This is a genomic window from Nanoarchaeota archaeon, assembly GCA_018897155.1.
In the GTDB taxonomy this organism is placed as follows: Archaea; EX4484-52; EX4484-52; order EX4484-52; family LFW-46; genus LFW-46.
In genome coordinates this window covers 1-56002 of the sequence record JAHILE010000045.1, presented here as the reverse complement: position 1 = coordinate 56002, position 56002 = coordinate 1, and the positions used below count along the sequence as shown (strand labels likewise).

Here is a 56002-nt window from a genome sequence, read left to right as displayed (position 1 = left end):
TAATTCCTGTTTCTGCGCAGCATCAGGCAAACATTGATGTTCTTCTTGCAGCAATAACTGATATAATACAGCCAAAGCCGCATGATTCGAATGCAGACCCTATTATGTATATCGCGCGAAGCTTTGATGTAAACCGGCCCGGAACCGATATATCTGAACTTGTCGGCGGCGTGGTCGGAGGAAGCCTTGTGCGCGGGAATCTAAAAAAAGGCGACAAAATAGAAATACGCCCTGGTGCAAAAAAGGAGAGTAAATGGGTTCCTCTTAAATCAACGATTGTAAGTATAAATCAGGGCAATGCATCGCTTGATGCCGGAAAACCCGGAGGGCTTCTTAGTGTCGGAACTCTCTTAGATCCGTCTCTAGCAAAATCAGATAACCTTGTTGGAAATGTTCTTGGGCTTGAAGGAAAACTCCCCGCCGTATTCAATAATTTAAAGCTTGAAATGCACACTTTTGAGCGCCTTGTTGATGCAAAACAGGTGAAAAATGAAGTAAAGCAAAATGATGCCTTGCTCATGAATGTCAATACTTCAAGAACGATTGGAATTTGCACAAAACCCGGAAAAGTTGCCGAATTCCTACTAAAAATTCCGGTATGCGCATCAATCGGGGACAAAGTCGCGCTATCGCGCCAGATAGAAAGCAAATGGCGGCTCATTGGTTGGGGCGTAATCAAGCAATAACCCCACAAACATTCAATTGCGATTTCTTATGAACGAAATTCAACAGAAAATTAAGGCAATCATGGAAAAAGAACTTTCCGGCTCCGCGCACAGTATGGACCATGTAATGCGCGTCCATGATTTATGCATGCATCTTGCAGACGCAGAGATGGCTGCAAGAGCCGAAAGCAAGCGAACGGAGATTGCAGATGGCGAAAAAGATGTTGACAAAGATGTCCTTGAAGCCTCAGTTCTTCTTCACGATATCGCGCGCGTTAAAGAAGCCGGCGACAATACTGGAAATACTGATCACGCAGTTCTTGGCTCTGTCATGTCTGAAAAAATACTAAAAGAGCTTAACTTCCCTCCTGAAAAAATAGAGAAAGTAAAACACAGCATAGCATGCCATCGCTTCAGAACCGGCAACGAGCCAAAGACAATAGAAGCAAAAATACTTTTTGACGCGGATAAGCTCGACACGCTCGGAGCAGTCGGAATCGCGCGCCTTTTCATGGTTGCCGGAGAACATGGCGAAAAAATATACGTAGATACGCCAATTGAAGAATATATAAGCGATAATCTTGTCGGCGGAAAGCCGAACGGAAGAATAAAAAACCCGTCAAAACACTCGCCAAACCTTGATTTTGTGACAAAAGTCATACACATACCCGACAAATTATATACTCAAAAAGCAAAAGAAATCGCTAAAGAAAGAATGGGTTTTATGCAAGAATTCTTCGAAAGATTGAAAAATGAGGTTCATGGAAAGAGATAGCCTAACAAAATAAGAGCCTTTTTATACCTGTCCGCACAAATTCATTCTATGAAACAGGCAATAATAATTCGCGCAGATCTGAAAATGACAAAAGGTAAGCTTGCCGCGCAGGCCGCGCATGCATCCCTTGAATCGTATAAAAAAGCAGATTTCGATTCGGCAGAATCATGGGAATCCGAAGGCCAGAAAAAGGTAATATTGAAAGTTTCTGGCGAAAAAGAGCTAATAGATGTTTTTATGACTGCAAAAAAGGCGAAAATTCCCGCAGCATTAATCCGCGATGCTGGAAAAACACAGCTTGAGCCAGGAACTGCGACATGCGTTGGTATCGGGCCTGAAGATGATGATAAAATAGATGCTGTTGCAGGAAAACTAAAGCTTCTTTAAAATGGTGAAACTATCATGTATTTCTCTGATATTGTTTTCTGGGCAGTGTATTTCTTTTCGCTTTATGTCTCGGTTTTTCTTCTTATCACTTTTTTTGAGAAACGTCCGCCTCCAAAAAGGCTCGATACGATTCCTTCGGTAAGCGTTATAGTGCCTGCATACAATGAAGAAGAATCCATAGGAAAGACGCTTGAATCGTTAATGAACTTAGATTATCCAAAAGATCTGCTTGAAATAATTGTAGTCAACGACGGCTCAAAAGACAAAACCCAAAACATTGCCGAGGGTTTTATGCAAAAGGAACATCATTTTAAGCTGCTGCTAATCAATCAGAAAAATTTGGGAAAAGGCGCAGCTCTAAATGAGGGAATAAAACGCGCAAAAGGAGATTTTGTAGCATGCCTTGACGCAGATTCTATGGTGAGAAGCGACACGCTAAAAGAAATGATGCGATACTTTTACGAGGGGGATATTGCCGCGGTGTCTCCGCTAATGAAAGTGTATCAGCCAAAAACAATTCTTCAAAGGCTTCAGGCATTAGAGTATCTGCTCTACGGATTTCTCAAATGTATTTTTTCAAGCATGAACAGCATTCATGTTACATCCGGCCCTTTCAGCATTTACAGAAAAAGCGCGATACAAAAAATAGGAGGCTTTGACGAAAAAACAATTGTAGAGGACCAGGAAATATGCTATAGAATACAAAGAAACCACTACAAAATCCTGCAAAGCACTACGGGTGAAGTGCTTACAATAGCGCCTAAGAACCTATCAGAACTCTACAATCAAAGATGCCGATGGTTCAAAGGTTCGGTAATAACAATATACCAGTACCGCGATATGTTATTAAATAAAAAATACGGCGATTTCGGAATTTTCCAGCTTCCAACACTTGTAATGGGGCTAATATTGCCTTTTATAACGGTCACTCTTTTTTTCAAGTATTTTATATCGCCGATAATTACGAAAATATCAAATCTGTTTCTGCTGAACTTTAATATATATATTCCACGATACACTGCTGTAGAACTCAAATCGCTTCTTCTAATGTATGACTACACGAAGATATTCATAATAATTCTGATATTTGCAATAGGCATTTACTGGATGCTGAAGGGGTTTAAAAATGGCAGTGAAAAGCTTTCAGCATACCAGATAATCCCGCTGCTTTTATATTTTGTGGTATACTATATTATCCTATCGTTCATCTGGGTGGGCTCGATGTTTGAGCTTCTTGTTTTAAAGCGCGTAAAAAGATGGTAATTTTAAGAAATTATAAACTAAAAAGATGGTAATATGCAGGCTGAAATGCGAAATCTAAGAAAAGACAAATACGCAGTAGCTCTGGTTATTACAATCATGGTATTTACGCTCGGCTTTCTTCTTGGAAACTTCTTTGACGATTATAAACGGGGCTATGTTCAGGAAGTTGTAAAGCAACAAGAGCTTGAATTCACGAGCTTGCAGCTTCAATATCTTTATCTTGAAAGTATACAGGGGACGGAAAAATGCCCTACATTATACCAGACGCTTGAAAACAACATAAGAACGCTTGCGCCGACGCTTAATCAGATGCTGGATTATGAAAAAAGCAAAAACGTGAACAGCACGAATTACCTGTTTCTTAAAAGGCAATATCTTCTTTCAAACCTTAAGTATTGGCTTCTATCCGAAGAATTCAAAAAGACATGTAGTGGGGATTCTGTAACCGTCCTTTATTTTTTCAGCAACGATTGCAAAGTCTGTCTTGAGTCCCAAGGAGTCATTCTTTCAAACCTTAAGCAGGCCTTTGAAAACAAGATACTCATATTTGCGATAGACAGCGACTTCATAAATGAGCCGATGGTAATACTTCTAAAAAATAAGTACAACATAACCAAGTACCCTACGCTCATTATAAATGATAAGAAAGTTGAACAATTCCTGACACGCACTGAACTGCTCAAAGAAATATGTCCGCAATACATTGACAAAGAAAATCAAACCGAATGTTCCGGATATTATTGATATCAAAGAATCCATAAAACGCCAATAAAACCTGCGGATATTTATTAGATTATGTTTTTATATCTGATTTCATCCAATAATATCTCACATGCATCCCGAAAATAAGAAATACGTGATAATTTTTTACATAGCCCTGATTCTATTCATAGCGCTTCAAATCCTTACTCTATACCACAATAATCCGTTATGGTGGGATGAAGCAGTTTATATCGGAATGGGAAAATATATTTTTTCCGGATGTTCAATAGGGTTCTGGGAAGAAATAAGGCCTCCCATAATGCCTCTTTTCTCTGGAATTCTTTGGAAACTCGGATTTGATCCGCTGTCTGCAGGCCGCACTATGGCAATGCTTTTTTCTGCAGGCACAATCGTTCTTACCTATCTTATTGGAAGGCGCGCATTTGGCGAAAAGGAAGGCATTACTGCGGCAGTGCTTCTTGCTTTCACGAAAATATATTTCTATTTCAGCACGCTTCTTTTAAGCGATATAATCTCGCTTTTCTTCGCAATGGCTGCCATATACGCATACATCTCGATAAAATCAGAAAAATCAATGTTCATCACAGGCATATTTGTATCGATGGCATTCCTTACGCGATTCCCAATGGCTGCGGTTGCGGCGGCAATAGCGGTTTCAATCATAATATCAGAAAAATACGGCAAAAAAGGCGCGTTTAGTTTTGAAAGCACCCTTAATAAAATATATGATTTTATGTCGGGGGTGCTGTTTTTGGTAATTCCCTACCTTCTCATAAATGAGTATCTTTACGGCTCTTTTGCAAAACCATTCATTTCCGCGAACAAAAACATAACAAAAATATATTCCTGGCTTTATGATTTGGGATATGGATTCTATTTTAATGAACTGTGGATTCAAAGCACATTTCTCGCATTTACTGCTATCGGAATAATCTATTTTGTGGCAGGAAAACTCTGGCAGGATAAAGAAAAACTGCCTGTTTTTGTAGCCGGGCTGTTCCTCATAATCTATTTCACGCTCCTGAACCACAAGGAAGCCAGATACATGCTGGCTTTCCTCCCCTATCTATTCATCATCGCAGCATACGGCTTTTTTGAGATTCTGCGAATGTTTGAAAAAGCGCCGTACAAGCAGATTGCCTCAGTAATTTCGATAATCTTCTTGTCAATAACTGTATGGAATCTCGTTCTTGTAGATATTGAAAGGGCGAAGGAAGTCGGAAATATTTCAGAATTCGAGAAAACATACTCGAAAATGGATTTCGGGAAAGGTCCTTTATTTTCCTCAACGCGAAACATAGTGGTTTATTCGGACCTAAAAATAACGCCGATATATTACTCGCTGATTTTCACGCAGAACAATTACGACGCAATACATGATGAAACAGGATATGCGATATTCAATTCATGCGATTTTCCGTGCCCGGAAGAGGATATTGAATGCTCGAATACTATAAAGGCATTTGCAAGAGACATACAAAAAAACAGCAAAACGATTTACTATGGAAATGACTCCAAATGCGATTATTATATATTCCAAAAACAAAAGGTTGTTTGATGCCCCAAAATATTTCGATAATAATCCCTGCATATAATGAAGAGGCGCGCATAACCTCAACACTTAAGGCATATTCTGAGTTTTCGAAAGCATCTCGCAAAAACGGGCTTCTTATCGAGCTGATTGTTGTATGCGACGGCTGTCTGGATAAAACAGCAAAAATCGCAAAGCGCTTCAAAAACGTCAAAGTTCTTGAATTTGCCCGAAGGCTTGGAAAAGGCGGCGGAGTGTTTGCGGGATTTAATGCCGCGAGTGGCGATTATCTCGGATTTGTTGATGCGGATAATGCAGTAACGCCGGAAGAATATGAAAAGCTTATCTCCGCAGTCATAGAAAGCGCGGATTGTGTAATAGCCTCGCGAAAAATCGAAGGCTCAAGAATATTCGAATCAAGAGGCGAGATGCAAAAATTTGGAAGCAAAGCGCTTAATTCGCTTGCCAAACTGCTTTTTGGCCTCGAAATTCACGATACTCAATGCGGAGCAAAGATTTTTTCGCGCGAAGCTATCGAAAAAATAATGCCTGCAATGCGCTCAAGCAGCTTTGAATTCGATATCGAAATGCTCTGGCGCATAAAACACGCAGGATATTCGATAAAAGAAGTGCCGATAATCTGGCGCGGAAAAAAAGAGGCGAAATTCAGCATGCTTGAATCCCCGAAGATGTTCTTCAATCTCGTTCTAAGAAGGCTTGGCGCTTAATCAATTATGAATTTAAGCTTTGCACTACATAATAATAACGGGGAGAACTATGAAAGTCATCTCGTTCGCTGCTCGCGAACTCGAAACTTTTTCGACATAATGTCGAAAAGCCTAGAGCAAGCGAAAGCTTGCGAAAGGATTTCATTTTTTCTAAGTATGTGGGTGTCAAAAATGAAAATTAATATAGAAACTTACGGATGCGAAAGCAATGTTTCTTCTTCTGAGACAATTGCAGGACTGATTGCAGAAGCTGGCCACCAGATGGTGCCTTTTGATTCGGCGGAAGTCATAATACTTAACACATGCGCGCTTCAGCTATCAACTGAAAACAAGATTCTTCGCAGGCTATCAGAGCTTAATATGCAAAGAAAACGCGTTCTTGTAATGGGCTGCCTAACTGAAATAATAAAAGAAAAAATCGAGGAAGTGGCACCGACTGCAAGCATTGCTGCAGTCAGCTCAACAGCACATGTTGTTGAAATACTTGAAAAGATGCAGTCAAACACACGGGTCCTCAGATTCAAGGACAAGCCCATTCAGCTCATAAATTCTCCGAAACTGAAAATAAATCAGTATGTTGCAATAATCCCCATATCTGACGGATGCTCGGAAAACTGCTCATATTGTATTGATGCGATAACGCGCGGCATATTGATAAGCAACGAACCGGATAGAATTATCCGCGAAGTGCAGAATGCTGTGGCTTCCGGGGCAAGGGAAATACATCTTGTTGCGCAGGATGTTGCAGCTTATGGAAAAGATAATGGCTCGCGCCTTCCGGCACTGCTTAGAAAGCTCACATCAATTCCCGGAGAATTCAGAATAAAGCTCGGCTCAATGAATCCTACAAATGTTATGCCGATACTTAAGGATTTGATTCTTGCATACAACCACCCGAAAATCTACAAATATTTGGAAATTCCGATGCAATCGGGCTCGAACAAAATACTTGCAGAAATGAAGCGCGAATACACCGCAGAACAGTACAAAAACATTGTTGCGGAATTCAGAAAAGCATACTCGAACACAACAATAGCAACAGACGTCATCATAGGCTTCCCTGGCGAAAGCGACGAGGATTTCGGAAAAACTATCGCACTGATAAACGAAATAAAGCCGGATGTTCTCAAGGCATACAATTATAGCGTAAGGCCGCTGACAAAAGCAGCCTCAATGCCGGACCAGATACCTTCTTGGAAAATAAAGAACCGCTCGGATGAAGTGAAAACACTTTCAATGAAATATGCGGATATGAAAAACGAAGAATGGCTCGGCTGGAAGGGAGATGTCCTTGTAACTGAAATGGATGACGGAACGCCAATCGGCAGGAATTTCGCGTACAAACCTGTGCTTCTGAAAGAAGGAAAATTAGGCGATACGGTTGTAGCGGAGATTGAACAAGCAAGAAGCGATTATCTTGTATCAAGATGATACCCGAAAATGGGTATGGCTGAATCAAAAGAATCCGAAATGGGTTCCATTAGTTTGAGCTTATAAAATTCTTCCGATAAATAACAGTAGATTCTATGGCAGAAGAGAGTATTTTCCGGGAAGATTTGGATATTGAACTAATCTCGGAGAAACACAAAAATATTCTCGAAACCTTCAAAACTGATAATACAGAACTCAAGCAATTCCTGATAGAAGACGCCCTAGGAAATCAGGAAATGGGCATATCCTACACATACCTCTGGTTTTACAAGAAAAATAATGAGCTTGTTGCATATATTACGTTGCTTGCAGATGCTGTACGGGTTCATGGAACCTTTCTCGGACAGACTTTTCTGGACAAGGGTGTAGAATACAAAACTATGCCCGCGTTAAAGGTAGGCAGACTTTGCGTAAGCAAGGATTATGCAAGACGTGGAATAGGCACGCTAACAACCGATTTTGCCATAAAAAAGCTCGTTGCAATAAATGAGCAAGTAGCCATAGGGTGCCGGTTTCTCATCGTTGATGCAAAGAAGGATGCAGTACACTTTTACAAGAAGATGGATTTTGCCGTCCTGAAAGCAAGAGAAAAGGGCACTTTGCCCATGTATCGCGATCTGCTGAACCTGATAAGAATTAAGCGCGAATAAGCTTAGAGCTTAAATGCCGCTATGCGTCTCGCTAATTCCCTGTCCTTTTCCGTTATCGGGCGTGTTTCTTCGATGCGCATTCTTCTCAAAAATTCGGCTGCGTCCTTGCCCCTTAATGTCGGTGTTGCTCTGATTGGCTTTGCCATTTATATCACGTTATTAGTATCTTATTATAATGTATGGCAGAATTTAAATAGGCGTTTTTGGTGGGTGAAAGCCCATCCACCAATAATTCTTAAAATAACCTGCTGATTAGCGCACCCCCTCATATATCATTAAGTTACATAGGTACTTAAATACTTCTAAGTACAATATGCTAATAATAAATTTTGTTATTCATATTTTAAAACATAATAGTAAAGTTTAAAAAGGTTATAATCAAAATAGTGAATGTGATAACATGGCATTAACTGAAACAGAGAAAAAAATAGTGATGGAAACCCGAGACGAACTTCAGCGTCTCGCGAAAAAAATACAGTCCCTACTTGATGAAAAATCTTCAGTAGAAGTACCTGATTGGATGCGCGACCGCGTGGAATTATGGGGTAGAATATACAATCGCGGAGGGGTTGTATCCGACGAGCAATTCCGAGAGCTTTGGTGCACTAAAATGGGGAAGGATATAAGGGGCGCTGGCGGCTTTTACGTGGGAAAAAATCCTTCGCTGATTAAACTAACTGACGGAAAAACTGCATTAACACAATCCGCGGATAAATTCTGTCAAGAAATGCTCGGTTTGCCTCTTTCGGAAATGGCAAAACAATTTTCAGAAAAGAAAATATAATATTGGTGATTTTATGGACGCGAAAAAAATCAAAAAATTTATCGAATTGTATAATCTGACGAAAACCGTCATAAATAATGACGTTTGGGTGCCAACAAGAACAGATAAAGAGATTGAAGACCTTATTAGTCCTGACGATGAAAGAGGTGAGGATTGGATTGGATTCGATTTGAATGGTTCTCCAAAGGAATCGTTAAAAGCATCTGCTGAGCCGAATATATATGTAACTATCAACAAAAATGCTCAAATCACCATTGGACTGGCTTTTGATAAAGTGGATTCTGTAAAAAAATTAAAAAATATATTGACTGACATTCATAATGCTGAGAGAAAAGATTTGTTAACTAAATTATCAAAATTAGGGCCTAATTGGAAAACTTCAGTTGATGAAAAGGTAAATGATGTATATAAGGATAAACCGAAATACCTTCCGTCCGAGTTTACCATAAAGTCAAACGAAATAAATGAAGCCAAGATTAAAGAAATGTTTGCAGAATGCGTAAGATTGTTCAAAAAGGGTGCTGACAATAGAACGAAACGTAAAGAAAATAAAGAGAAACCGAGTCATGGTCCAAATGTGAATCCTAGCACAAAACTACCATTTAGGATAAATCCAAGCATACACCTGATAGAAACATCATTTCCTCAGCATCCATCTAATGAGGAATTCAAAACAAACATACGTGCGGCATTTGAGGTGCTCGAAATATGCAAGAAGATTAAGTCGGAGTCAGAAATGAAAAAAATGTTAAAGGATGATGTAAAAGAACTAAAAGAATTAGAAAAAGAAGTGCCCTCATTGACGCGAGCTAAACGAATTTGGGACAGCCAGAAATCTATCGGAAAAATTAGTACTGAACAATATGATGGTGCACTTTCAAATCTTGAAACTAAAAAGAAAAGACTTGAAGAATTGCAAGAAAAACAAAAAAGTTTATAACAAACTCGTGCATAGAGACAGTTATACTACTCAAGCCAATTAAAGAGGGATTGTATGAAATCAAAGCAAAATCTGTTAAAAGATGTCGTTTCAAGCAAGCGGCTGATGCGAAAGGAACTTTCCTTTGTAAAGAAGAATCCGGAAATGCGCAATGTGATAACTATGACAAAAATACAAAAATCATTAATATGTCCAGTGTGCAAGATAAAAATACATTTGGACAGAAATTTGAGAGAAGAAGAAAAATATGTCGATTTCTATACACACATTGAAGAGTGGCATCCTAAAGAAGCAAAAGAGGCTATAAATGAGATTGAAATTAAATTTTTAAAAGAAAGAACAATCGAAATCGAACCAGAAACAAAGAAAGCGTTCTATTCATTAAAAAAGGAAGCGGATACTTTAAAGAGAGATGCCGAGAAATTAGGGACATTCAAAGAGAAAATATTTTTTTACCCGCTTGGAGACAGCCCTAAAAAACTGAATGATGATGGTTTCATTAGGCATTTACTTTACCTCCAAAAGAGGCAAATCAAAATGGTAAAGAAGATTTACAAGGTATTTGGCAAGCGTAAGAAAGTAAAGTCATCGATGTAAAATCCCCTAGGTCGTCCGCCCCTTCCCGCGCGCCTAACTCTACTACCTCAGCCTCATCGCATCCATATTTCCTGGAACTTCTGTATCAATCCTGAATGTCTTGTGAATGGCGCTTGCAAGATTCAAGGACTTTGAAACCTCTCCATGATTGACTATGATTTTTTCTGGACGCGCCCTCAAATGCGAAACAAAATTCATCAACTGGTTCCTATCAGAGTGCCCTGAAAATCCTTCAACAGTCTGAATATCCATTTCAAGTCGCATTGACTTCATGCTTCCGTCACTTCCAGGTATTGGAATATCTCGGAAACCGCGCTGTATTTTTGAGCCAAGTGTGCCTTCTGCCTGATATCCGACAAAAACAAGAGTGTTCTTTTTGCTGTCGCCAAGCTCGCGGACGTATTCCATCACAGGCCCGCCAGTCATCATTCCTGATGTCGTTATTATAACGCCTGATTCAGGGCTTTCTATAACCGCTTTTCTTTCGTTCGAGCCGGTCACTTTCTTGAAATGCTCACCCACAAATGGGTTTATATCGTTATGAAATATCTGCTTTTGAAGTTCGCGCGACAAAAATTCGGGATATGTTGTGTGTATGGCAGTTGCATCCCAAACCATGCCGTCAAGATATACGGGAACATCAAGAATGCCCTTTCTCGCGCATTCTGCAAGTATTACCATGATTTCCTGCGATCTTCCAACGGAAAATGAAGGAATTATCACCTTGCCTTTCTCTGCCGAAACCCTCTTTATTATGTCGATAATTTTTTGTTCGCCAACCTGCAGTTGTGGAACGATATCCCCCTGCGCGCCATAAGTGCTTTCTATAACAAGACCTTCAACACGCGAAAAGTTTGTAAAAGCCGGCTCAAACAAGTGTGTCCTGCCGAATTTTATGTCGCCTGAATAAACGAGATTGTAAAACCCTTCACCTATATGAAGGTGCGTTATTGCAGAACCAAGAATATGCCCGGCATTCTGAAAAGTCAACCGCATGTCTGGCGTTATATCACAGACTTCGTTGTAATCCAAAGTTATTGAATGCTTAATGGCATTCTTGATACCTTTTGAGCTATATGGCGATCGGCCGTGTTCGCGCTGGGCGATGTCTATATAATCAAGCTGAAGCATCGTCATCAAGTCTCTTGTAGGGAGCGTCGAATAAACAGGACCTTCATAACCGTATTCATAAAGATATGGCACAAATCCCGAGTGGTCAAGATGCGCATGAGATACTATGATCGCGTCAAGCCTGCCAAGATCAAATTCAGGAACATCTATTGATGGATGGGCATCTATATTCGACATGCCTTCCCCACAGTCCAAAAGAACTCGGCTCTCTTTTGTCTGCAAAAACAGGCACGATCTTCCGACTTCCCTAAATCCGCCTAAAAATGAAAGCCTTACCCAGCCTTCTTTTGCGCCTTTTTTCAGCTGGATTTTTTCGCCGATTTTTGTCAAGAATTTTCTTCGGTATTTAGCCTCTTCATGCACGATTTCCCGCGCTTTATTGACAATATTTGAAACGAATAGCGGAACTCGCTGTATTTCAGGGCTCCAGACGGTCTGTTCTTTTATTGCGCGCAAAGTTTCCCCTGCCTTGCCTATTACAACACCCGGCTTTTGTGCATAAATTATAACTTTGCCGAACTCCGGCTCAAATTCTATCTTCTCAACAGCAGCTTCTTTTGGAACCAGCTCTTTTATTTTCGATTTTGCAGATTCCTGCTCAGTGCATATTTCCGGGTCCGGCCGAACATCTATTCTCTTATGAATTTCAGAAACAAGTGCCTTTATTTCATCTGAGCTCTCAACGAAAAACTTCTTGCTTTTCGTATAAAGCACAACTTCAGCGCCTTCAAATCCTGCGCTAGTTATCATCGCTGCCTTTGGAAGGCGTTCGATTAATTCTTTTAGTTCCATTTTAAACCATCTCATTTAATTTGGGTTTGAAAGCTTGATGCGAAGCATCAAGATTTTGGACCATTCCTCATTTTCCTTGGGTTCAAAAGCTTGAAAGCGCGTTATGTGCAAGCTTTCATGACGTGTTTCACCAGTTAATAGACTTATTTGTTGCCGGCTATTTCTGCATTAGAAACTAATGCCATAAATATAGCATAACTTGCAAAAAAACCGCCAATTGACTATCAATTATTATGTTATCATTTTGAGCAATACTATCCATTTCTGCATCAATTCAATTCTCGCTAAAAATATGTTTGGGTTTAGAACTCCTTTTCTGAAATATCTAATTTTTTGCAAAATCCTTGATTTACTTTTTGTCCGTTTCCTTTATAATCAAATTTATTTTATCCTGCGGAACCCATTTCACGCCGTCCTTTTGCGTTATTGTAACAACGTTTATATCCTTTCCGCCAGTGAATACGTCGCGCTCACGCGCCGCTTTTATCGCCCTTACCGAAAGTTTTATCCCCTCATCAACAGGCATGTCTTTTTTGTATGCATCTTCAAGCACACCTATTGCAATTACCGACCCTGAACCGCTGAAAGTATACTCGTCCTCAATCATAACTGCGCCGTCCGCAGTTATTGAATAAAGCATTACGCCCCTGTCATCTGCGCCGCCAAGTATGAGCTGTATCATTTCCGGCATCCATGACTTGTATGCATCTCTTAACATATTTCCAAGAAGCGTTGCTGCTGCTTTTACAGTAAGCACTTTTTCTGAAAGAGTATATAATCGGAGTTCCGCGCTAAGGAGCCTTACAACCGCCTGCGCATCTCCAACATCCCCTGCAATCGTTACCGCCATTTTAGGCGACACTTCAAGTATTTTCTTTGCCGTCTTTGACGCAATCAGATGTCCCATTGTAGCTTTATTGTCTGTTGCCAAGACAATCCCGTCCTTGCAGACAAGCCCGACAGTTGTTGTTCCGGTTTTCAGCTTTCCATTTTCATGGCCACCTTCTGCACCTGAAAGTTTCACCGAAAATCCGGTTCTTAAAAATCCAGTTTGTGAGCATCTGTTTTTTGCATCAGTAATCAACTCAGAATTAAGCATATCGTTTACTGGATAATTAAACTTTATAAAGGTTATTTGATTCCGCACATTCGAGAATTGCCGATAATTTTTCGCTATGCTTTGCCTTATTTTAAGCCCAAGGCGCATCAACCAGCACTTCAAAATCCATCTGCTCTCTTAAAATACCGTGCTCTGCGCCGTAGTCGCGCGCTTCATTTATTTTGCCACAATCATTTTTCGAGAATTCAAACATACTGTTTTTGTAAACAACAACCATTACGCCACCGCTACAGATATGCAAATAGAATTTGTCTTTTATTGATGTGCGCGCCAGATTCAAAAACTTTTCTTTATCTGCATCAAACAGCTCGATTTTGTGAAATGTCATAGTTCCTGCTTTTTTCTCGCCTTCCAATGTCGACTTTTTTGTTTCAACAATTTTCGCTAAGTTCAGAAGCGATTTATCATTCAAACTTTCCTCGATAATTACGCCGCGCCACATTAATAATCTATGATGCGGTCGGGAATATAAGCATATGGTACCATAAATTCAGAAAAGCGGCTCAACAGCGGTTGCATATCCTTTTGATTCTATGCCCTTTATGATTTTATATTTTTGCTGCGGGCTCAAAACATCGTCCATCATAATATATGCGCAATTGCCCCATGCAGCATCGCAATGGGACAATTTTCCAAAATGGATGTTCCCGATTTCAAATTCTTTCATCACACTTTGAATGCAAGAATACAGGCTGATTGCTTTTGACAGGTCGCCTTTCCATACAAACAAGCATTGGGAAGGGCCGCCATATACAAAATCCAGAAAGCCGGCATTGCATTTATCGAATATCCTGATTTTTTCAGCATCAGAACGATCAGATTCCATAAACAAAATAGCGCATTTAATTTTTAATACTTTGCGCGCAATAAGTCATCTATGAACACAGACAACCTTAATTCTCTTCTCGCATTAGCTTCGCGCGCAGCAGACGTTATCAAATCAGAAAAAGGCCACATACGCGTCGTGACTCATTTTGATGCCGACGGAATATGCGCCGGAGCCATAATGCATGAAACGCTAAACGCGCTGAAAAAAAATTTTGAAATTGACTTTGTAAAGCAGCTTGAGCGCGATGTTGCACAGGATCTGTCAAAAGACAAGGATTCTGCAGACTTGTGGATTTTTACAGATCTTGGAAGCGGTCAGCTTGACGCAATAAAAGAATTCTTTCCCGGGAAAAAAATCGTTGTCGCAGACCATCATCAGCCAGTTGATCTTTCGTGGGACGGACTAATCCACGTAAACCCCCATCTGACAGGAATCGACGGAAAAGATGAAATCTCAGGAGCTGGAGTGGCCTATCTGGTATGCCGGATGCTCACTTCAAAGGCATGGAAGCTTGTGGATCTCGCAGTGATAGGCGCTGCCGGCGACATGCAAAAAGTCAACGGAAATTACAAAGGCGTAAATGAGATGTTTGTAAAAGATGCTGAGCTTGCAGGAAAATTAAAAGTCGATAAAGGCTTGCGGCTTTTCGGAAGATATACGAGGCCGCTAATTAAAGCGATTGAATACTCGACAGATCCTTTTATTCCAAACATATCGGGAGATCAATCCGGAGCATTGCAATTTCTTAACAACTACGGCATCCCTATCAAAGACAAAGCAGGCGCATGGCTGCGGCTTGCGGATCTTTCAAAGGATGATGAAAAAAAGCTTGCAAGCGCGCTTCTGATAGAGGCAACGCATGCAGGAGTCAAACCCGGAACATTAATAGGAAATGTCTACAAGCTTCATAACAACTACGAAATACGTGAATTTACAACAATACTTAACGCCTGCGGAAGGATAGAAAAACCTGTAGAGGGTATGAAATTATGCCTTGGGCATATTGATTCTGCAGACACTATAATGGGTGCGTACAGAAAGAAAATCGCTGTGTACCTTGAATGGATAAAAACAAATAAAGATCTCTTTGTCAAAACAGATAACGCAGTTTATGTGATTGCTGGAAACAATATTTCCGACAACATGATAGGCACGTCAGTTTCAATTGCAATGCGCTCAATACTTAAAGCCAATGTTGCCATCGGATTTGCGAATTCTGACAACGGTGTTAAAGTTTCAGGAAGGATACTAATAAACTCCAACGAAGCAAATCTTGGAAAGGCGATTCTACAAGCCTCGAAAGAGCTTGGCGGGGAAGGTGGAGGCCATACAAACGCTGCCGGAGCCAAAATACCTCTTGGAACTGAAGCAAAGTTCATACAGCTTATAGATCCGCTTCTTATAAAAAAATGGGAAAATGAAACAGATGTTGTTGATTTAGCGGAAGTTAATGTGGAGCCTTAGCGTATGGCTTTCCATAACCTTAATAAATCTTCCGCATTAATGTATGGTTATTGTAAGGTAATATGTACTAAATATGTGATTTCATGGTTGAAATAATGCAACAGCCCGGAGAAGCGAAAAAAGCAGATACAGCAGCAAAGCCAAAGGCTGGAAAGGACACATGGTCAAAAAAATCATGGTATATGGTGTCGTCTCCAAGTGTTTTTGGCGAAGAAGTAATTGCAGAAATTCCTTCTTTGAAGGATTCTAATATTATTGGAAGGACTGTAAAAGTCTCATTATCTGAGCTTACAAAGAATTACAAGCAAATGCACACAACAGCAAGCCTAAAAATTACAGGAATTGATGGCAAAAAGGCAAAAACAGAATACTCCGGTCAGGAACTTCTAAAAGATGCATTGGCACGCCTTATTCGAAGATGGAGCTCACGCGTCGACTCAATTCAGGACATCACGCTAAAGGACAAGAAACTGCGCCTGAAAATGACAATAATCACAGCAAAAAAAGCAAATACTACAGTAAGAAAACACCTTCGCGCGCTCACTATAAAAACCTCGAGCGAAATGCTTGCGGGAAGGCCGCTTGATGAAGCGGTCATGACTATGAACAACGAAAAACTGACGCGAGTAATACATGAAGCGGCGGCAAAGATATTCCCGATAAGAAGCGTTGAAGTCAGGAAAGTTGAAGTGAAATAAAAGTTCACTTGCTGCCAATTGATTCAAGAACTTCTTCAATTTCGGTTACGTCCGGAATTATGTGCTTTACTTTCAAGACTTCAGCTTCCGACTTTGACAAATGGCCTGTAAGCACAACAATAGGTTCTATACGCGCGTTTCTTGCCATCAAAACATCGTTCTTTGCGTCGCCGACATAAATCGTCTCTTCGGATTTTACTTTAAGAAACGCCATTATCTCATTAAGAGAATAAGGCGAAGGCTTCTGATTTTTCTCTTCGATATCATATGCAGAAATTATTTTTGAAAAAACTTTCGGAGTGTTGAATTTGTCCATGATTTTCTTCAGCAAAACAGGATGAATTCCGGTAGCAATCGCGAGAGCATATTTTTTTGCCAGATTTTCTAGCAGTATGTTCACTCCATTTATTGGTTTTACGCAGTTGACAAACGTATCTGAATTAAGTAGAATGCCGTCATATAATCTGTATGCTTCGTCAAGCTTTCCGGGATGTTCTTTTAGCAAACCGCTCAGTTCGGCTTTTGGAGCCTTCCCCCAGTTCTCAAAAATCCTTCGCTTTTCTTCTTCTGCTTCAAGAAAGACGCCAAGCCTTGACAGTGTTTCATGGTAGCAGTTAATATAGCCTTTTGTCGAGCCAGCTACAATAACATCATCCCAGTCGAATATTATGGCTTTTATCATAATATACCCTCCTTTGCAGGCATCAGAATTCTTTCAAGAAATCTAAAAGAACATTCGCGCCATATACGAGCGCGTCAACTTCAACATATTCGTCTGTCTGGTGCGCCATATCAGGGCCAATGCCAAACGATACCGCAGGTATTTTATAATTCTGAAAAAATGTCATCACAGTAGCGCCCTCAGAACCATCTATTTTGGGCTCAACCCCGTTATTTTTCATCGCAAATTCAAGTTTTGTTATAAGCGGGCTGTTCCTGTTCATTTCGTAAGGCAGCTGAATATTCAGTGTTTCTAATTTGTAATTTTTAGTTGCTTTTTCAATGGTTTTTTTTATTTCAAGAATGAGTGCGTCAGCATCCATACCCGGCAGGTATCTTGCATCTATTGTAAATTCGCAAACATCCGGCACAATATTTACTGCTTCGCCGCCCTTAATAATCCCGATATTGATTGTCGGCGGATGGACAAGCTGGTGCGGCTTAACGTTAAACTCGTAGTTCTTTAATTCGACTATCGCCTTTGACGCCGCTTCAACTGCATTTTCGCCTTTCCAGGGATACGCGCCATGCGCTTTCTTTCCATATACCGTCGCCTTCATTTGCAATACGCCCTTTTGCATTATTGCGATTTTGAATCCCTCTACATCCATAACAAGTGTTTGCGTTGGCTTTATGATTTGTTTTTCAAGAAGCGGAATCAACCCAAGTTTGCTGCCCATTTCCTCATCTGCAGTTGCAGCGATTATCAAGTCGTAATCTAGCTTTATGTTGTTTTCTTTCAAAAGGCGCGCCACTTCAAGGCAAATCGCAATATTGCACTTGCAGTCTGCTGCGCCCCTGCCGTAGATTTTGCCATCGAAGATTTCCGCGCCAAAAGGATTGTGCTTCCAGCCACCGCCTGCAGGCACGGTATCAATATGCGGTGTGAGTAATAATGACTTGGCGGAATTTTTTCCTTTCAGAACGCCAACAACATTTGTCCTGTCCTTTGCAAACTCGTAAGTCTTTACAACAAATCCGCAATCCATAAGCTCTTTTTCGACAATTTGCGCGACTGCTTTCTCTGTTCCTCCGGGATTCTCGGAATTTGTGCGGATGAGTTTTTGTGTCAGCGCGACAATGCGGGATTGATTAGCCATTTTCAAAACACCTATCAATAGATTATCTTTTTTCTTTCTTTAATACAGTTATCATATAATTACATATATTCTGTCTCATCAGTGTTGTTGATAAATACCCTGAAATTATATTGTAAGTAAATTCTTTCGGAAGAATCCGTGAGAGTATCTTGGCTGTTTTTGGGCGTTTAAAAAATGAAGCGGCTTTCTTTTCGAAACGCTCCATATTTGGAAGAACAAATTGCGAGACGTTTTCTTCAAAATCTATCTTAAACTTCTCTTTTTTTGCTTTGCGGATAAAACTCCGATAGCTCTCAAATTTTTCCATCGCCATTCCCTTTCCGGCAAGCTGTAATGCGATTCTTTCCTCATGCAATAATTGATTTAGATTTTTGTTTGAATATCCGTCAAATATGATGAAAACGCCATCTTTCTTTAAAACGCGGTAAGCTTCTGCCAAAACCTTGTTTTTATCGGTGCTGTAACATAACGCCTCGACTACAAAAACGATATCAAACGTTTCATTTTTGAATCTGCTAAGGTCGTGATAATCGCCAAAATCAGGATAATAATTATGAACGATTTTCGCTTTCTTAAAAGCGTATTCCAACTGCCCTTTAGATATGTCTATCCCATAGAATTTTGTAGCCGAAAATTTACGGGAAAGATAAACCGAATTTGCCCCGCGCCCCGTAGCCAATTCCAAAACACTTCGCCCTGCTGATTTATTGATATAATTGCCCACAATTCTTGCAGGTTCAAATAAATCATCTTCTTTGTATAAACCATCACGACTTATTGCCATATGAATTAGGTCCGTACTGCTGTGAAATAAAGAATATGGAATTCTGTTTACTAAATAATATTTTTGTATATATTTGTTATTTATTTTCAAATCCAGAACCTGAGTTATATTAAACACATTACAGATATTCTCTAATTTTTCAGAAAGCTCTGATTGATTTTCCATAAAAACATCATAAAAAGGATATCGCGGCGCCATTTTTTGGCGCCGCAAATAAGTCTAATTTATAATTCGTTCTCGCTGATTATCGACAGTTTGCTCGAAAACGGCTTGTCTTTCAGCGATGTGCCGATTAAGAACTGCACTCCGGCATCCTCAGCAGCTTTCACAAGAAACTTGTCTATATATCCGTCAAGAATCACTGCAGAAGGGCTCTCAATCTGCTTAAGAGACGTTGTTATTTCCTTCACAGGCACTCTTCCGACAAAATTGCTGTCCTTGTCAAAGATTGCTGCAGCGCGCGTCCCTACAAGCTCGCTCAAATGCTCCTTGAATTTGGCTGACGTTTCGCTATCAAGGGCCTTCTTTTTCATTGGCGCGCTTGATGATGAAACAGATGTTACGCGCCTCGTGTTCGATAAAATAGGTGTAGAGGTCTTCACAGAATAGCTCTTGAACTGCGCGGATTTTTCCTTTGATTCAGATGTTTCCAAAACATCAAAAGGCTCAGCCCGTTCATTCTGCGAAATAAAGTCAGCCCCGTGATTCACAGTCTGTTGATGCTGCGGCTGCGAAAGTGGCCTGATATCAGTCGCCTGCCCTGTTGGAACCTTGTCCCTAAGCGCTTTGAATATTTCTTTCTTTGTCAGCTCCTCAACTTCCTTTCCTTCAGGAGCTCTTGCAACAAAATCAATTTCTCCAAGCTGCTGCAGCTCTTTAAGGATTATATCTCCTCCGCGGTCTCCATCAAGGAAAACAGTAACTTCTTTTTCACGGAAGATTTCTGCAAAAGCCTGGGGAACGGAAGTTCCGCCTATTGCTACAGCATTTTTCACACCGTGTTTAAGCAGGTTTACAACATCAGCTCTTCCTTCGCAAACTATTATTGCATCGCCTGTTAAAACATCCGGACCTGCTGGCAAGCCCTTGAATTCCACAACTTCTGCGGTTCTAAGGTTCTGCATAAGCTCCTCACTCATAACCGCTGTATCCGGCATCTGATTAAGAAGGCCTGCAAGAAGTTCCTTTGCCCGTTCGACAATGTAGTTTCTCTTTATTGTGCGAAGATCCTCAACAGATTCTATATGTATTTTAGCATCACACGGACCTACGCGATCTATTGTTTCAAGAGATGCTGCGATAAGTGCAGTTTCTGTGCTGTCAAGGCTCGATGGTATTGTAATTTCTCCAACAGCCTTTCCTCTTTGCGAAACGCTTTTCACTTCGATTCTGCCTATTCGACCGGTTCGCTGAAGCTCCCTCAAATCAAGCTCAGGACCAAGAAGGCCTTCAGTTTGTCCAAAAAGAGCCCCGATAACATCGGGTTTTTCAACTATTCCACTTGCGTCAAATTTTGCCTTTATCAGGTATTTCACTGATGTTTGTGCTAGTTTTGCCATAGATATCACTCAAATTACATTAAATGTTATTTTTAGTCATTAGCAAAAGAATACGATTCAAATTACGCACGCCAATTCAGAAAGAGATTAACATTATCTGTATTTGGATGTTTTTGATTTTCCAATCAATAATCGGAAGTCAATTCCGAATATAAACAAATGGTGAATTTGATAAATATTAATCTCCTACCGAGATCGTTCAAACGCGCGTCTGATTTCGCTTTCAGTTGCGTTGTATATCAACAATTTCTTTTTTTTTGACTTTTCGCCCGAAACAATCGAAAGATGTTTTTTCAAAAGCCTCTCAAGCCCTTTTATAAGTTCGATATTCGCCTTATTGTCTTCAGGTATGCTCTTCAAGCATATGATAATTCTGTTTTCATCGACCAGTATTTTAAATCTATGTGAGAGCGGCTTTACTGTAACCGACATCATCACATTATTTCCTTTGATTTCAAACATAAAATTCATATCAGTTAATTATTATATGTATCCCGCAAGTAACACGCTGATTCATCGCACTTGCTCGAAGCGCTGACGAATGCGGGATGTTTGACTATATAAAACAGAACCTTTATATACTTTTAAACGGGTTTAAAACGCGTTTTACCCTTTTCGCGGCTCTTTCAGAACTGTTTTTAATTTCATGCTCCCAAATACGCATCACTTTCCACCCTTTTGATTTCAGAGTTTTTTTCACGGCTTTGTCCCGCGCCATATTTCTTTCTATCTTTGAGCGCCAATATGCTTTATTGGATTTTGGCATCCTGAAATGCTTTGCGCATCCGTGCCAAAAACAGCCGTCAATAAATATTGCGAGTTTCTTTGAAGGAATCACAATATCCGGCTTCCCTTCCAGCGCATAGTTTAAGCGATAACGTATTTCATTTGTGCGCAGCTGTTTTCTAAAGGTCATTTCAACTCGGGTGTTCTTGCTTTTTATTTTAGCCATGATTCTGCTTCTTTCTTTTTTAGTGACTGTGTCCGCCATATCAAGCCATTAAATTAATGGATATGGCAAGGTTAATAAGCGCGAAAACACATATTGAATGAATATGGAGCGAGCGTTTAAATTCATAGATCTTTTTGCGGGAATCGGCGGCATTAGGATTCCTTTTGAAGAATTGGGAGGTTTGTGCGTATTTTCTTCTGAATTTGATTCTGCGGCTCAAAAAATGTATGAAGCGAACTTTGGGGAAATGCCAAAAGGAGACATCACCAAAATACCTTCAAGCGAAATTCCGGATCATGACCTGCTGCTTGCGGGCTTTCCATGCCAGCCATTTAGCATAATTGGCAAGGGGTTAGGATTTGCGGATACTCGAGGAACATTATTTTTCGAAATTGAGAGAATATTGAAAGAAAAGGAGCCGGAAGCATTTTTGCTGGAAAACGTTAAACGGCTCGCAAGCCATGACAAAGGAAGAACGTTCAAAGCAATACTGTTTAAGCTCGAACAATTGGGGTATCAGACTCATTGGAAAGTATTAAATGCGCTGGATTATGGGCTGCCTCAAAAAAGAGAGCGGGTTATTATTGTCGGATTTAAGAAAAACTATCCATTTACGTTTCCTGAGCCATTAAAAAGGGAAGCGCGCCTAATCGAAATTATAGAATCGCACGATATGGTGGATAAAAAGTATTTTGCTTCCGAGGATATTGTTAAAAAAAGATTGGCTAAAATCGGAGAAAAGAAAGTCCCGAAGCCGTCTATCTGGCACGAAAACAAAGAAGGCCATATAGGAGTTCATGAATATTCGTGCGCCCTGAGATCTGGAGCATCGCATAATTATTTGCTGGTGGATGGAATACGGCGCCTCACCCCAAGAGAGCAGCTTTTGCTGCAAGGATTTCCAAAAAGCTTCAAAATGGCTGTTCCGGACGCGCAGATAAAGAAGCTTGCCGGAAACAGCGTTCCTGTGAATATGATTCGAGAAGTGGCAAAAAGAATGATTGCGGCAATGCGATCCGAGCCGCTTCCGGCCATAATCGCGACTAAAAATGGCTGCAAACAAACTTCATTGCAAATGGTGATGTCTTATTAAAAGCAAAATTGCGCTGGATAAAATTATAAGAAAGAGCAGAGTTCATTTATACAAGCCCATACAGATTGCGGAAATTCTGCACCATTATAGGAGCGAAAATAGCGCAAATCCTTCTGATTTTGAATCCTATAAAAATATCAGCAAAAAATGGAGAGATGAGGTCAGCAGAAGGCTTATCGGAAGAGTTTCCACATCATCTCAAAAATTCCAAGACAATCTTTTCGAGCCTAACGCAATGCCGCCGGAATTTCTCAGGGAACTGGCGGAATTCAACAAAAAAAACGGAGGGCTTGTCGAAAACTACATATACCACAGGCTTCAGGAAAGGCTATCGATGGTGCTCGGCGCATATAGATATATTGATTCCGCAACGCCGAAAACTTTCGGGCTTGATGAGTTCCTATCATTATTTGCGCAAAATCCCGGCTTAAAGAGAAGCGTGGACAAAGCGTATGAAATAACCGTTTACGCGCTGTTCAGCGCGATTGTGCGCGCATTAAATGCGGAAGTCAGCATATCAATAAAAGATTCTAATGAAGAGATTTTAAGCGATTTTAAGGATTTCATTAAATTGACGCTCGGGCTTTCGAAAAATAAAAAGAGAATAAGCATGCCTGCAAAGCTATTTCGAGCGGGCGTCACCAACGCGGCCGACAGAGGCTTAGATATGTGGTCTAATTTCGGGCCTGCTGTTCAAGTAAAGCATGTTTCTTTGAGCGAGGAATTGGCGGAAGACGTTTCTGACACAATAAGCGCGGACAAAATAATATTGGTTTGCCTTGACGCTGAAGCAAAAACAGTAAACACAGTTATGAAGCAACTGCCTTTTAGCAGCAGGATTCAAGGAATAATAACATTTTCCAATTTGAAAGAATGGTATGCGCTATGCCTCTCGCAAAAGTATGAATCTTCTTTGGGAAAGCCCCTTATTTCCGATTTAAAAAGAGAATTCAATTCTGAGTTTCCGACAACAACTGAAATCGCGCCTTTCTTGAAGGAAAGAGGATATGACATAAAACAGCTTAAAGGAAAATGGTCGCTGCAGGCAAATCCATTATAAACGCGGCAGAATTTCTTCAAGAGGATTCACATGTACAAAAAAGGCTATGCATTTGAGCGCGCGTTGAAACTGCATCTTGAATCCGACGGCTGGACAGTAATCCGTTCGGGCGGAAGCAAAAAGCCTGATTTAGTCTGTGCAAGAAATGGCAAAATCCTGATAATCGAGTGCAAATCAACTGCATCAGATATTATTTATCTTAACAAAGCAGAAGTCCGGCATCTTGAGAAAGTCGCAGAAGAATTCGGAGGCGAATGCGTCTATTGTATCAAGCGCGACAATGCCGGCTGGCGGCTTGTTCCGATAACTGAACTTGTAGAGGCCGATAAGAATTTTGTGTTAAGGCTGAAGGATTAATTATACTTAAGGAAATGTCAAAGGCAAATTATTATAAAGCTAAAATTATTTCAAAACATTCTTTTTCCTCAATTCATGTTCTATCCATTCATTACCTTTTAAATATGCATCATTACTGGATGTGTTTTTCATAATTGCGTGTCCTCTTCCATCAAATGTCACCATTCCGGGCACGTCATCCAATAATTTCTCCCTTGCTTTAACGAGAGCACCTATAGCATATGGTTGTCCATGTTGTTCTTCAATCCGATGTACGGCGGATTCAAAATTGTGCATCTTAGGTTTAATTGCAGCAGCATACACTTCATCTACGTCAGATTCTTGAATTTTAACGTCAGCCATTTCAAGACCTTTTGAATTATTCTTATATGCCATATCACTCACATAATACAATTACCCAACAGTATTTATAAACATTTTAATTCATAACAAAGTTTCAAAAATACCCTCAAAAATCAGATTCCTTACAAAGCTTATAAACTTTCTTCGCCTTACACAAACCAGAATAAAATGTCATACGAGCTTCTGATTGCCGAAAAACCGAATGCTGCAGATAGAATTTCTGCCTCAATCGCCGATGGAAAGCGCGCAGTAAAATCCATCAAATCAGTCAAATACTACGAAATCACGCGCAATGGAAAGACAATCGTAGTTGTGCCTGCAGTCGGCCACATATTTGGCTTAAAGCAGAAAAGCGGCACCTGGACCTACCCGGTTTTTGACGTCGAATGGCTGCCGACTTTCAAGATTTCAAAAGACGCCGCCTATGTCAAGAACTATTATGATACGCTAAAAGCGCTTGCAAAAGACGCTGACAGCTTTGTTGTCGGAACAGACTTTGATATAGAAGGCGAAGTCATCGCATACAACATCCTGCGATTCATCTGCAAAGTCAATGATGCAAAGAGGATGAAATACTCCACGCTTACAAAAGCAGAACTTGAAAAATCCTACGACAATGCAAGCCCGCACATCGAACGCGACCTTGCCAATGCCGGCGTTACACGGCATATTCTTGATTATTATTTCGGCATAAATGTATCGCGCGCACTCACACTTGCAATGAAAAGCGCCGGCAAATACAAAATAATGAGTTCCGGCAGAGTGCAGGGACCTACTTTGAAAATTCTTGCAGACAAAGAGCTTGCAATAAAAGCATTCAAATCGACTCCCTTCTGGCAGATTGAGCTCCAAGCAAAAGACTTCTCTGCGCTTTATGAAAACGAAAAAATCATCTCGCAAAGCTCGAAGCTTTTTGAGCAAGGCTCAAAAATCGAAAAAGAAGCTGACGCAAAGAAAATAGTTGAAGAATGCACTGGAAAAGACGCGATTGTCTCTAAAGTTAATAAAAAGACAGTAATGCACAAGCCTCCGGAGCCATTCAACCTGACAGACCTTCAGACAGAAGCTTACAGAACATTTAAACTATCCCCAAAAATGACACAGGAAATAGCGCAAAAACTATATGAAGCAGCGCTTATCAGCTATCCGCGAACATCGTCGCAAAAGCTGCCGGCAGTGCTTAATCTCAGGAGCATTCTTGAAAATCTCGCAAAACAGGCAGAATATGCGCAAATCGCAAAAATCGTTCTGTCAAAGAAAACGCTTGTTCCGAATGAGGGCCAAAAAACAGACGAAGCGCACCCTGCAATACACCCGACCGGCGAGGCTCCAAAGTCCCTGAACCCCTATGAAAAGAAGGTCTACGACCTTGTTGTAAAGCGCTTTATTGCAACATTCGGCGACGCCGCATTAAACGAAAACATAGCGGCAAAACTAAATATCGGCCCGCACATATTCAACGCATCCGGAAAAAGAAATGTTGAGCCGAATTGGTATTTGCTTTACGCGCCGTATTCAAAAAACAAGGACGTCATTCTTCCGCCTCTAACAGAAGGGCAGAAAATCGATGTGAAAAAGCTCAATCTTCTTGCAAAAGAAACAGAGCCTCCGCGAAGGTACACGCCGGCATCAATTATTCGCGAGATGGAACGGCTGAATATTGGAACAAAGGCGACGCGCGCGGAAATCGTCAACAACCTGGTGCTGCGCGGCTATGTAAAAGGCACGCCAATCGAAGTAAGTGACCTTGGCCTGAAGACAAGCAGCGTACTTGAAAAATACCTGCCCGAGATTGTTTCTGTTGAACTCACGCGCAGGTTTGAAGATGAGATAGCAGATATTGAAAAAAAGAAAAGATTGCCAAAAGACGTGCTTTCAGAAGCAGAAGCAGAACTGACAAGCGAACTTTCAAAATTCAGGCTTAAGGAAAAAGAGGTCGGAGGCGCGCTTCTTATAGCATTAAATGAAACCGCTGCAGTTGAAAATATTGTAGGCATTTGCCCTGCTTGCGGAAAAGACCTTCGAGTGATTGTTTCCAAAATGACAAAAAAACGCTTTGTCGGATGTTCGGGATATGCAGACGGATGCAGAACATCATATCCGCTGCCGCAGGTTGGCATGCTCAAGACAACAAAGGATATCTGCAAAGAATGCAATTCGCCGATAGTGAAAATTATTTCCAAAGGCAAACGGCCGTGGATTCTATGCATTGACCCGAAGTGCAAGACAAAGGATGCATGGAATAACAACAAATCAAAAACTGTGCAAACTGCCGTGCCCGAAAATAAGGCTACATGGGATATTGCTTCTTCTAAGCAAAAGACAGAAAGCAATAGAATTAATTCAAAGTGATTCCGCGTTTATTTGTCTTGAATTAAGTCATAATCACTCAAATAGTTCAAAAATTGTTAAATTAACCAGAAATAAACATTTTTAAAATTAATAAATAAGATAAGCGCATGGATAACTGTTCGAAAAAATATTTGAACTCGTATGAAAGCGATTTTGTGTCGATAAATTGCGGAAGCTACTTTCAAACAAGATATGGGAATGGAAATTTCCTTAGCGTTGAAATTCCCGTCCCAAAACCCCCTATTGAACTTGGGGACCTGACGCCGATAAAAGAAAATGTATATTATATAATTAAAACTAACGAGCGTGGCGTACATTTTGAGCTGAATTTAACAATTATTTAGAAAAAAGCAATTCAGTGATATTATAGCATCGATTTATTAAAATTTCTTCTCCATTCAATATATTAGATTATTTATTATCCATAGATTAATGTAGTCATATCGTATCCGGTGATTCTATCAATCCAAATTATACCTCAAAACAATTGAAGCGCCTTGTCACAGAGCTGTCAAAAATGCGCGGCAGGCACACTGATCTTGTGAGCATATACATTCCGAAAGGTTACAATATAAACGAGATAAGAAACCTCGTATTCAACGAGGCGGCGACTGCAGAAAACATAAAATCTCGAACAACACGAAAAAATGTAACAACCGCTCTTGAAAGAGCGGGCCAGAAGCTGAAGAACTATAAAGTCACGCCGGAAAATGGCCTGGCCATACTTTGCGGCAATATTTCTGAGAACGAAGGCCAAACAGACATGCGCATCTGGGAAATCATTCCGCCTGAACCGGTAACCACGCGCATTTACAGATGCGATCAGACATTTGTGCTTGAGCCGCTTCAGGACATGATACGCGAGCGGGAAAACTACGGCTTGATTTCAATTGACACCCATGAAGCCACTGTCGCATTCCTTCGCGGAAAAGCAATAAGCGTAGCTGTCAAAAAAACATCGCACGTGCCCGGAAAACAGAGAAAAGGAGGACAATCAAGCATCCGTTTCTCGCGAATAAGAGAAGAGATTCTTTTCAAATTCATGAAAGACTTCGGGGATCTTGTGAACAAGACTTTTGAAGTAGAAAAAGACATTGTCGGAATAATTGTCGGAGGTCCGGGACAAATAAAAGACGAATTCGTTAACGGCAACTTTCTTTTTGAATCCGTAAAGAAAAAAATACTCGGAATAAAAGATACGGGTTATGCAGGAGAAGACGGATTGCGCGAGCTTGTCGAGCGCTCAAGCGACATCCTAAAAGAAGCATCAGTGATGAAAGAAAAGGAAATCCTGAACAAATTCTTCGAGCACCTGAAAAAAGACACGCGGCTTGTAACCTATGGGTTTCTCGAAGTTGAAAAAGCGATGTCTATCGGCGCTGTTGATACATTGATTGTTTCGGAAGGCTTTGAATTCAAAGCGTATTCCATCAAATGCACGGCCTGCAGCCATGAAGATGAGATTGTTAAACGAGCAGAGCATGCTCCAACATTCTGCCCTAAATGCAGCGCGCAAATAACGCCTGATGAAATTGACGTATTTGCAAAACTCGAAGAGCTGGCGAAAAACACCGGCGCGAAATTCGAGCTAGTATCTGTAGAAACGCAGGAAGGCGCGCAATTTATACAGTTGGGCGGAATTGGCGCCATATTAAGATATGTAGTGGAATAAAACAAGATTTAAATAATTCTGGTGCCACTAATTTAAGTGATTTTATGGCAGACATAAATAAAATTTACTCAGACAGAATATTTGAAATAGAAAAAAATACAAAACAGAAACGGTTGGAAGAGTTCATTCCAAAATCTGCATCACCAACAGAGGAATGTTATCTATTTGGTTGCAACACATACGGCTGCCTTTCAAGCGGCAGATGTGAAGAATAGGTATTCCAATGTATTTATAAATCTTTAGCGCAAAGAAAATAAGACCCGCAACAATTTTCAATAGTTGAGGCTCGCTTCAACTTTGAAAAGCTTGAAAATCTGAACAATATGCGTAAAGATTTTCATGACTGCTTCGGCAGGAGGGATTTAGTTTAACAACTATTTCTCTCAAAAAAATGTTATAAGTGATCATGATGCCAATCAGAGATTATTTGCAAAAATATATCCGCGTGCTCCAAATTATGAAGAAACCAAGCCGTGAGGAATTCGTGGCAGCTGCAAAGGTTACGGGAATAGGTGCGCTTTTAATGGGATTAATTGGATATGTGATTTACATTATCATGGTGGCTATCGGCGCAGTATAAGTGTATGTTTATCAGGAAAATCAAGTTTTATGCTTTTTGAGCGAAGCTCAAAAGCTTCAAGTTTGTAACAGCAAACGAGATGATTTTAATCCAGTCAAATGGAGAATGATTAAAAATCATGGCTTGTACCAAGCTTTTTAATCCAATGCAATTGGAGAATGATTAAAAATGACAATACTCACAATAAGGACAACTGTAGGACGTGAAAGAACTGTACTGGACACACTGACCACAAAAGCCCATATGAAGCCGGTTGACATAAAATCAATATTTGCGCCTGCAGAATTGAAAGGCTATCTTTTCATAGAAGGCTCTGAAGAAGGCATCACAGATGTCCTTCGAGGCGTACCTCATGTTCGCGGCCTGATAAACAAGCCGGTTGCAATAGAGCAGCTTGAAACATTCATGAAAGTCGCAACAAAAGAAATCACAATGAAAGTAAATGATATTGTCGAAGTAATCGGTGGCCCTTTCAAGCACGAAAAAGCAAAGATTGTGCGAATCGATGAAGACAAACGCGAAGCAAGAATCGAGCTCATCGAAAGCGCGGTTCCGATACCGATTACAATTAAATTAGATTTATTGAAAGTGATTAAATGACTGTCGACTTTATTAGATTGAAAAGTGGTTCCAATAAAATAAGACTTGAAAGATATCCCACCTCAATTCCAGAAATCCTATATTGCCTTAAGAAATTGGGTGATAATATCAGTGCTGCACGCCTTGAAGATATGCTAAAAGGAAATACGAGCGAACACATGATGATTGAAGTACCTGCGGTTTACAATGACTTTACACACAAGGTTGTAGCTGATTTGGAAGGAAAAGATTTTTGTTTAGTTAATCCAACAACATACGATCCCTATGTACGAAAAATTTGCCATGTAACCATGAACGCAACAGCTTAACTTATGAGATGATTTTATGTCAAAAACATTCGATGTTATAGTTGATGGCGGAAAGGCAACGCCGGGACCGCCTTTAGGTCCGGGACTCGCACCGCTTGGAGTCAATGTAAAGGCAATAGTGGATCAAATCAATGAAAAGACAAAAGCATTTGCTGGAATAAAAGTACCTGTTAAAGTCATAGTTGATCCTGCAACAAAGGAATTCTCAATAAAAGTGGGAAGCCCAAGTACTGCAGAACTTATTAAAAAAGAATTAAAACTTGATAAGCTCGCATCAAAATCAGGTATTGAAAATATCGCAGATATGAGAATCGAACAAGCAATCAAAATCGCAAAGATGAAGGAAGATGGGATGCTTTCACGCAACCTCAAAAACGGCGTAAAGATGGTTGTCGGAAGCTGCGTATCGCTCGGAGTTCTTGTTGAAGGAAAACCTGCAAAAGAACTTGTAAAAGACATAGAAAAAGGCGTTTATGATATTGAAATTACACAGGAAAAAACAGAGCTTTCAACAGAAGAGCTCAAGCAAATCGAAGAAGAAAAGAAGACAATGGCAGAAGAATCAAAAGCAAGACGCGAGAGGTTCGAAACACTTGCAAAGAAGACTGTCGAAGAAATGAAGGGACAGGAAGCATTCAGAATCAAGCACAAACTCGAGGAACTTGGCATACCAAAAGATATAATGGAAATGGTGATGCCGAAGGAAGCGCCTGCTGGAGCAGCGGCTGTGGTAGGTACTGCACCAGCTGCTAAGAAAGATACAAAGAAATAGAGGGTGTGTATTTATGGACATTTCAAAACAGCTCGCGGAAATAAGAAAGCAGGAGCCTAAGAGAAACTTCAACCAGACAATCGACGTAATTATTAATCTTAAGCATTATGACTCAAAAAAACAGGAAAACCGTTTTGTTGAAGAAGTAATTCTTCCAGAAGGCAGAGGCAAAGATGTAAAAGTAGGTGTAATTGGAGCAAACCTCGTAGTCACTGCAAAGGACAAAGCTGATGAACTTATAAATGAACAGAGACTTGCGCAAATAGAGGGAAGTGCAAAAGAGCAGAAGATACTTTTAAGAAATATTGATTATTTCATATCCGAACCGCAGTTTATGGCGCGCATCGGAAAATCCCTCGGTAAGCGGCTTGGTCCTAAAGGAAAAATGCCAAAACCGCTTCCAGGCACAGTTGATCCAAAGCCCTTGATAGAGCGCTTGAAAAAAACAGTAAGGGTTGTTGTAAAAGACGCACCGGTAATAAGCTGCCCGATAGGAATGGAACAAATGAATGATGACGCACTTGGAAAAAACCTTGAAGCAGTTCTTGCAGGAGTTGAAAAGCGCCTTCCGAATGGAAAGCAGAACATAAAGGCGGTTTATTTGAAAGCGACGATGGGCGCGCCGGTAAAATTAATTTAAGAGGTAATGTTTATCTTGAAAATCTTCGAGATTTTCAAGCTTTTTAATCCAATGTAAAAAGAGATGATTAAAAATGGTTCAAAAATGGAAAACTGAAAAAGTAAAAGATCTTGAAAAGCTTATTGAATCAAATGCAACTGTCGGGATTGTCGACATAAGCAAGCTTCCTTCTTCGATGCTTCAAAACATAAAAAAGGGATTGCGCGGTTCAGCCGAAATAATCGTCACAAAGAAAAGCGTCATTTACAGGGCAATTGAAGCATCGCAGAAGAAAAAAGACAAAATCAGCGAACTCACAAAACTCAAAGTTCATATTCCTGCATTGATTGTAAGCACAGACAATCCATTCAAGCTATACAAGAAAATCGAAAAGAACAAATCAGAAGCATCGGCAAAAGCAGGAGATATTGCGCCGATAGACATCATAGTTCAAGAAGGCCCGACAAACCTGCCTCCAGGACCTGCAATCGCAGAATTTCAAAAAGCAGGGATAAAAGCAGCAATACAGGGACCTAATATAGTGATCAAAGAAACAAAAACACTAGTAAAACAGGGTGAAGTCATAAACGAAGCCGCTGCAGGAATTCTTGGAAAACTAAATATAAAGCCAATGGAAATATGCCTGAATGTGCCTGGAATATATGAAGGCGGCATTGTCTATGGAAAAGATTTGCTTGCAGTTGATGAAGCCGCTTATGTTAATCAGATTGTGCAGGCATATAGGAATGCTTTCAATCTTGCATATAATGCAAACTACCTCACAAAAGACGTTGTGCTTCTGAAACTATCTGAAGCTTATAGAAATGCACTGAACCTCGGCATAAACGCAACAATCCTTGAAAAGGAAATAATTCCGCACCTGCTTGCAAAGGCAAATCTGCAGGCGATTTCGGTGAAAAGTACTGCAAAGATTCAGTAATTCGTGAAATATATGAGAAATATATTTGAGATATCTTATAGAGCACTCAAAAAATGGAGATACCTGGAAGACCTGTTCGAATAGAGGTCGAATCCAACATGACTGATGTAGAAATGAAAAAATATCTTCGCGCATACCATGATAAAGGTGATAAACATAGTGAAGATGGATTTATAGAGTTCCTAAAAAATAATAATGTTTCAGCAAAAATTTTGAATACAACCTACGTAATTGATGAATATTGATAACTAATGATTTAATGGTGATATTATGGAATATATCTACACTGCAATGCTTCTGCACAGCGCAGGGCAAAAAGTCGATGAAAATGGCGTGAAAAAAGTTCTCGAATCAGCGGGAGCAAAGGTTGATGACGCAAAAGTCAAAGCCCTTGTTTCAGCTCTTGATGGCGTGAACATCGACGAAGCTATCGCAAAGGCAGCAGTCGCACAAGTTGCGGCAGCACCTGCAGCGGCTGGCGGAGAAGCAAAGGCTGAAAAGAAGGAAGAAAAGAAAGAAGACACTGCAAAGAAGGAAGAAGAAGCAGCTGCTGGACTCGGCGCGCTGTTCGGATAAACTTTCTAGCAGAAGCAAATGCTAATGAGGCAGCTGCACTTTTGCGTAATTAGGCGCGAGTGCGGCTGCTTTTATAGTTCTTTTTCTTTAATCTTTAGTGAATTTTTGAATACGGTTACCGGTAGGGTTAATTAGAATCTTTCGGGCATAATAGTCACAACGATAGTTTTCAAAACATTAATAAAATGTCTTGAATATCTATAGCGTATATATGACAGATACACTTACAAAAGAGCAAAGAAGCAGAACAATGTCAAGAATACGAAGTAAATGGACGTCTCAAGAAAAAAAGATGCATAATTATTTGAAAGCCAAAAAAATAAAACATAAGATGCATCCAAAAATAAGAGGGAGTCCAGACAGTCTAATATACGAAACGAATACTGCGGTTTTTCTGCACGGTTGCTTTTGGCACAAATGTCCAAAATGCTATAATGAGCCAAAAAGTCATAAAGACTACTGGTTGCCAAAAATTGAAAGAACTGTAAAAAGAGATAGAGAAAACGAAAAAATCCTTAAAGAACAAGGCTTCAAAGTAGTGAAAATATGGGAACATGAAATCAAGAAAGATGCAAAGTCATGCATCTCAAGGCTGGTTAAAAAGTTATAGTTCGTTGGCAAATCTTTGCCAATCGACGTCGCTGTTATGCATTTTTCCGCTTGGCTTAACGTACCGCTCTTCCTCTATGCCTGCTTCTGGAACTGCCCTCTTCTCAAGTTCACCTTTCGGACAATATCCGACAATTTCCGCTTTAGAGCCAGAAAATTCAGGAATTTTATCTTTTTTATCCGAAATGTCTGGAAGGTCTCTTAAGAGCCTCAAGATAAAATCAGTTGGGTAAAACACCCTTACGAAAACATAAGAATCCGAAACCCTCTCGTCTCTTTCGACTTCATTGACTGGAACAATCAGCATCATTCCATTTTCTTTTCCGCTTTTGACGCTTATGCGTTTTCTTGGAGGATTTGCGACGCCCCGCCGTTTAACCGACACTATGTCCTGACCGACAATAGAATCTTCAAATATTCGGTACTCAAGCTCAATATCCACATTGAATTTTTGTTTGATAAACTTTGCAAGTGCTATTTCTGCAAGGGCGCCTTGGGTCCAATTTTCAACAGCTTGAGTTACACTTCTTTGCCTCGCCGTGCCAAAATCCGCTCTTGTATGACCTGCATAATTAATTTCTATCGCAAACTTAAACGCCTTGATAAAATCGTTTTTATCCAAGCCAACAAGTCTCTGCTGTTTTCTCTGCTTCCAAACATCAATATCTTCACTTTTTAAAACATATTTTCTGCCTTCTTTAACGCGCTCCAATTCGCGCCCGTCTTTTATTATACGCTCAAGAAGAGCCCTTTTTATACCAATGTACTCTGAAGCGTTATTCAAATCCAAATTCGGCATAAACACTATTGAGTAGAAAAGAATATAAAGCATCACTTGCGATTAAGCCGTTTTAACACCATTTATAGCTCTAAGAAGCTGTTCAGCAATAGGCTTTATTCCCTGCGGCGGAACCGCATTGCCCAGCTGCTTTCTAACTTCGGAAATATTGCCCGCAAATTCAAAATCGTCGGGAAATGTTTGTATTCTTGCCCGCTCCCTGTTTGTTAAAGGTCTTGGCTCTGAATAGTGATATCCCCATGTTCCTCCTCCTCCGTTTGCCACGATAGTTGGGGATGGCTGATTTGGATGAAGCCGCTTATATATTAAACTCATCCAATTTCTATTTTCATAACCGGGCAAACTGCGATAATTGCCGCCTGCTGGAATTAACTCAAGTTTTTTTCTTGTCGAAGGCTGAATATTTATCTTTTCATTATTAAGTTTCACAGTTTCCACTCCTAACAATGCAATTTTTGCAGGAACATGCTTGTCTTTATGCGTCGGCTCGGGAAATACAAAACTTGCCTTTATGTCGCTTCTTATTCCCACGATTATTACTCTTTCTCTATTTTGCGGCACGCCGTAATCTGCAAAGTTTATCAGTTTATGGCAGACTTTGTAGCCGACATGATCAACTTTTTCAAAATCTTCTTTTATCTTTTTTATAGCCCATCCATCGTGAGCTGTAAGCAGCCCCTTAACATTTTCAGCCACAAAAAATAACGGCAGTTTTTTGGCAACTGCTTCTACAAATCTGGTGTATAACAGCCCTCTTTTAGAGTCGAAGCCCTGCCTTTTTTCCCCTCTAAGAATTGAAAAATCTTGGCATGGAAAACCGCCAACAATTACATCCACACTTGGTGTCTTCTCTAAGTCAACATCCCAAATGTCGCCGCATATTATGTCGTGCTTAAAATTCTTTTTGTATGTTTCGCAGGCGGTTTTATCAAAATCATTAGCCCAAACAAGCTCATAAGCCAGTTCGGGGTGTTCAGCCATAAGGAATCCCAAATCCATGCCGCCGCAACCGGCAAATAAAGACATTATTCTTAATTTCTTTTTCATCGGAACACCTATTTTTTTGATTTAACCTCTTTTAATTTCTCATAGACGGCATTATTTACAAATGCAGAAAGAGTTGGATGTTTATACTTATTTCCGTTCTCATCCAGCCACGCTTGGACTTCTTTTATCAGCTTGTCATCAATTCGAACAACACCCATCACAACACCCATTACATTATGTAACTTATTGTTAATATTATGTTACACTAGTATATAAGCTTTCTATTATACTGTGTATGAAACGGTCTTTAAGCATTTATATTTGACGCATACAAGTTGCCGATAGAATATTTTATTTATTATTTGTCGTTCACATCAAGAATAAGTGTATTTAATCCACCATCACCGCGCTTTCTGCGCGATACTTCTTTCCAAGCGCGTCTACGGCGTAGATGCGCGCCTTTGGAAGCCTGACATTGCCCATCAGCATCACAAGAGGCCGTATCTTATACGTCAGCACGCGCTCTTCTTTGGGCTCAAGCTTTGCGAATGTCCAGACAATTTCGGTCCCGCCCCTCTTTCCTTTTGCAATCGGCTTTATTGATGGAGAAAATGAATTCGGCACAACAGAAACAATGTCCGGAATAACGTCAACAACATGCACTTCACGAAGCGCTTTTCTGCTCCTGTTCTTGATTATTATGTGAACCGTATGCTCGCGTTCGTGCACCCGTACCAATTTTTTCTTTATTTCTGGCTGTTCAACAATGCTATAGACAACGTAGGTGATTCCTAAAGCGGCAATTATAATCACAAGGAACAACCAGTATTCCACAACATATGATACAGAACATGATGTTGCTGGCGCAAGATCGCACGTCCATCGGAATATTTTATGCGCCCCGCTGTATTCTATTGAATCCGGCTGCCGGTTAAAAGAATAAAGTGCAAGATAGCTCAATCCCCTGCTTTCAAAAACCACGGTTTCTTTTTTGTTTCCCGTATTTATTGCACTCATCACCACTTCCTTTGAAAGCGCATTGCTCTTTACAGCAGTGTCTTTTTTCACTTCGCTTTTTTCCTCGATTCGCACATTCTTTGTTTTTGTGTAAAGCACATCGCCGATATCATCAACTATTGAGCCGGTTATCACATAATTTCCGCGCGCCTCAAACCTGTCGAATTCAAATTTTCCTGTTGCGCTGGCGCCTCGTTCTGCTTCTATAAGCGGTATTTCAAGGCGCTGTTTTTCCGGAGCACCTTGTCCGGATATTTCTGCAAGGATTTTGATTCTCTTTGCATCTGAAAGTCCCAAATTACGCACATTAACTGAGAAATCAACATCCTCACCAATCTTGTAATTGTCTTTTGATGTGGTCACATCGCGCAATTCAAGATATGGGCGATCCATTATATACATCGCAAACGGCTGCGATGTCGTGCGATTGTTTATGCGGTCTCGCGCATTAAATACGAAATTGTGTGTTGCAGAAGGAGTCCCTATCGGAGGACATAAGTAAAACATAACGTTTTTAGAGCCGCTGTTATTGAAATCATAATATGCGTCTCCAAGCGTTATCCAAGCTAATCTTGTTCCCTCGATTATAAAATCAACTCTCTGCATACCGCCATGATTATCCACTGTTGCAATGTATTTGTTGCATTCGCCGGGAAATATTGCATCTTTCTCAGAAAGTATAGATACATTAAGCGTCGATGCAATCTCCTCCGAAAGCACCGGAATGGAAAAAAGCGTTGCCGTTATGAACAAAGACAATAGAATACCTGAAAATTTCATACATCTATTTGTTTGATAATGTATAAATAGTTTTTGCGCTGCCAAATGCATACGAGTGTAGTAAGTTCATTTCTTTTCCTTTGATGCATGTACCTTGAGAGCGACGATAAGTTCATCCACAGTTCTCATTTTTGACAAAATAATCGGTATTTTCTCTGTTTTTGCTATGCGAATTGCAAGAGGGTCAACTTCTTTTATGCCGTGAAAAATGACTGCGCTCGGCTTAAGGTTTGTCACTTTTATTGCCACAAGCGCTGTTTTTCCGGAGCTTACATTGGTTATTATCATAGCTTTTTCAGTTGTTAGTCCATAAAGGCGCGCCAAATCCGTATGAGAAAGTTCCATAACAACCTTAAGAGAATCTATTATCGTATGGCCGTGTATGACATTGCTCGGCCCCTCAAAACCATTAATAACCAATCCATCAATCGATTTTGCAAAGCCGTCGAGCGAAATAGGATTTGAATAATCTTTCATATCAATAATCGCATCGCTTAGAACCTCATTTGAATAGATCGACCGAAACTCATTTGAAACTGTATTTCCATTTGTGCGATCTACTTCAAGAAGAGAATTAACTATCCGCTTTATGAACTGAATGCCAGGAGACTTTCTCCTTCCGCTCTCATAATCCGAAATAACCGAAGGCATTACATCCATTTTATCGGCCAGCTGCCTCTGGGGGACTTTGAAAATATTGCGCCATTTTTGTATGGCATTGCCCGGATTTTCAGAAAGCACGATTTCGCCCGCTATGTTCTTTGCAAGTGAATCAAGAGAAATTTCTTCCTTTATCATAGGCTTCACACAAACAGGTTATTTTAAGGCAGTCATAGTATGGTATTCATATCACTAAGAGGGTTATATTTTTTGCACCACATATTCAACAGTTGACGAACTTTAAATAACTATTGGAGCGCTTTCTGAGTTATTGCTTCTTTAGCTCGCCCTGATAGAAACCGTTGTACTGCTTATCGCTTTCCTCTGCGTCAAAAAGAACAAACTGGACCCAATATTCGTCCTTATGAATAAGCGCTTTTTTCAAGGGGACTACTATTGTGCATGTGCCCATTCCGGAATACCCTGAATCCCATACCGCGCTTTCTGATTTTATTATGCCAAGGCGATTGAAAGTTGAGCGCGGAAATGCAAATCCAACTGCGTTCTTCGGCACATTCACCTTGTTTGCAATTCGGACCTCATATGCCCCGTAAGACAGCTCATAAAAGCCGTCCGCATTCGGCGCAATCGGTTTCTTTACATCCGCCTGCTCCTTGAATTCGCCGTTGACAAGATAGCCGCGCTTTTTGTCATGCAAGTATATGGTTGCATCTTCCGGAACTTTAGCTATTTCGCAAATCTTCAAATCGCAGCCGTTTGGCCCTATTTTCTTGTCTCCTTCAATACATTCTGCGGTTTTTTTGCCGGACCAAATCATAGAAATCACATAATTCGCTTATTTGAACATGTCATACAAAGTTTATAAAGTTAGAACCTAATTTAAAGATATATCACTTGAAAGTACTCTAAAAGTTGATATCCGAAAAACATTGGGAAAGCGTACAGATCAATATGAAATTATTTATGAAAATCCATCTCGACCGCATGGATCTGTTACTGTGACCTTCAAGCATCTAAAAGATTGCAAGTACGAAGAAACGCGCAAAAAATTAGGATTAAAAAACTTAACTGATTTTGACGAAATTGCAGATCTGATATGGTTTGATCCTCATGGAACATTTCCCGATAAAGAACATAGAAGCGCATCCAATAAAGAACTTGAAGATCATATGAAAAGAGGTGTTGGATCCGAAATATATATGGACGTAGTCAAAGACTGCAAAAACTATCCTTCAAAAGCAATGATTGTTTTTCCAACTGGCCTCATGGAAGATTTTATAAAAAATCGAGGTTTTATTCGTTGCGGAAAAGGTCCGGAATACTACAAAATACTAAAATAAGAAATATCAAATTATTAAGAGTGTGCGCACAATAAGTTATATGGCGCTCCGCGGCATCCTTCGGGATATTATTTCGATTTACATAGGATATCAAATCCTCAAAATCTGGATTTTCGGCAGCGCGTTTTCGTCCAACATCGGCTGGGCTGCAGTTGCATTGCTTCTTCTGACAATCTGGTTCGTGTTTGAAAAACTCGGAATAATGTAATCGCAACACGTTCCTTTTAAATAATTTCTGAAAGAATTCTATGCGTGGGCACGTAGATCAGCTGGTAGATCGCTGCGTTCGCAACGCAGAGGCCGCGCGTTCAAATCCAGTTTCTTTCTCTTTTGAAGAAGAGAAAAACAAATCTGGGTATAAAGAGAAAAACCAGCGACCTCGACTTCGTCGAGGCGCAAAACTACCCAGAACTGATGAAAATCGCGCCGTGTCCATATGTTTTTCTAATTCCCGGTTTCTTTCTTTATCCCGGTCACGCCGTCAATCAAGAACTTCTGGTTTTCGTCAAGATAATATGTATAATAGACCGGCTCGATGTTATCAACCGCGCCAAACAAAAGCTTCGCGCGCTTCAGAGCATCCTCTTTTGTGAACTCGAATTTCAGCGTCTCTGAATTATTGTCTTTTTCAATTGTTGCAGGCTCTATTGCAAAGTCGCGAAAAACGCTTTTTTCTGTTTTTTCATAAACGAATTTCTCATTCTCCTCTTTTTCATTTACATAGCCTTTATCGCGCAATTCTTTCAGCGCCTTGACAAGATCGTCTTCAGTCAATTTTGTCCGCTCAAGAAGCTCCTGCAAAGTCCTGTTGAATTTCATTTCGCTCAGAATCAGCGCATGATCATCGTTAAGCTCTATGTCACACTCTTTTGTCGCATCAGAATCCTCGAAAATCACTTTGCCACGCACCGCTTCTATAAGGTAGGTCTTCTCGCCGTATATGCGCCAGCACGGATAATATATCGTATGAACGGACCCGAATTTTTTCTCGATGTATTTTTTCTCGTAATTCCGGAATGCTAAAAGTTCAGTAACCTCTTTTACAGGCTCGCTGATATTGACTGTGACGCCTCCGTGCTTTGTTCTTCGGATTCGGATATTCACAAATATAGGAAATTCGCGGCCCAAAATCAAAGCTGTTCCGGGATTTAGATTTTTTATCTCTTTCTCAATTCCACTTGTAAGCCCCTCTGCATAAGAAACCGCTTTCAAGTCATTCGGATTTGTCATGCGAAGGACAATCTGGGTATTGCACTGTGAAAGCACGTTCTTGTCAACCCGAGCAGGCCTCTGCGAAATAACGCACAAGCCGAAGCCGAATTTTCTCCCTTCAGATGCAACAGTGCGTATGATTTTTGAGGATGCCCGAACTTCTTTTTCAGGGCAGAAATTATGCGCCTCTTCAACCACCAAAAACATCGGCGGAACTCGGCCAACTTTACGTTCCTCAAAAAGCTTCTCGATAATTTTATATGCGACAACTGTCTGTATCTCCTGTGTTATGCCACGCAGATTTATTATCGATGCCTGCCCTGCTTTGACCAGCTCGCGGATATTTGTCGGCTTTGACGAGAAAAGCCCTGTGCCCCGGACAACTTCAAGCATGTTTATAACAGCCCATTTTGATGCGCTCTGGTTGTCTTCAACTGCCTTGATTATATCCTTTAGCTCGTACGGCTTGCCCATTTCTTTCAGTTCCTTTATCGCGCTGTAAAGCACACCTATCTGCGAGGACGACGGCTTTGTCGGAAGAAGATGAAGTATTTCAGATGCTTCAAGATTCTTGTCGGAAAAGGATATTTGCTGCGCACCTGAATTGACATTTGTGTCCGGGCTGTATTCGACAACAAGATAGTTTTTTGAGAGAATGTTGAATTTCTGCGCCTTCTCGATTTCTTCTGCATTATCGTTTGCAACCCCTAAAGAGGTGTGCTCTCCGTGGGGATCTATTATAACAATAGGTATGTTCTTTTCAAGAAGCTCTTCAAGAATAACTGCAACCGTATATGATTTCCCGGAACCTGTTGCCGCAAGGACTGCGACATGCCGCGAGATGAGATCTGTCGGATCGATATAAACCGGCACTTCCTTGTTCGCATCAAGGCAACCGAGATAAAGCCCGTTTTTGTCAAGCTTAAGCGTGTCCTGAATTATGCCCGCGTCTGCAGAATAGACTCTTGCATTCGACTTTATCGGCGTCATAGGCACTTTCAGGATTCCGTCTTCCCTGTATCCGATGGCTTTTGCAAATGCTATGTTCTTGCCGTCAGGCCTGCTTTCAATATTTTCAACCTGCGATAGGACCCAGGTCTTGTTCTCGCCTTCAACAACTACAAAATCAAGTTTGCGCACTTCCTTTTCCGCGCGGAAATTAAAAGTCTTTGTTCCTGTGCTTCCGAAAACTTCGCCGATGAGCATAACACTAAATTAGAGGAAAAGAAATATATATGTAATCCATGGATTGCAAGACAATCTTATGTTGAACGGTTTGCGCACTCTTTTGTGCAAAAATCCGTGAAATAATTAACAGCATCGATTGTTTTTTCGAAAACTCCAAGAACTTTTTTGTAGGTCTCCGGGTCTTTTGCCTCAAGCTCGCAAACACTGGATTTCGCGCCGGCAAGGTCCAGTATCATTTTATCCTTAGCTGCGGGATTCGTGTAACTCTTTGCGCTATCAAGGGCTGCGCTGCGCATGCCTGAGGCATCAATCATATTGTTTTCTTTTGATTTGCTCATATTGCAGTATTGGCAAAAATTCAGAACATCAAACGGCATATAATCCTTTTTTTCGGCAAAAATAGAATCTGTTTTTGTAGGATTAGTACTATCGACCATATTTTATTATAATCACGAAGGCATATATTCTCGTGATAACAAAGTAAGAATATCTGAAACAAAATCAACATTTAAAAAGCCCTGTTTCTAATATAGGTTATGCAAAAATTCGAAATCACTGAAGAACTGAAATCAATGATACTTTTCTCAGGCGCAGGAGTGGCGATGGGCGGCGTTTCATCGATATTGGGCGTTGCAACCTACGCATTGCCCGCAGGCATTGCCGCATTAGTGGGCATTAGAAAAGGTGCGGAAAAACTCTTCTTAAAGGACGGAACATGGCTTAATGCAAACGGCCTCATACCCTATCTCACTTTCTGGTACCTTGTATGGGTGCTAGCCATAAATATTTGAGAATCAATCACAGTAAGTATATTTAATGGGATAATTACATCCCAGCATAGGGCATTCCATAGTCTTGGCCTCTTGCTTGTCTTTTTCAATAATTTTCTGCAAACTGTCTTTTTTTGAATGATACAGGCATTTTTCTTCCGGCTCAACGCCAATGCAACACCCGCATCCGCATGCGATAAACGTGCCGTTTACTAAAGAAGATGAAGAAGAAGCAGAAACGGATATTTGATCGAACTGATTATTCAATTGCTTACTGAATAGATAAAGCCCGACACCTGCAACAACTACGAAAATAAGTATCATCGTGCCATAAATGATTCGTCTGTCCGCCATAAGATTAATTCGTATTTGTTGCTTATATGCTTAGCTAAAGGGAAGCCAATTAACAATAAATATAAGCCTTCTCGCACCATTTAACTCGTGACTTTATGTTAAGAACGCATTACTCAAACCAGATTGAGGCAGGAAAATCCGCGCGCGTAACAGGCTGGGCGCAGGACATCAGAAACATGGGCAAACTCATATTCATCACTTTGCGCGACCGCGAAGGCATTGTGCAGATTACTGTAAAGGCTGACAATCCTCTTTTTACGCAGTTCAAAGAGATACACAAAGAGACATTGATTACTGTTTCTGGAAACGCTGTTAAAAATGACCGCGCGCCAAACGGATTTGAGATGGTTCCGGATTCTCTTGAAGTTATTGCGAATTCCGAAATCCCTCTTCCGATTGATGTCGGGAAAATCGAATCGAATTTCGACAGAAGGTTGGACTGGAGATTTATCGACATGCGCAGACCGGAAATCATGGCAGTCTTCAGGCTTGAAAGCGAAATAACTCACTTGATGGAAGAATTTATGCAAAAAGAGTCATTCATGCGGATTTTCTCATCAAGATTGACAGGCGCGGCAACAGAAGGCGGAACAGAATATTTCCCGATTCTTTATTTCAACAAGGAGGCATTCCTTGCGCAAAGCCCGCAGTTGATAAAAGAAAGCGTTCTTGCGTCAGGCGTAGATAGGGTTTATGACATCGGTTTTGTGTATCGCGCAGAGCCGCACCACACGCCAAGGCATTTGTGCGAGTATGCCTCGTTTGACTTGGAGATGGTCGCGCAGGAACTTGAAGATGTGCTTGCGATGGAAGAGAAGATGATGCAGTTCATTTTCACGGAATTGAACAAAAGATGCAAGCATATTCTTGACATGTACAAAATAACGCTTGATGTGCCAAAGAAAATACCGCGCGTGACGCTTGCAGAAGCAAATGAAATCCTCGCTAAGATGAAAGTCGAAACCGAAAAAACTGACCTTACTCCGGAAGGCGAGCGAAAGCTCTCTGAGTGGGCGCAAAAGGAGCACGGCACATCCTTTGTTTTTGTCACAGAATTCCCGTTTGCAAAAAAGCCGTTCTATATAATGCGCAAGGGAAAAGAAGGCACGCTGTCGTTTGATTTGCTTTACAACGGCCTTGAAATCACAAGCGGTGGGATACGTGAGCACAGGTATGACGAGCGCGTCGCGAATATAAAAGAGAAAGGAATCAACCCTGCGAGCTTTGACCACTTGCGCTTTTTCAAATACGGCATGCCTCCGCACGGGGGCCTGGCAATAGGAATCGAGCGACTGACAATGAAAATTCTGAATCTTGAGAATGTGCGCGAAGCGAGCTTGACGCCGAGGGATACCGAAAGGCTGACGCCGTGAAAGCGTTTTTAAAGAAAAGACGACAAATAGAGTTATGCTTCCAAAAATGGTCGGAAATAATATAATTTTTGATAAAGAAACAAACGAACTGGATAATTTCGTAATTTCTTTTATCGAGATCCTTGATTCATTGCAAATAAATTATGTTATTGTTTCGGGCTACGTCGCAATACTTTTCGGAAGAAGCCGCGCAACAGAGGATATAGATGTTCTTATCGAGCCCATATCCAAAGAAAGATTTTCAGAACTTTACGCAACGCTTATTAAAAATGGCTATTGGATTATAAATTCAACAACCGAAAAGGATGCGTTTGAAATACTGAACGATAGATCATCAATTCGCGTTGCAGAGAACAATAAAATCATCCCTAACATGGAAGTCAAATTTGTAAAAGATGAAATAGAGCGATATTCTTTAAACAAAAAAATACGCGTTGAAATAGGCGATAAAACGCTTTTTTTGTCGCCTCTTGAGATGCAGATTGCATATAAATTTTATTTAAGCGGAGAAAAAGACATTGAAGACGCCTATTTTTTGTTTTCACTTTTCAAAGATAAATTAAATAATGAAGAATTGAAATCACTCATAAAGTCGCTTAAAGCCGAAAAGACTGCAAAAAAACATTTGGAGGCGCTATATGCCGACTAAACTCAAAATCAGCGCGCAAGAGCTTCGCAAAAAGAAAGAGCAGAACTTCAAGGAGCGCCTGAAATTCATAGATTTGTGGGTCGACTACATCAAAAAAACTCCGGACAACGTCTGGAGCGCGCAGCAAAAGGAGCTTATTGATTCGCAGATGAAGGGGAAATGACGCGCGAAACAAGCTTAACGCCGAGGGATACTAATTGATTAACACCTTAGAAAATTAAAACATATTCAAGAGGACCTATATGAACATTGAATCTGATGGAGAACGCGCAGTTCGTGCTGCTTTAGATAATTTAGGAATAACCTATGAACAAGAAAAAGAAATAACTTTTTTGAACGAAGATTCAAAGAGATTTAGACGAGCTGATTTTTTTCTTCCAAAGTATAATACGTATATCGAATATGCTGGTGGATGGGATAAAAGCAATGATAATGAAAGAATGGAATAAAGAAAAAGATATGAGGAAAAGAAATCGGTTTATGGCTTAAACAATATAAAATGCATTTGGATTTATCCAAAAGAACTAAATTACGTATCAAGTGTTATTAAAAAGGGTTTAAAATTTGGTAGTGAAATCGAACCATTACCATTCTATCAAGATCCATTAGTTTTATCAATTTTAATTGGAATTACGTCATATGTATTAATCCCAGAATATCCGGACATCTTTTCTACACTCTTGATAATTGATATTATCATGATATTCATATTCGTTTTTACAAGATGCTCCGTATGTAAAAGAGTTTTTGTTAAAAAACATATCGGTAGAGATTTTGAACGAATGGAAAGAATACCTTGGAACTATCGAATCGAAACTCGATACTTCTATTCAGATGGCACTTACAAAAATAGCACCTATACTGAAGGAAGACATAGAATCGAGAGAATTAAAATTTATAAAAATACAAACGAATGTAAATATTGTGGATATAGATGGACTAAAGAATCGCGGGAAAATATTGATTCACACACAAGACCACAATTAGTCCATACGATAAGAACGAATTACAGAAATCCTACACCCCGAAGATATCGCAAACAATCCTCTTTTTTCGCAGTTCCAAGAGATTTTTGAATACTCATTACCTCAACGCAACCATTGTCTCACTAATGATCCATATGGTTCAAAAATGGGACAATAATTTTCGCGCGCCTTTTTCTACTCCATTCGCCGAATTCGCCATCACACGCCTTTTTTCCCAAACTCGCGCGCCAATAGCCACTTCCAGAGTAGCAAATACATTATTTTTCCGCGCGCGGTTTTTTCCTTGTTTTCAAATATTCCCCAAATAGCTTACGGTTGTATCGTAAGCTTTCGTCCAAAAGTTTACCATTATATCGTAAGGGCGCAAGACAAAGTAAAATGATATTGTTTGAGCCACAACGCACACAAAAACATATGTAAATTTATCAAGTTATTACGTCTCGAGCCCTAAGCTTTGACTAAAACACACAATAAAATCATTAGAACACCAAAACACACGAAAAACATCATAATACAAAAATATATAAACTTTCTCGTATTATAATGTTTAAAATACATGAAAATGCTCAAAATCGAGCAAATATGTCAAAATTGCATATATTTGACAAATTCATGAATCCGTATAAATCAGGTGTTTTTTATGATTCGAGACATTTTACTGCTCCAAAAAAGAGAGCTTGAAAATAAGCTAAAAGAGCCATATGCTGAGAGAGACTATGATTCGAATAAACTAAATAGCCCTCTGATAAAAGTGATTATTGGCCCAAGAAGGGCTGGAAAGTCTTTTTTCGCGCTTCATTTTCTGAATAAACAAGGCAATTTTGGATACGTAAATTTTGATGATGAAAAGCTTTCAGAAACACAAAACTATGACGAAATTGTTTCAGCTTTAAATTCAATATACTACAACCCGAAATACATACTGTTTGACGAAATCCAGAATTTGCCGAAATGGGAACTATTTGCAAACCGGCTTGCGAGGCAAGGATATAATTTAATAATCACCGGAAGCAACGCGAAACTTTTGAGTGCGGAACTGGCAACGCACCTTACCGGAAGGCACAGCCTCATTCACATATTCCCTTTTTCATTCAAGGAATTTTTACATTTTGAAAAAAAAGAGCTGACAACTTCCGAAACAAAAGAAATGCTGCTAAAATACATAACCTATGGGGGCTATCCAGAGCCTTTGATGAAGCATCTGGATTTCAAAGAATATCTTTCGACATTATTTGATTCCGTACTTTACAAAGACATTATAAAACGGCATAAAATACGTTTTGCAGAAGGAATTGAAAACCTTGCGCTGTATTTAATTTCAAATATTGCAAACGAACAGTCCTATAATTCCTTAAGCAAAATAACGAAATGCAAAAGCCCATACACTGTCGAAAAATACTTAGGCTATTTAGAAGAAGCGTTTTTGGTTTTTGCAATACCTCGTTTTTCATTTAAGGTAAAGGAACAAATATCTTCAAATAAGAAAATTTACTGCACTGATAACGGTATCATACACGCTAAAGCATTCAAATTCAGTCCGAATATCGGAAAACTTTATGAAAATATTGTGGCATGCAAATTAAAAAAAGCGGAACTGAATCATGAAATACGTGCATATTACTGGAAAAACGCACAGCAGGAAGAAGTCGATTTTGTAGTTAAAAAAGAATTGGCAGTAACCCAACTTATTCAAGTATGCTACGATATCAGCAATCCTGAAACCAAAAAGCGGGAAATACGTGCATTGCTTAAAGCCGGAGAAGAACTAAAATGCCATAAACTCTTAATCCTTACTGAAGACTATGATGCTGAAGAAGATTCTGAATGGTTTAATATGAAAGGAAAGATTAAATTCATACCACTATGGAAATGGCTTTTACAAGACTCTTAAATAGATGCCCTCGCAGATACCAACATATCTAACTATTGACAGACATTACAACATTATTCCACTCTCCTAATCTCCGCCAAATTCGTCATTCCTGCTTTTCCAAGCGGCACGCCGCTCGTTATCACAATCAAATCACCTTTTGCAAGCGCGCCTTTCTCCTTTAAAATAGACAGGCCGTCCTTTATCATTGTGTCTGTTGACGAATACTCGCGCATCCGAAAAGAATAGACTCCCCATGAAAGGGATGTCGCGCGAATGATTTTATCCGAAACAGTCATTGCAAATATTGGCACTTTTGTCCTGAATTTGGATATTGTCTGCGCGGTGTTTCCGGTTATCGTAAACGTAATTATTGCCTTTGCCCCGACAACTTCCGCGCTCTGGGCAACTGCTCGCGCGATAATTTCCGGAACAGTCTTTCCCGAAATCATTTTTTCAATATTGCTCTCAAGTGTTTTCTCTGTCGCCCGGCAAATCTTATCCATTACAGCAACAGATTCAACAGGGTATTTTCCTTTTGCGGATTCTGCAGAAAGCATCACTGCATCGGTTCCATTCAGCACGCTGTTTGCAACATCGGAAACTTCAGCTCTAGTCGGCCTGGGATAATCAGTCATCGAGTTAAGCATGTGCGTCGCTGTAATCACCGGTTTTCCGGCCTTGTTGCATTTTGCTATAAGCCTGCTCTGAATTATCGGAATTTCCTCAAACGGCACCTGCACGCCAAGATCTCCGCGCGCAACCAGTATGCCATCGGAAACTTCAAGAATCTTGTCGAAATTATTCACAGCATCCATGTGCTCGATTTTCGCGAGTATCAGTGTGCTTGCCCCCTCATCTTTTATAAGCTTGCGCAAGGCGGTTATCTCTTCAGGCCTTCGCACAAAAGATACGGCAATATAATCGACTTCATTTTTTATTCCGAAGTTTATATCATTAACATCTTTATCGGAAAGCGCCGGAAGGTTTATACTGATTCCCGGAATATTAACACCCTTTCTTGATGAAAGAATTCCTGAATTCAGCACCTTGCAGATGACATCGTTTCCCGATATTTTTTCAACCTCAAATTCCAGCATGCCGTCATCAACAAGTATTATATGGCCTTTTTCCACATCTTTGACAATCTGCTTGTATGTGATTGTAGTGCCGCATTTTCCGTCAAATTTATCTGCAACAGTAAATGTGAATTTATCCCCCATCTGAAGCTTTAGGTCTGCCTTCAGAACGCCGGTCCTTATCTCCGGCCCCTGCGTGTCAAGAAGAATCGCGATTGGATGGATTATTTTTTTATTAAGCTCTTTTATCCGCTTTATTTTTGCGCCCTGCTCTTCATAACTGCCGTGAGAGAAATTAAGGCGCGCAACATTCATTCCTGCTTTCGCGAGCTTCTCAAGCATTTCATAAGATTCTGTCTTTGGTCCGATTGTGCAGACGATTTTGGTCATACGTAAAGAATTCATAAAATATGAATCTTAATGAAACTTTAAATACGGACACAATCGAATAAATTAATCAAATATTGGATTTCACCCATCAAGAACTAAGCCGCCCAAGAAATCATGCGTAAATGCTAATTCTCCTTTAAGTTTAATTTTTTCATGCCCTTCAAATTTTGAAATATCGCCCTTCCATTCGCAAATATATTCCCAATCACCATCAACGAATTTATTTGGGCCGCGAGGCTGAAAGCTCTTTTGTTTTTCGCCGGCAGATAATGCTTTTTTGAGAAATTCAAATGTTTTGTGCGCAAAATCTTTGTCCATTTGAAATTTTTCTGTCATTCCGCCGCCATATACTTGAGTCCAGAATGGCTTTTTATCATACCACACAGTTTCCCGTCCCCATGACTGAAAAAATCCTGTGTAGCTATCCAAGTAACGCCATTTTCCTTCTTCGTATTCCAACTCTTTAAAATCAAGCTCTTCCGGATCTGCTTCAGGTCCGCTGCCTGCGTACGTAGATAAACTAGCGATTCCTAGAAAGCTGTTCAACTCTTTTAGCGCCGGCATACCTAAACCTTCCTTAGCAGCCTTTCAATATCAGCCATCACAAACTCCGGAACTTTCTGCGGCTGTATCAGGTTCATCACAGGCAAATCCACGGCGTTTTGTGAATATGTCGGAATCACATGCACGGCAAAATGCGCAACAGCCTGCGCCGAAGATATACCGTTCTGGGAAATGACTGTAAATCCGGTTGCTCCGAGAACTTTTTTCATGCGCGATGAAACGCTTTTTATAAGGTCTACCAAAGTAGAAGCCTCGACCTCATCCATTTCATCCATCTGCGCAAAATGCCTTTTAGAAAGAATTATCACATGCCCCGCCTCTTTTGGCTGGATGTCAAGAAACGCAGAAAATTTCGCATTCTCCTCGATTTGGCGCGTCCTTATCTCTTTCTTGGCCATTTTGCAGAAAATGCACTCATCCTGCCGCGGTGCCGCGGATTGCGGTGCCCTTTGCGCACCTTGCGGCCGAAGCGAACTTGCCTGCCTTGTAAGCTTCTGATAATCTTCTTCAAGAGGATTTGAGGCGTTCATATCAGGATATTGTCAAAGGAAGTATATATAAATTAAAGGAACTAAAACCGGATATGCACGTTTTTGTCACATACGGAAAAGTGAAAAAGAAGCTCGCGCTAAGATACGGCGCAATCGGGCTGGATGTACTTCAGATTCTCAAAATTAATCCGGAAATGGTCCTGATAAAGCGCGGCGGAGAAATAATTCCGGACAACGAAGAGCTTAATAACAACGACAAAATAGAGATTATTCAGGTTGTATCGGGCGGATAATTATGAAGCTCGCGGCACTCATTTCCGGAGGAAAGGATTCCATTTTCGCAATATATGCAATGAAGCAAAAAGGCCATGAAATCACATATATTCTTACAATGATGCCTGCGCGTTCTGACAGCTATATGTTCCACCACCCAAACGTCCATCTCACTGCGATGCAGGCAGATCTTATGAACATCCCACAAATTACTGGAAAAACAAAAGGTGAAAAGGAAAAAGAACTAAAGGACCTTGAAAATCTCATCGCAACGGTAAAGGGAAAAGTTGACGGTATCGTAACTGGCGCGCTTTACTCAAACTACCAGAAGGAGCGCATCGATGCAATTGCGAAAAAACTCGGGCTTAAATCTGAGGCGCCTTTGTGGAATATTGACCTCGTAAAATACTGGGACCTGCTTCTTGAAAATAAATTCGAAGTTGTAATCACAGCAGTTGCGGCAGAAGGCCTTGACAAAAGCTGGCTTGGAAGAAAACTAGATAAAAAAGCAGTGAACGAGTTAATCGAAATATCAAAGAAAAACAAAATAAATATTGCTGGTGAAGGCGGAGAGTTCGAGACATTTGTGCTTGATTGCCCTTTATTCTCGAAAAAAATAGAACTTATTGAGGCGCATAAGGAATGGAAAAGAGATGCGGGCGTTTATATCATCGAATGCGCAAAAACAGTTCCGAAGTAAAAGAATTAATCTCTGAAATGAATCAATCTATAAATACGCATTTCAACAAGTATATAAATGGTTCTTGAGAATATCGAAACTTCTGATGATGCTGAAAAAAAGCCGTGGCATGTGTTTATATACGGCGTGATGGCAACCACAGTTTCCCTTTTTTTGGCAGCATATATTTTTCCATCACAGATCTCGACAACCTTCCTGTTTCTTGTGACGCTTGCATCGTTTCCAATGATATATAATGTGCTCAATAATGAAGAAACGCTTGATGAAGATTATGAGCACCTGGATTTGGGGTTTCTTAAGATACACAAAAAGGCTTTTGACATATACACATTTTTGTTTCTCGGGATAATCGTTGCTGCGTCATTCTGGTATACCGTCCTTCCAGCGGATTTTGTAAAAGACGCGTTCAGTGAGCAGATAAAAACGCTTTCAAGCATCCGCGGAGAAAATATAAAAACCGGCTTTGCGACATTTGAAGGAAAAGGATTTATGCAGATATTCCTGAATAATTTCTCCGTGGCATTTGTTTCGTTCATACTGTCATTCTTTTACGGAGCAGGCGCCATATTCATACTTGCATGGAATGCGTCGATAATAGCTGTTTTTGTCGGAGGAATGGCGCGCGCAGCAGCGTCAGAGATTAGCCACCCCCTTTCCGCAGTATATGGCTACCTTATTTCCCTTCCGGCAGGCCTCATTTCAATTGCTCTGCACGGCGTTCCTGAAATAGCTGCGTATTTTGTTGCCGGAATTGCGGGGGGTATTTTGTCAATCGGAATCATAAAGCGCCACCAAGACACGCGGATAATAAAAGATGCCGCAGCGCTTTTCGGCCTTTCCGTCGCATTATTAATAATTGCGGCGTTCATAGAAGTCTGGATAACTCCTGCGCTTTGATTTGCTTAATGTGATATCATGGATTTTCTCATGCTAAAAGACAATCTGAAACGCAGAAAAGACGCGCTGCTCCATGATGCAAAAGATTTTTTCATATTCGTAGTGTCTGCAATCATAGGCACCCTGATATTTTATCGGGAAACTGAAGACGAATTCACAGCAACGCTGATTTTATCGCTGCTTTGGATTTTTTTCTGGCGCGAAAGCGATAAAAAAGGCAAAGTATTTCTTATTTTTGCCGCAGTTGTAGGATACTTACACGAACTTATCGGAGTCAATGCAGGGTACTTCACATACCTCGGCGGTATTTTCGGCGGCGTTCCGCTTTGGATTCTTCCAGGCTACGGCGCAATATTCTGGGCATCATATAATTTCGGAAAAGTCTTTGAAGAAGCGTATGAAAAAAAAGTATGGTTTCCAAAACTTACCTACGGATTTCTTATTTTAACGCCAGCCATCATGGCTATTGACTGGCTGTATCTGGATTTTTCGTTGAGGCCTATAGAAATATTAGTATGGTTTGCCGTATCGCTCGCCCTTTTCAAATCGTGGAGTGAAATAAGGCTCGCTTATTTTGTCGCGCTTTTTACGGTTTTTGACGAAATGATGGGGGAACTTATCGGGGTCTGGAGCCATCCGGAATTTTCGATATTTTCGCTAATGAGCGGATATGTTTTTCTTCTATGGATGTGCCTGACAATAACAGATGTGCTTGAAGGAACAAAAAAATGGCGAGTAATAGAGGTGGTAGGCGCGCTTATCCTGCTCATAATGTTTGGATGGGATGTTTTTGCAAGGCTTTTGTAGATTTCTAAAAGGGTTTTTAAATGTTTGAGGACTAAAACAAAACAACAAAGTTTTGTTTAGTTTTGGTGATGAGTCTATTTCGGGGATATATCATGACAAGATTTCTGGATGAATCTGAAGCAGGAGAGATTGTTAAGAACTATCTGAGTGAAATTGGCATATTAACACCGACCGAAGACATAATAAAGCGCGTACCGGAATTAAATAAGTGTATTGTACGTCCTGGAAAAGTTTCTGATTCGATATATCAAACAAACGATGAAAAACCGCTTTTATCAGATGATGGAAAGCCTATAAGGATAATGGTTAGAACGCCGCGTATCTCAACACATGATAAAGGACGAGGGGATATACCTTTCAAAGATCAAGTACTGGCAACAAATCACAACTTCATGAGAAAAATGGTCGAACCCGCAATAGGAACCTCACAGTTTGAGATACCCGGGCTTGTCATGAATGCGACAGTAATCGCTGCAGAAAATCTTGATACAATACCTTTCGAAAACGTTCTGAGATTATATCTTGCAAGAAGCAGTACTGAGACTTCATTATATCACGCATATTTTGTTAAAGGTGAAAAAGAATTTTGCGGACACCCATTATCTGAAAATCTTATCGTTAATCAAAAACTTCCATATCTCATGGGCACCCCTTCAACCAAAGGTAAAACCGATATGTCTGTATCTCCACAATATCTTTTTGATAATAACATATGCACACCTAACGAATACACTGAGATAAGCAGTAATTCCAAAATGGCATATGGAATTGTCTTCGGATATCTTTATGACAAAGGCATAATACTTGCAGATACTAAAACCGAAAATGGTCGCAATAGAAAAGGCAAAATTGTTTCACAAGATGAGTTATTCACTTTTGATTCCTCAAGATATTGGTCTTTAGAGGATTATCTCAAAGCAATAGACGAAGGAAGAGATCCGGTATCCTATTCAAAAGAATTCGCAAGAGGTATGTCCGAAGGAGATAAAAAATACACTCCGGAACAACAGATTCTGATTGCGGTAAGATATATAATGGGAATTCAAAAACTTACTGGCAAAAAATTCGAACCAGACATAAGGCCACGTGATAAAGCGCTTGTTGAAGACATTCAATTGATTGTTGGTACCTTGGGACTAAAATCCCGAGCATATTAGATTCATTAAAGAACAGACGGAATGATTAAAGTGACTGATATGTACGAAATCGATAAATCATATATTATAACGACTCCAAAGAAGAAGGGTCTTGATGCAAAAGCAGATCCCGGAATACTTGTTGTTGGAAAATATGGAACGTTAGAAATGTCACCCATTTTTGGGCGGGTTCCAACGTTTGGCTATTGCTTAAAGGCGCAAGCGGCAGCAACCCAAGTTCTTTCTGAATTGTATCCCAATATAGTTCCACAAGAACATGCAACGGTATTGATCAAAACAGCGAATCTGCAAAGTATAAACCCACAGAGAATAATAGATATTGAAGACGAAATAGGCCATGATGTAATTGCCATAGATAATGCGTGGGAAGAAGCTGTAATGGAGATATGTCCTGAAGCCGCATCGGACATAAATAAGTTTCGAACAAGCGCAGATAGTACTGAAACGGCAAAAGCATTGCAGCTTAAAAATGCTACAGAAATAATTATAGATTCTCTTGAAAATCTAAGAGACATAACTCTTGAAAAATCCATGGCTTGGTCCAATATACCACATATGGATCAGACACATAGATATGATGCGCTTCCCACATATGCAGGACGGCCGTTTTCTCATTACGCCGAAATGCTTCAATCAGACATTAACCTTCTTAAGCATTTCTACAATAACTCGCTTGTTGGCAAGTGGGGAGATTCAACAGGAAACCATCATTCAGCAACTGCACTCAATGTTAATGGTATTGAACTTCAAAAAGCATACTGTGAAGCACTGGGATTAAAATACATGGATGCGGCGGCGCAGACTCCTGGAAGAGAATTCATAAGCGATTTTGCATATGGAATAGCAAGAACTGCAGAAACTATGGCAAACCTTGCAACATACATCGCAAACGGTAGGGGTGATGACGTGAACCTTTTCGTTTATAGAGGACGGAAACAAAAGGGTTCGGCAGGTATGCCGCATAAAGATGAAAAAGGTGGAAACCCCACAAAAGAAGAGCAAACAGTTTCGTTTGCCAATTATACGCGTGGCGCAATGATGACTGCACTTAGCTCTGATCTTATGTTTTATGCGCGTGACCTTTCGGGTTCTGCATCAGATAGAGTAACTCTTGAGATAATGTTCAAATGGGGTGACGAAGTCATAAGAAACCTGGCAAATGTTGTATACCATATTGATTTGAACATGCCCCGAAGCATAGAACGCGTTGAACGCTCTCTTGGTGTTGTAACATCTGCCCAAGTCATGACTTATCTAACAGACCGAATTAAAACTTCAAAACCACTTCCAAGGTCAATAGCACACGATCTTATGGGCGAACTTTCAACTAAGGTAAAAGCTGAAAAAAAGCCTTTTGTTGAAATCCTTCTTGGATGTGATGACGTAACGAGCAGGCTTGATGAAAACGTGATACGTGAAATATCTGATCCACTCAAATATGTTGGCCAAAGCAAGAAAGTGATTGAAATAGTATATCAAAAATATCATGGAAATCACATATTTCCTAAAAATCAGGCTTTGATAGAAAACGTCTAATCACCCATTTATAAACCTTTCCGCATAATATAAGAAACCTGTGATTATTATCATGAAAACTTGAGTGCGTTTTGCGCTTTCAAGCTTTCAAACCCAATGCATAAAGAGATGGTTTAAAATGGCGGCAGCAGAAACAATTCACTACAATCGTTTTGAAATCGCGCGCATCCTAGGCGCGCGCGCATTCCAGCTATCAATGGGTGCGCCTCCGCTCATAAAGACAAAGGAAATGGATCCTTTAAAGATTGCGCGCGAGGAATATAATAAAGATGCCATTCCGATAATGGTTGTTAGGGAATAAACGATTCCTGAAACAATATATTTCTTCTTAACCCTTTATGCTTATGAGCAAGCTTTTCAAAAAAAGAATAAGCGATATCCAATTAACTGATTCGCACGGCGGCATTGGAAAACGGCAACTATTGTTATCAAAAGACGATCCAATATCCGCTAATCTGCAAGGCATGACAAAAATATTTCTTCCAAAAGGCGCGATTTTTGACTGGCATAAGCACGAAGGCTTTGTCCCAGTTTAAGGTTGTTAGTTGATTTTAGCTAACGCTCAATCAACTCAAGCATTCTATCATACTCTCTAATTCCATTGGCAAAGCAAATAACGCCTGCTTTTTCAGCAGGTGTAGAGCGAATAGTCATATGTT

Annotated in this window: 70 protein-coding genes (1 of these 70 cut by a window edge); 46 read left to right on the top strand and 24 right to left on the bottom strand. The window is 40.3% G+C overall.

Annotation, left to right across the window (positions count from 1 at the left end; translation table 11 throughout):
• The 9 genes from KKB09_05825 to KKB09_05785 all read left to right on the top strand — a co-directional run.
• Positions 1-686: the 3' portion of a translation initiation factor IF-2 subunit gamma gene (locus KKB09_05825; GenBank protein ID MBU4300708.1), read on the top strand. It extends 568 nt beyond the left edge of the window; only the last 686 of its 1254 coding nucleotides appear in the window; its start codon lies beyond the left edge, outside the window; its stop codon occupies positions 684-686.
• A gap of 28 nt (positions 687-714) precedes the next feature.
• Complete coding sequence (locus tag KKB09_05820) at positions 715-1440, top strand: HD domain-containing protein (GenBank protein MBU4300707.1); 726 nt, start codon at positions 715-717, stop codon at positions 1438-1440.
• Positions 1441-1488: 48 nt separating this feature from the next.
• Positions 1489-1827, top strand: coding sequence for a peptidyl-tRNA hydrolase Pth2 (pth2, locus tag KKB09_05815; protein ID MBU4300706.1), 339 nt, complete (start codon positions 1489-1491; stop codon positions 1825-1827).
• 15 nt (positions 1828-1842) lie between these two features.
• Positions 1843-3090 carry a glycosyltransferase family 2 protein gene (locus KKB09_05810; protein ID MBU4300705.1) on the top strand — a complete coding sequence of 416 codons (1248 nt, stop codon included), beginning with the start codon at positions 1843-1845 and terminating at the stop codon, positions 3088-3090.
• Between the two features lie 33 nt (positions 3091-3123).
• Positions 3124-3834: a hypothetical protein gene (locus KKB09_05805; protein MBU4300704.1), complete on the top strand. Its 711-nt coding sequence runs from the start codon at positions 3124-3126 to the stop codon at positions 3832-3834.
• An 88-nt stretch (positions 3835-3922) separates the two neighbouring features.
• Entirely contained in the window at positions 3923-5371 is a 1449-nt protein-coding gene (locus tag KKB09_05800) for a glycosyltransferase family 39 protein (protein MBU4300703.1), read from the top strand.
• On the top strand, positions 5371-6072 hold the full coding sequence (locus tag KKB09_05795) for a glycosyltransferase family 2 protein (protein MBU4300702.1): 702 nt from the start codon (positions 5371-5373) through the stop codon (positions 6070-6072). The genes KKB09_05800 and KKB09_05795 overlap by 1 nt, the downstream gene beginning before the upstream one ends.
• Positions 6073-6243: 171 nt before the next feature.
• Positions 6244-7503: a tRNA (N(6)-L-threonylcarbamoyladenosine(37)-C(2))-methylthiotransferase gene (locus tag KKB09_05790; protein MBU4300701.1), complete on the top strand. Its 1260-nt coding sequence runs from the start codon at positions 6244-6246 to the stop codon at positions 7501-7503.
• Positions 7504-7598: 95 nt separating this feature from the next.
• A complete protein-coding gene (locus KKB09_05785) occupies positions 7599-8153 on the top strand; it encodes a GNAT family N-acetyltransferase (protein ID MBU4300700.1) in 555 nt (184 codons plus the stop codon).
• 2 nt (positions 8154-8155) lie between these two features.
• On the opposite strand, the gene KKB09_05780 is transcribed toward KKB09_05785, so the two are convergent.
• Positions 8156-8299 carry a hypothetical protein gene (locus KKB09_05780; protein MBU4300699.1) on the bottom strand — a complete coding sequence of 48 codons (144 nt, stop codon included), beginning with the start codon at positions 8297-8299 and terminating at the stop codon, positions 8156-8158.
• A gap of 254 nt (positions 8300-8553) precedes the next feature.
• Between KKB09_05780 and KKB09_05775 the strand changes: the two genes are divergently transcribed.
• Genes KKB09_05775 through KKB09_05765 form a run of 3 tightly spaced genes read left to right on the top strand, consistent with a single transcriptional unit; the run spans position 8554 to position 10474 of the window.
• A complete protein-coding gene (locus KKB09_05775) occupies positions 8554-8937 on the top strand; it encodes a hypothetical protein (GenBank protein MBU4300698.1) in 384 nt (127 codons plus the stop codon).
• A 13-nt stretch (positions 8938-8950) separates the two neighbouring features.
• Positions 8951-9877 carry a hypothetical protein gene (locus KKB09_05770; protein ID MBU4300697.1) on the top strand — a complete coding sequence of 309 codons (927 nt, stop codon included), beginning with the start codon at positions 8951-8953 and terminating at the stop codon, positions 9875-9877.
• 54 nt (positions 9878-9931) lie between these two features.
• Positions 9932-10474: a hypothetical protein gene (locus tag KKB09_05765; GenBank protein MBU4300696.1), complete on the top strand. Its 543-nt coding sequence runs from the start codon at positions 9932-9934 to the stop codon at positions 10472-10474.
• A 42-nt stretch (positions 10475-10516) separates the two neighbouring features.
• Here KKB09_05765 and KKB09_05760 read toward each other — a convergent pair whose 3' ends face one another.
• From KKB09_05760 to KKB09_05745, 4 genes are all read right to left on the bottom strand, one after another.
• The gene (locus KKB09_05760; GenBank protein ID MBU4300695.1) at positions 10517-12412 is read right to left on the bottom strand and encodes a beta-CASP ribonuclease aCPSF1; all 1896 of its coding nucleotides are present in this window, start codon (positions 12410-12412) and stop codon (positions 10517-10519) included.
• A gap of 334 nt (positions 12413-12746) precedes the next feature.
• Positions 12747-13496, bottom strand: a complete 750-nt coding sequence (locus KKB09_05755) for a proteasome subunit beta (GenBank protein MBU4300694.1) — start codon at positions 13494-13496, stop codon at positions 12747-12749.
• A 91-nt stretch (positions 13497-13587) separates the two neighbouring features.
• Positions 13588-13959 (bottom strand): hypothetical protein, encoded by a 372-nt coding sequence (locus tag KKB09_05750; GenBank protein MBU4300693.1) that lies wholly within the window; start codon positions 13957-13959, stop codon positions 13588-13590.
• Between the two features lie 48 nt (positions 13960-14007).
• Complete coding sequence (locus KKB09_05745) at positions 14008-14343, bottom strand: hypothetical protein (protein ID MBU4300692.1); 336 nt, start codon at positions 14341-14343, stop codon at positions 14008-14010.
• 51 nt (positions 14344-14394) lie between these two features.
• On the opposite strand from KKB09_05745, the gene KKB09_05740 reads away from it, so the two are divergent.
• Positions 14395-15810 carry a DHH family phosphoesterase gene (locus KKB09_05740; GenBank protein ID MBU4300691.1) on the top strand — a complete coding sequence of 472 codons (1416 nt, stop codon included), beginning with the start codon at positions 14395-14397 and terminating at the stop codon, positions 15808-15810.
• Positions 15811-15893: 83 nt separating this feature from the next.
• Positions 15894-16508 (top strand): 40S ribosomal protein S3a/S1, encoded by a 615-nt coding sequence (locus KKB09_05735; GenBank protein MBU4300690.1) that lies wholly within the window; start codon positions 15894-15896, stop codon positions 16506-16508.
• Positions 16509-16512: 4 nt separating this feature from the next.
• On the opposite strand, the gene KKB09_05730 is transcribed toward KKB09_05735, so the two are convergent.
• The 6 genes from KKB09_05730 to KKB09_05705 form a co-directional block, all read right to left on the bottom strand.
• Positions 16513-17190: an HAD family hydrolase gene (locus tag KKB09_05730; GenBank protein ID MBU4300689.1), complete on the bottom strand. Its 678-nt coding sequence runs from the start codon at positions 17188-17190 to the stop codon at positions 16513-16515.
• A gap of 22 nt (positions 17191-17212) precedes the next feature.
• Complete coding sequence (locus tag KKB09_05725; GenBank protein MBU4300688.1) at positions 17213-18328, bottom strand: M20 family metallopeptidase; 1116 nt, start codon at positions 18326-18328, stop codon at positions 17213-17215.
• A gap of 22 nt (positions 18329-18350) precedes the next feature.
• Positions 18351-19277, bottom strand: a complete 927-nt coding sequence (locus KKB09_05720; GenBank protein MBU4300687.1) for a class I SAM-dependent methyltransferase — start codon at positions 19275-19277, stop codon at positions 18351-18353.
• Positions 19278-19336: 59 nt separating this feature from the next.
• On the bottom strand, positions 19337-20671 hold the full coding sequence (locus tag KKB09_05715; GenBank protein MBU4300686.1) for a DNA primase: 1335 nt from the start codon (positions 20669-20671) through the stop codon (positions 19337-19339).
• Positions 20672-20857: 186 nt separating this feature from the next.
• Positions 20858-21133: a DUF167 domain-containing protein gene (locus KKB09_05710; protein MBU4300685.1), complete on the bottom strand. Its 276-nt coding sequence runs from the start codon at positions 21131-21133 to the stop codon at positions 20858-20860.
• Positions 21134-21245: 112 nt separating this feature from the next.
• A complete protein-coding gene (locus tag KKB09_05705; protein MBU4300684.1) occupies positions 21246-21662 on the bottom strand; it encodes a very short patch repair endonuclease in 417 nt (138 codons plus the stop codon).
• Positions 21663-21726: 64 nt separating this feature from the next.
• Between KKB09_05705 and KKB09_05700 the strand changes: the two genes are divergently transcribed.
• The 3 genes from KKB09_05700 to KKB09_05690 are packed head-to-tail and all read left to right on the top strand — an operon-like array spanning position 21727 to position 24133.
• Positions 21727-22716 carry a DNA cytosine methyltransferase gene (locus tag KKB09_05700; protein MBU4300683.1) on the top strand — a complete coding sequence of 330 codons (990 nt, stop codon included), beginning with the start codon at positions 21727-21729 and terminating at the stop codon, positions 22714-22716.
• Positions 22712-23776, top strand: a complete 1065-nt coding sequence (locus KKB09_05695) for a HaeII family restriction endonuclease (GenBank protein ID MBU4300682.1) — start codon at positions 22712-22714, stop codon at positions 23774-23776. Before KKB09_05700 ends, KKB09_05695 begins: the two co-directional genes overlap by 5 nt.
• 30 nt (positions 23777-23806) lie before the next feature.
• Positions 23807-24133, top strand: coding sequence for a Holliday junction resolvase (locus tag KKB09_05690; GenBank protein MBU4300681.1), 327 nt, complete (start codon positions 23807-23809; stop codon positions 24131-24133).
• A 45-nt stretch (positions 24134-24178) separates the two neighbouring features.
• On the opposite strand, the gene KKB09_05685 is transcribed toward KKB09_05690, so the two are convergent.
• Positions 24179-24517 (bottom strand): hypothetical protein, encoded by a 339-nt coding sequence (locus tag KKB09_05685; GenBank protein MBU4300680.1) that lies wholly within the window; start codon positions 24515-24517, stop codon positions 24179-24181.
• 126 nt (positions 24518-24643) lie between these two features.
• Between KKB09_05685 and topA the strand changes: the two genes are divergently transcribed.
• The 13 genes from topA (at position 24644) to KKB09_05620 (ending at position 33504) form a co-directional block, all read left to right on the top strand.
• On the top strand, positions 24644-26827 hold the full coding sequence (gene topA / locus KKB09_05680) for a DNA topoisomerase I (GenBank protein ID MBU4300679.1): 2184 nt from the start codon (positions 24644-24646) through the stop codon (positions 26825-26827).
• A 107-nt stretch (positions 26828-26934) separates the two neighbouring features.
• Positions 26935-27171, top strand: a complete 237-nt coding sequence (locus KKB09_05675; GenBank protein MBU4300678.1) for a hypothetical protein — start codon at positions 26935-26937, stop codon at positions 27169-27171.
• Positions 27172-27344: 173 nt separating this feature from the next.
• Positions 27345-28499 (top strand): peptide chain release factor aRF-1, encoded by a 1155-nt coding sequence (gene prf1, locus KKB09_05670; protein ID MBU4300677.1) that lies wholly within the window; start codon positions 27345-27347, stop codon positions 28497-28499.
• Positions 28500-28543: 44 nt separating this feature from the next.
• The gene (locus KKB09_05665) at positions 28544-28714 is read left to right on the top strand and encodes a hypothetical protein (GenBank protein MBU4300676.1); all 171 of its coding nucleotides are present in this window, start codon (positions 28544-28546) and stop codon (positions 28712-28714) included.
• A 191-nt stretch (positions 28715-28905) separates the two neighbouring features.
• The gene (locus KKB09_05660) at positions 28906-29079 is read left to right on the top strand and encodes a protein translocase SEC61 complex subunit gamma (protein ID MBU4300675.1); all 174 of its coding nucleotides are present in this window, start codon (positions 28906-28908) and stop codon (positions 29077-29079) included.
• Positions 29080-29247: 168 nt separating this feature from the next.
• Entirely contained in the window at positions 29248-29679 is a 432-nt protein-coding gene (locus tag KKB09_05655; protein MBU4300674.1) for a transcription elongation factor Spt5, read from the top strand.
• A complete protein-coding gene (locus KKB09_05650; GenBank protein ID MBU4300673.1) occupies positions 29676-29987 on the top strand; it encodes a hypothetical protein in 312 nt (103 codons plus the stop codon). The genes KKB09_05655 and KKB09_05650 overlap by 4 nt, the downstream gene beginning before the upstream one ends.
• Before the next feature lie 16 nt (positions 29988-30003).
• On the top strand, positions 30004-30759 hold the full coding sequence (locus KKB09_05645) for a 50S ribosomal protein L11 (GenBank protein ID MBU4300672.1): 756 nt from the start codon (positions 30004-30006) through the stop codon (positions 30757-30759).
• Between the two features lie 13 nt (positions 30760-30772).
• On the top strand, positions 30773-31399 hold the full coding sequence (locus KKB09_05640; protein MBU4300671.1) for a 50S ribosomal protein L1: 627 nt from the start codon (positions 30773-30775) through the stop codon (positions 31397-31399).
• A gap of 73 nt (positions 31400-31472) precedes the next feature.
• Positions 31473-32318, top strand: a complete 846-nt coding sequence (locus KKB09_05635) for a 50S ribosomal protein L10 (GenBank protein MBU4300670.1) — start codon at positions 31473-31475, stop codon at positions 32316-32318.
• Between the two features lie 98 nt (positions 32319-32416).
• Positions 32417-32563 (top strand): hypothetical protein, encoded by a 147-nt coding sequence (locus KKB09_05630; GenBank protein ID MBU4300669.1) that lies wholly within the window; start codon positions 32417-32419, stop codon positions 32561-32563.
• A 25-nt stretch (positions 32564-32588) separates the two neighbouring features.
• Positions 32589-32894, top strand: coding sequence for a 50S ribosomal protein P1 (gene rpl12p, locus KKB09_05625; protein MBU4300668.1), 306 nt, complete (start codon positions 32589-32591; stop codon positions 32892-32894).
• A 211-nt stretch (positions 32895-33105) separates the two neighbouring features.
• Complete coding sequence (locus KKB09_05620; GenBank protein MBU4300667.1) at positions 33106-33504, top strand: very short patch repair endonuclease; 399 nt, start codon at positions 33106-33108, stop codon at positions 33502-33504.
• On the opposite strand, the gene KKB09_05615 is transcribed toward KKB09_05620, so the two are convergent.
• From KKB09_05615 to KKB09_05590, 6 genes are all read right to left on the bottom strand, one after another.
• The gene (locus KKB09_05615; protein MBU4300666.1) at positions 33499-34302 is read right to left on the bottom strand and encodes a hypothetical protein; all 804 of its coding nucleotides are present in this window, start codon (positions 34300-34302) and stop codon (positions 33499-33501) included. The two genes, KKB09_05620 and KKB09_05615, sit on opposite strands and share 6 nt — an antisense overlap.
• Positions 34303-34344: 42 nt before the next feature.
• Complete coding sequence (locus tag KKB09_05610; GenBank protein MBU4300665.1) at positions 34345-35349, bottom strand: DNA cytosine methyltransferase; 1005 nt, start codon at positions 35347-35349, stop codon at positions 34345-34347.
• An 8-nt stretch (positions 35350-35357) separates the two neighbouring features.
• Positions 35358-35507 carry a hypothetical protein gene (locus KKB09_05605; GenBank protein MBU4300664.1) on the bottom strand — a complete coding sequence of 50 codons (150 nt, stop codon included), beginning with the start codon at positions 35505-35507 and terminating at the stop codon, positions 35358-35360.
• A 172-nt stretch (positions 35508-35679) separates the two neighbouring features.
• Positions 35680-37086 (bottom strand): hypothetical protein, encoded by a 1407-nt coding sequence (locus KKB09_05600; GenBank protein MBU4300663.1) that lies wholly within the window; start codon positions 37084-37086, stop codon positions 35680-35682.
• A gap of 66 nt (positions 37087-37152) precedes the next feature.
• Positions 37153-37884, bottom strand: a complete 732-nt coding sequence (locus KKB09_05595; protein ID MBU4300662.1) for a helix-turn-helix domain-containing protein — start codon at positions 37882-37884, stop codon at positions 37153-37155.
• Between the two features lie 130 nt (positions 37885-38014).
• Entirely contained in the window at positions 38015-38524 is a 510-nt protein-coding gene (locus tag KKB09_05590; protein MBU4300661.1) for a hypothetical protein, read from the bottom strand.
• A gap of 181 nt (positions 38525-38705) precedes the next feature.
• On the opposite strand from KKB09_05590, the gene KKB09_05585 reads away from it, so the two are divergent.
• Together KKB09_05585 and KKB09_05580 are read left to right on the top strand one after the other, a co-directional pair.
• Positions 38706-39047, top strand: coding sequence for a hypothetical protein (locus KKB09_05585; GenBank protein ID MBU4300660.1), 342 nt, complete (start codon positions 38706-38708; stop codon positions 39045-39047).
• Positions 39048-39087: 40 nt separating this feature from the next.
• Complete coding sequence (locus tag KKB09_05580) at positions 39088-39255, top strand: hypothetical protein (GenBank protein MBU4300659.1); 168 nt, start codon at positions 39088-39090, stop codon at positions 39253-39255.
• A gap of 236 nt (positions 39256-39491) precedes the next feature.
• Here KKB09_05580 and KKB09_05575 read toward each other — a convergent pair whose 3' ends face one another.
• Both KKB09_05575 and KKB09_05570 read right to left on the bottom strand, forming a co-directional pair.
• Positions 39492-41465 carry an ATP-binding protein gene (locus KKB09_05575; protein MBU4300658.1) on the bottom strand — a complete coding sequence of 658 codons (1974 nt, stop codon included), beginning with the start codon at positions 41463-41465 and terminating at the stop codon, positions 39492-39494.
• A gap of 56 nt (positions 41466-41521) precedes the next feature.
• Entirely contained in the window at positions 41522-41884 is a 363-nt protein-coding gene (locus tag KKB09_05570) for a hypothetical protein (GenBank protein MBU4300657.1), read from the bottom strand.
• 99 nt (positions 41885-41983) lie between these two features.
• On the opposite strand from KKB09_05570, the gene KKB09_05565 reads away from it, so the two are divergent.
• Positions 41984-42238, top strand: coding sequence for a hypothetical protein (locus tag KKB09_05565; GenBank protein ID MBU4300656.1), 255 nt, complete (start codon positions 41984-41986; stop codon positions 42236-42238).
• Between the two features lie 3 nt (positions 42239-42241).
• Here the strand turns inward: KKB09_05565 and KKB09_05560 are convergent, their stop codons facing one another.
• Entirely contained in the window at positions 42242-42571 is a 330-nt protein-coding gene (locus KKB09_05560; GenBank protein ID MBU4300655.1) for a hypothetical protein, read from the bottom strand.
• A gap of 95 nt (positions 42572-42666) precedes the next feature.
• Here KKB09_05560 and aspS point away from each other — a divergent pair, with 95 nt between their 5' ends.
• From aspS to KKB09_05535, 5 genes are all read left to right on the top strand, one after another.
• A complete protein-coding gene (gene aspS / locus KKB09_05555; GenBank protein MBU4300654.1) occupies positions 42667-43944 on the top strand; it encodes an aspartate--tRNA(Asn) ligase in 1278 nt (425 codons plus the stop codon).
• 34 nt (positions 43945-43978) lie between these two features.
• The gene (locus KKB09_05550) at positions 43979-44593 is read left to right on the top strand and encodes a hypothetical protein (GenBank protein MBU4300653.1); all 615 of its coding nucleotides are present in this window, start codon (positions 43979-43981) and stop codon (positions 44591-44593) included.
• Positions 44583-44756, top strand: coding sequence for a hypothetical protein (locus tag KKB09_05545; GenBank protein ID MBU4300652.1), 174 nt, complete (start codon positions 44583-44585; stop codon positions 44754-44756). The genes KKB09_05550 and KKB09_05545 overlap by 11 nt, the downstream gene beginning before the upstream one ends.
• A 79-nt stretch (positions 44757-44835) precedes the next feature.
• Positions 44836-45042 carry a hypothetical protein gene (locus tag KKB09_05540; GenBank protein MBU4300651.1) on the top strand — a complete coding sequence of 69 codons (207 nt, stop codon included), beginning with the start codon at positions 44836-44838 and terminating at the stop codon, positions 45040-45042.
• 1177 nt (positions 45043-46219) lie between these two features.
• Complete coding sequence (locus tag KKB09_05535) at positions 46220-47470, top strand: ATP-binding protein (GenBank protein ID MBU4300650.1); 1251 nt, start codon at positions 46220-46222, stop codon at positions 47468-47470.
• Positions 47471-47523: 53 nt separating this feature from the next.
• Here the strand turns inward: KKB09_05535 and pyk are convergent, their stop codons facing one another.
• From pyk to KKB09_05520, 3 genes are all read right to left on the bottom strand, one after another.
• Positions 47524-48933, bottom strand: coding sequence for a pyruvate kinase (gene pyk / locus KKB09_05530; GenBank protein ID MBU4300649.1), 1410 nt, complete (start codon positions 48931-48933; stop codon positions 47524-47526).
• Between the two features lie 66 nt (positions 48934-48999).
• A complete protein-coding gene (locus KKB09_05525) occupies positions 49000-49482 on the bottom strand; it encodes a hypothetical protein (GenBank protein ID MBU4300648.1) in 483 nt (160 codons plus the stop codon).
• A 2-nt stretch (positions 49483-49484) separates the two neighbouring features.
• Positions 49485-50012 carry an HIT domain-containing protein gene (locus KKB09_05520; protein ID MBU4300647.1) on the bottom strand — a complete coding sequence of 176 codons (528 nt, stop codon included), beginning with the start codon at positions 50010-50012 and terminating at the stop codon, positions 49485-49487.
• A 53-nt stretch (positions 50013-50065) separates the two neighbouring features.
• Between KKB09_05520 and KKB09_05515 the strand changes: the two genes are divergently transcribed.
• The 8 genes from KKB09_05515 to KKB09_05480 all read left to right on the top strand — a co-directional run bounded on the left by KKB09_05515 (position 50066) and on the right by KKB09_05480 (position 55879).
• Positions 50066-50266 carry a MoaD/ThiS family protein gene (locus KKB09_05515; GenBank protein ID MBU4300646.1) on the top strand — a complete coding sequence of 67 codons (201 nt, stop codon included), beginning with the start codon at positions 50066-50068 and terminating at the stop codon, positions 50264-50266.
• Between the two features lie 2 nt (positions 50267-50268).
• A complete protein-coding gene (locus KKB09_05510) occupies positions 50269-50946 on the top strand; it encodes a TIGR00289 family protein (protein MBU4300645.1) in 678 nt (225 codons plus the stop codon).
• 57 nt (positions 50947-51003) lie between these two features.
• A complete protein-coding gene (locus KKB09_05505) occupies positions 51004-51843 on the top strand; it encodes a stage II sporulation protein M (GenBank protein ID MBU4300644.1) in 840 nt (279 codons plus the stop codon).
• A gap of 18 nt (positions 51844-51861) precedes the next feature.
• Complete coding sequence (locus tag KKB09_05500) at positions 51862-52650, top strand: hypothetical protein (GenBank protein ID MBU4300643.1); 789 nt, start codon at positions 51862-51864, stop codon at positions 52648-52650.
• A gap of 92 nt (positions 52651-52742) precedes the next feature.
• A complete protein-coding gene (locus KKB09_05495) occupies positions 52743-53807 on the top strand; it encodes a phosphoribosylaminoimidazolesuccinocarboxamide synthase (protein ID MBU4300642.1) in 1065 nt (354 codons plus the stop codon).
• A 39-nt stretch (positions 53808-53846) separates the two neighbouring features.
• On the top strand, positions 53847-55343 hold the full coding sequence (locus KKB09_05490) for a hypothetical protein (protein MBU4300641.1): 1497 nt from the start codon (positions 53847-53849) through the stop codon (positions 55341-55343).
• Between the two features lie 118 nt (positions 55344-55461).
• Complete coding sequence (locus KKB09_05485) at positions 55462-55644, top strand: DNA-directed RNA polymerase subunit K (protein ID MBU4300640.1); 183 nt, start codon at positions 55462-55464, stop codon at positions 55642-55644.
• Positions 55645-55687: 43 nt separating this feature from the next.
• A complete protein-coding gene (locus tag KKB09_05480; GenBank protein MBU4300639.1) occupies positions 55688-55879 on the top strand; it encodes a hypothetical protein in 192 nt (63 codons plus the stop codon).
• The last annotated feature ends 123 nt before the right edge of the window (positions 55880-56002 follow it).

Coding starts and splice junctions, on each gene's coding strand:
- KKB09_05820 (MBU4300707.1), top strand. CDS start 715: ATGAACGAAATTCAACAGAAAATTAAGGCAATCATGGAAAAAGAACTT.
- pth2 (MBU4300706.1), top strand. CDS start 1,489: ATGAAACAGGCAATAATAATTCGCGCAGATCTGAAAATGACAAAAGGT.
- KKB09_05810 (MBU4300705.1), top strand. CDS start 1,843: ATGTATTTCTCTGATATTGTTTTCTGGGCAGTGTATTTCTTTTCGCTT.
- KKB09_05805 (MBU4300704.1), top strand. CDS start 3,124: ATGCAGGCTGAAATGCGAAATCTAAGAAAAGACAAATACGCAGTAGCT.
- KKB09_05800 (MBU4300703.1), top strand. CDS start 3,923: ATGCATCCCGAAAATAAGAAATACGTGATAATTTTTTACATAGCCCTG.
- KKB09_05795 (MBU4300702.1), top strand. CDS start 5,371: ATGCCCCAAAATATTTCGATAATAATCCCTGCATATAATGAAGAGGCG.
- KKB09_05790 (MBU4300701.1), top strand. CDS start 6,244: ATGAAAATTAATATAGAAACTTACGGATGCGAAAGCAATGTTTCTTCT.
- KKB09_05785 (MBU4300700.1), top strand. CDS start 7,599: ATGGCAGAAGAGAGTATTTTCCGGGAAGATTTGGATATTGAACTAATC.
- KKB09_05780 (MBU4300699.1), bottom strand. CDS start 8,299: ATGGCAAAGCCAATCAGAGCAACACCGACATTAAGGGGCAAGGACGCA.
- KKB09_05775 (MBU4300698.1), top strand. CDS start 8,554: ATGGCATTAACTGAAACAGAGAAAAAAATAGTGATGGAAACCCGAGAC.
- KKB09_05770 (MBU4300697.1), top strand. CDS start 8,951: ATGGACGCGAAAAAAATCAAAAAATTTATCGAATTGTATAATCTGACG.
- KKB09_05765 (MBU4300696.1), top strand. CDS start 9,932: ATGAAATCAAAGCAAAATCTGTTAAAAGATGTCGTTTCAAGCAAGCGG.
- KKB09_05760 (MBU4300695.1), bottom strand. CDS start 12,412: ATGAGATGGTTTAAAATGGAACTAAAAGAATTAATCGAACGCCTTCCA.
- KKB09_05755 (MBU4300694.1), bottom strand. CDS start 13,496: ATGCTTAATTCTGAGTTGATTACTGATGCAAAAAACAGATGCTCACAA.
- KKB09_05750 (MBU4300693.1), bottom strand. CDS start 13,959: ATGTGGCGCGGCGTAATTATCGAGGAAAGTTTGAATGATAAATCGCTT.
- KKB09_05745 (MBU4300692.1), bottom strand. CDS start 14,343: ATGGAATCTGATCGTTCTGATGCTGAAAAAATCAGGATATTCGATAAA.
- KKB09_05740 (MBU4300691.1), top strand. CDS start 14,395: ATGAACACAGACAACCTTAATTCTCTTCTCGCATTAGCTTCGCGCGCA.
- KKB09_05735 (MBU4300690.1), top strand. CDS start 15,894: ATGGTTGAAATAATGCAACAGCCCGGAGAAGCGAAAAAAGCAGATACA.
- KKB09_05730 (MBU4300689.1), bottom strand. CDS start 17,190: ATGATAAAAGCCATAATATTCGACTGGGATGATGTTATTGTAGCTGGC.
- KKB09_05725 (MBU4300688.1), bottom strand. CDS start 18,328: ATGGCTAATCAATCCCGCATTGTCGCGCTGACACAAAAACTCATCCGC.
- KKB09_05720 (MBU4300687.1), bottom strand. CDS start 19,277: ATGGAAAATCAATCAGAGCTTTCTGAAAAATTAGAGAATATCTGTAAT.
- KKB09_05715 (MBU4300686.1), bottom strand. CDS start 20,671: ATGGCAAAACTAGCACAAACATCAGTGAAATACCTGATAAAGGCAAAA.
- KKB09_05710 (MBU4300685.1), bottom strand. CDS start 21,133: ATGTTTGAAATCAAAGGAAATAATGTGATGATGTCGGTTACAGTAAAG.
- KKB09_05705 (MBU4300684.1), bottom strand. CDS start 21,662: ATGGCGGACACAGTCACTAAAAAAGAAAGAAGCAGAATCATGGCTAAA.
- KKB09_05700 (MBU4300683.1), top strand. CDS start 21,727: ATGGAGCGAGCGTTTAAATTCATAGATCTTTTTGCGGGAATCGGCGGC.
- KKB09_05690 (MBU4300681.1), top strand. CDS start 23,807: ATGTACAAAAAAGGCTATGCATTTGAGCGCGCGTTGAAACTGCATCTT.
- topA (MBU4300679.1), top strand. CDS start 24,644: ATGTCATACGAGCTTCTGATTGCCGAAAAACCGAATGCTGCAGATAGA.
- KKB09_05675 (MBU4300678.1), top strand. CDS start 26,935: ATGGATAACTGTTCGAAAAAATATTTGAACTCGTATGAAAGCGATTTT.
- prf1 (MBU4300677.1), top strand. CDS start 27,345: ATGCGCGGCAGGCACACTGATCTTGTGAGCATATACATTCCGAAAGGT.
- KKB09_05665 (MBU4300676.1), top strand. CDS start 28,544: ATGGCAGACATAAATAAAATTTACTCAGACAGAATATTTGAAATAGAA.
- KKB09_05660 (MBU4300675.1), top strand. CDS start 28,906: ATGATGCCAATCAGAGATTATTTGCAAAAATATATCCGCGTGCTCCAA.
- KKB09_05655 (MBU4300674.1), top strand. CDS start 29,248: ATGACAATACTCACAATAAGGACAACTGTAGGACGTGAAAGAACTGTA.
- KKB09_05650 (MBU4300673.1), top strand. CDS start 29,676: ATGACTGTCGACTTTATTAGATTGAAAAGTGGTTCCAATAAAATAAGA.
- KKB09_05645 (MBU4300672.1), top strand. CDS start 30,004: ATGTCAAAAACATTCGATGTTATAGTTGATGGCGGAAAGGCAACGCCG.
- KKB09_05640 (MBU4300671.1), top strand. CDS start 30,773: ATGGACATTTCAAAACAGCTCGCGGAAATAAGAAAGCAGGAGCCTAAG.
- KKB09_05635 (MBU4300670.1), top strand. CDS start 31,473: ATGGTTCAAAAATGGAAAACTGAAAAAGTAAAAGATCTTGAAAAGCTT.
- KKB09_05630 (MBU4300669.1), top strand. CDS start 32,417: ATGACTGATGTAGAAATGAAAAAATATCTTCGCGCATACCATGATAAA.
- rpl12p (MBU4300668.1), top strand. CDS start 32,589: ATGGAATATATCTACACTGCAATGCTTCTGCACAGCGCAGGGCAAAAA.
- KKB09_05620 (MBU4300667.1), top strand. CDS start 33,106: ATGACAGATACACTTACAAAAGAGCAAAGAAGCAGAACAATGTCAAGA.
- KKB09_05615 (MBU4300666.1), bottom strand. CDS start 34,302: ATGCCGAATTTGGATTTGAATAACGCTTCAGAGTACATTGGTATAAAA.
- KKB09_05610 (MBU4300665.1), bottom strand. CDS start 35,349: ATGAAAAAGAAATTAAGAATAATGTCTTTATTTGCCGGTTGCGGCGGC.
- KKB09_05605 (MBU4300664.1), bottom strand. CDS start 35,507: ATGGGTGTTGTTCGAATTGATGACAAGCTGATAAAAGAAGTCCAAGCG.
- KKB09_05600 (MBU4300663.1), bottom strand. CDS start 37,086: ATGAAATTTTCAGGTATTCTATTGTCTTTGTTCATAACGGCAACGCTT.
- KKB09_05595 (MBU4300662.1), bottom strand. CDS start 37,884: ATGATAAAGGAAGAAATTTCTCTTGATTCACTTGCAAAGAACATAGCG.
- KKB09_05590 (MBU4300661.1), bottom strand. CDS start 38,524: ATGATTTGGTCCGGCAAAAAAACCGCAGAATGTATTGAAGGAGACAAG.
- KKB09_05580 (MBU4300659.1), top strand. CDS start 39,088: ATGGCGCTCCGCGGCATCCTTCGGGATATTATTTCGATTTACATAGGA.
- KKB09_05575 (MBU4300658.1), bottom strand. CDS start 41,465: ATGCTCATCGGCGAAGTTTTCGGAAGCACAGGAACAAAGACTTTTAAT.
- KKB09_05570 (MBU4300657.1), bottom strand. CDS start 41,884: ATGGTCGATAGTACTAATCCTACAAAAACAGATTCTATTTTTGCCGAA.
- KKB09_05565 (MBU4300656.1), top strand. CDS start 41,984: ATGCAAAAATTCGAAATCACTGAAGAACTGAAATCAATGATACTTTTC.
- KKB09_05560 (MBU4300655.1), bottom strand. CDS start 42,571: ATGGCGGACAGACGAATCATTTATGGCACGATGATACTTATTTTCGTA.
- aspS (MBU4300654.1), top strand. CDS start 42,667: ATGTTAAGAACGCATTACTCAAACCAGATTGAGGCAGGAAAATCCGCG.
- KKB09_05550 (MBU4300653.1), top strand. CDS start 43,979: ATGCTTCCAAAAATGGTCGGAAATAATATAATTTTTGATAAAGAAACA.
- KKB09_05545 (MBU4300652.1), top strand. CDS start 44,583: ATGCCGACTAAACTCAAAATCAGCGCGCAAGAGCTTCGCAAAAAGAAA.
- KKB09_05540 (MBU4300651.1), top strand. CDS start 44,836: ATGAACATTGAATCTGATGGAGAACGCGCAGTTCGTGCTGCTTTAGAT.
- KKB09_05535 (MBU4300650.1), top strand. CDS start 46,220: ATGATTCGAGACATTTTACTGCTCCAAAAAAGAGAGCTTGAAAATAAG.
- pyk (MBU4300649.1), bottom strand. CDS start 48,933: ATGAATTCTTTACGTATGACCAAAATCGTCTGCACAATCGGACCAAAG.
- KKB09_05525 (MBU4300648.1), bottom strand. CDS start 49,482: ATGCCGGCGCTAAAAGAGTTGAACAGCTTTCTAGGAATCGCTAGTTTA.
- KKB09_05520 (MBU4300647.1), bottom strand. CDS start 50,012: ATGAACGCCTCAAATCCTCTTGAAGAAGATTATCAGAAGCTTACAAGG.
- KKB09_05515 (MBU4300646.1), top strand. CDS start 50,066: ATGCACGTTTTTGTCACATACGGAAAAGTGAAAAAGAAGCTCGCGCTA.
- KKB09_05510 (MBU4300645.1), top strand. CDS start 50,269: ATGAAGCTCGCGGCACTCATTTCCGGAGGAAAGGATTCCATTTTCGCA.
- KKB09_05505 (MBU4300644.1), top strand. CDS start 51,004: ATGGTTCTTGAGAATATCGAAACTTCTGATGATGCTGAAAAAAAGCCG.
- KKB09_05500 (MBU4300643.1), top strand. CDS start 51,862: ATGGATTTTCTCATGCTAAAAGACAATCTGAAACGCAGAAAAGACGCG.
- KKB09_05495 (MBU4300642.1), top strand. CDS start 52,743: ATGACAAGATTTCTGGATGAATCTGAAGCAGGAGAGATTGTTAAGAAC.
- KKB09_05490 (MBU4300641.1), top strand. CDS start 53,847: ATGTACGAAATCGATAAATCATATATTATAACGACTCCAAAGAAGAAG.
- KKB09_05485 (MBU4300640.1), top strand. CDS start 55,462: ATGGCGGCAGCAGAAACAATTCACTACAATCGTTTTGAAATCGCGCGC.
- KKB09_05480 (MBU4300639.1), top strand. CDS start 55,688: ATGAGCAAGCTTTTCAAAAAAAGAATAAGCGATATCCAATTAACTGAT.